This is a genomic window from Enterobacter sp. R-1.6.2 (genome assembly GCF_035064085.1).
Taxonomy (GTDB): domain Bacteria; phylum Pseudomonadota; class Gammaproteobacteria; order Enterobacterales; family Enterobacteriaceae; genus Enterobacter; species Enterobacter asburiae_B.
This window is the reverse complement of the sequence record NZ_JASEYI010000001.1, coordinates 172596-229072: the sequence shown is the minus strand read 5'-3', so window position 1 is coordinate 229072 and position 56477 is coordinate 172596. Positions and strand designations below refer to the sequence as shown.

Annotated in this window: 58 protein-coding genes, 1 pseudogene and 1 other annotated feature (2 of these 60 cut by a window edge); of the genes and pseudogenes, 29 read left to right on the top strand and 30 right to left on the bottom strand. The window is 54.5% G+C overall.

Annotation, left to right across the window (positions count from 1 at the left end):
* Positions 1-36: the beginning of a bifunctional acetaldehyde-CoA/alcohol dehydrogenase gene (gene adhE / locus QMN93_RS01085; protein ID WP_023312099.1), read on the bottom strand. 2643 nt of this gene lie to the left of the window's left edge; only the first 36 of its 2679 coding nucleotides appear in the window; it begins with the start codon at positions 34-36; the stop codon falls past the left edge of the window.
* Positions 37-514: 478 nt separating this feature from the next.
* Here adhE and QMN93_RS01080 point away from each other — a divergent pair, with 478 nt between their 5' ends.
* From QMN93_RS01080 to QMN93_RS01050, 7 genes are all read left to right on the top strand, one after another.
* The gene (locus QMN93_RS01080) at positions 515-1162 is read left to right on the top strand and encodes a YchE family NAAT transporter (protein ID WP_023312098.1); all 648 of its coding nucleotides are present in this window, start codon (positions 515-517) and stop codon (positions 1160-1162) included.
* 770 nt (positions 1163-1932) lie between these two features.
* On the top strand, positions 1933-3564 hold the full coding sequence (oppA, locus tag QMN93_RS01075) for an oligopeptide ABC transporter substrate-binding protein OppA (protein WP_033145757.1): 1632 nt from the start codon (positions 1933-1935) through the stop codon (positions 3562-3564).
* An 84-nt stretch (positions 3565-3648) separates the two neighbouring features.
* On the top strand, positions 3649-4569 hold the full coding sequence (gene oppB, locus QMN93_RS01070; protein WP_008502786.1) for an oligopeptide ABC transporter permease OppB: 921 nt from the start codon (positions 3649-3651) through the stop codon (positions 4567-4569).
* Between the two features lie 14 nt (positions 4570-4583).
* Positions 4584-5492 carry an oligopeptide ABC transporter permease OppC gene (gene oppC / locus QMN93_RS01065; RefSeq protein ID WP_023312096.1) on the top strand — a complete coding sequence of 303 codons (909 nt, stop codon included), beginning with the start codon at positions 4584-4586 and terminating at the stop codon, positions 5490-5492.
* A gap of 11 nt (positions 5493-5503) precedes the next feature.
* The gene (locus tag QMN93_RS01060) at positions 5504-6517 is read left to right on the top strand and encodes an ABC transporter ATP-binding protein (RefSeq protein WP_023312095.1); all 1014 of its coding nucleotides are present in this window, start codon (positions 5504-5506) and stop codon (positions 6515-6517) included.
* Positions 6514-7518 (top strand): murein tripeptide/oligopeptide ABC transporter ATP-binding protein OppF, encoded by a 1005-nt coding sequence (oppF, locus tag QMN93_RS01055; RefSeq protein WP_023312094.1) that lies wholly within the window; start codon positions 6514-6516, stop codon positions 7516-7518. The genes QMN93_RS01060 and oppF overlap by 4 nt, the downstream gene beginning before the upstream one ends.
* Before the next feature lie 47 nt (positions 7519-7565).
* Positions 7566-8402 (top strand): ion transporter, encoded by an 837-nt coding sequence (locus QMN93_RS01050; RefSeq protein ID WP_048980119.1) that lies wholly within the window; start codon positions 7566-7568, stop codon positions 8400-8402.
* 31 nt (positions 8403-8433) lie between these two features.
* Here QMN93_RS01050 and QMN93_RS01045 read toward each other — a convergent pair whose 3' ends face one another.
* Together QMN93_RS01045 and cls are read right to left on the bottom strand one after the other, a co-directional pair.
* Positions 8434-8763: an HI1450 family dsDNA-mimic protein gene (locus tag QMN93_RS01045; RefSeq protein ID WP_006810881.1), complete on the bottom strand. Its 330-nt coding sequence runs from the start codon at positions 8761-8763 to the stop codon at positions 8434-8436.
* A gap of 33 nt (positions 8764-8796) precedes the next feature.
* Complete coding sequence (gene cls / locus QMN93_RS01040) at positions 8797-10257, bottom strand: cardiolipin synthase (RefSeq protein ID WP_029741729.1); 1461 nt, start codon at positions 10255-10257, stop codon at positions 8797-8799.
* A gap of 144 nt (positions 10258-10401) precedes the next feature.
* Here cls and QMN93_RS01035 point away from each other — a divergent pair, with 144 nt between their 5' ends.
* From QMN93_RS01035 to QMN93_RS01025, 3 genes are all read left to right on the top strand, one after another.
* The gene (locus QMN93_RS01035) at positions 10402-10575 is read left to right on the top strand and encodes a YciY family protein (RefSeq protein ID WP_086379783.1); all 174 of its coding nucleotides are present in this window, start codon (positions 10402-10404) and stop codon (positions 10573-10575) included.
* A gap of 108 nt (positions 10576-10683) precedes the next feature.
* Positions 10684-11319 carry a leucine efflux protein LeuE gene (gene leuE / locus QMN93_RS01030; protein WP_033145755.1) on the top strand — a complete coding sequence of 212 codons (636 nt, stop codon included), beginning with the start codon at positions 10684-10686 and terminating at the stop codon, positions 11317-11319.
* 94 nt (positions 11320-11413) lie between these two features.
* Complete coding sequence (locus QMN93_RS01025) at positions 11414-12367, top strand: helix-turn-helix domain-containing GNAT family N-acetyltransferase (protein WP_182383678.1); 954 nt, start codon at positions 11414-11416, stop codon at positions 12365-12367.
* Positions 12368-12408: 41 nt separating this feature from the next.
* On the opposite strand, the gene QMN93_RS01020 is transcribed toward QMN93_RS01025, so the two are convergent.
* Entirely contained in the window at positions 12409-12705 is a 297-nt protein-coding gene (locus tag QMN93_RS01020; RefSeq protein ID WP_029741731.1) for a YciI family protein, read from the bottom strand.
* 220 nt (positions 12706-12925) lie between these two features.
* Here QMN93_RS01020 and tonB point away from each other — a divergent pair, with 220 nt between their 5' ends.
* On the top strand, positions 12926-13648 hold the full coding sequence (tonB, locus tag QMN93_RS01015; RefSeq protein WP_058841307.1) for a TonB system transport protein TonB: 723 nt from the start codon (positions 12926-12928) through the stop codon (positions 13646-13648).
* Between the two features lie 38 nt (positions 13649-13686).
* Here the strand turns inward: tonB and yciA are convergent, their stop codons facing one another.
* From yciA to QMN93_RS00995, 4 genes are all read right to left on the bottom strand, one after another.
* On the bottom strand, positions 13687-14082 hold the full coding sequence (gene yciA, locus QMN93_RS01010; RefSeq protein WP_008502796.1) for an acyl-CoA thioester hydrolase YciA: 396 nt from the start codon (positions 14080-14082) through the stop codon (positions 13687-13689).
* Between the two features lie 104 nt (positions 14083-14186).
* A complete protein-coding gene (locus QMN93_RS01005; RefSeq protein WP_193139400.1) occupies positions 14187-14726 on the bottom strand; it encodes a septation protein A in 540 nt (179 codons plus the stop codon).
* 56 nt (positions 14727-14782) lie between these two features.
* Positions 14783-15526 carry a YciC family protein gene (locus QMN93_RS01000; RefSeq protein WP_033145752.1) on the bottom strand — a complete coding sequence of 248 codons (744 nt, stop codon included), beginning with the start codon at positions 15524-15526 and terminating at the stop codon, positions 14783-14785.
* Between the two features lie 25 nt (positions 15527-15551).
* Positions 15552-15956 (bottom strand): YkgJ family cysteine cluster protein, encoded by a 405-nt coding sequence (locus QMN93_RS00995; protein ID WP_047651122.1) that lies wholly within the window; start codon positions 15954-15956, stop codon positions 15552-15554.
* Here QMN93_RS00995 and QMN93_RS00990 point away from each other — a divergent pair.
* A complete protein-coding gene (locus tag QMN93_RS00990) occupies positions 15849-16124 on the top strand; it encodes a hypothetical protein (protein ID WP_166670513.1) in 276 nt (91 codons plus the stop codon). The two genes, QMN93_RS00995 and QMN93_RS00990, sit on opposite strands and share 108 nt — an antisense overlap.
* 114 nt (positions 16125-16238) lie before the next feature.
* Positions 16239-16871, top strand: a complete 633-nt coding sequence (ompW, locus tag QMN93_RS00985) for an outer membrane protein OmpW (protein ID WP_023312086.1) — start codon at positions 16239-16241, stop codon at positions 16869-16871.
* A gap of 46 nt (positions 16872-16917) precedes the next feature.
* On the opposite strand, the gene QMN93_RS00980 is transcribed toward ompW, so the two are convergent.
* The 9 genes from QMN93_RS00980 to trpL all read right to left on the bottom strand — a co-directional run bounded on the left by QMN93_RS00980 (position 16918) and on the right by trpL (position 25675).
* Positions 16918-17256, bottom strand: a complete 339-nt coding sequence (locus QMN93_RS00980; RefSeq protein ID WP_182383676.1) for a hypothetical protein — start codon at positions 17254-17256, stop codon at positions 16918-16920.
* A gap of 126 nt (positions 17257-17382) precedes the next feature.
* Positions 17383-17616: a sulfurtransferase-like selenium metabolism protein YedF gene (gene yedF, locus QMN93_RS00975; RefSeq protein ID WP_003856774.1), complete on the bottom strand. Its 234-nt coding sequence runs from the start codon at positions 17614-17616 to the stop codon at positions 17383-17385.
* On the bottom strand, positions 17613-18824 hold the full coding sequence (yedE, locus tag QMN93_RS00970) for a selenium metabolism membrane protein YedE/FdhT (protein ID WP_048979139.1): 1212 nt from the start codon (positions 18822-18824) through the stop codon (positions 17613-17615). Before yedE ends, yedF begins: the two co-directional genes overlap by 4 nt.
* 180 nt (positions 18825-19004) lie before the next feature.
* Positions 19005-19814, bottom strand: coding sequence for a tryptophan synthase subunit alpha (gene trpA / locus QMN93_RS00965; RefSeq protein WP_029740534.1), 810 nt, complete (start codon positions 19812-19814; stop codon positions 19005-19007).
* The gene (gene trpB, locus QMN93_RS00960) at positions 19814-21007 is read right to left on the bottom strand and encodes a tryptophan synthase subunit beta (protein WP_039263563.1); all 1194 of its coding nucleotides are present in this window, start codon (positions 21005-21007) and stop codon (positions 19814-19816) included. The genes trpA and trpB overlap by 1 nt, the downstream gene beginning before the upstream one ends.
* A 10-nt stretch (positions 21008-21017) precedes the next feature.
* Positions 21018-22376 (bottom strand): bifunctional indole-3-glycerol-phosphate synthase TrpC/phosphoribosylanthranilate isomerase TrpF, encoded by a 1359-nt coding sequence (trpCF, locus tag QMN93_RS00955; RefSeq protein ID WP_087822731.1) that lies wholly within the window; start codon positions 22374-22376, stop codon positions 21018-21020.
* 3 nt (positions 22377-22379) lie between these two features.
* On the bottom strand, positions 22380-23975 hold the full coding sequence (gene trpD, locus QMN93_RS00950) for a bifunctional anthranilate synthase glutamate amidotransferase component TrpG/anthranilate phosphoribosyltransferase TrpD (protein ID WP_023312079.1): 1596 nt from the start codon (positions 23973-23975) through the stop codon (positions 22380-22382).
* The gene (locus QMN93_RS00945) at positions 23975-25537 is read right to left on the bottom strand and encodes an anthranilate synthase component 1 (RefSeq protein ID WP_182383675.1); all 1563 of its coding nucleotides are present in this window, start codon (positions 25535-25537) and stop codon (positions 23975-23977) included. Before QMN93_RS00945 ends, trpD begins: the two co-directional genes overlap by 1 nt.
* A gap of 23 nt (positions 25538-25560) precedes the next feature.
* Positions 25561-25654, bottom strand: a sequence feature (Trp leader region).
* Positions 25631-25675: a trp operon leader peptide gene (trpL, locus tag QMN93_RS26255; protein ID WP_106993556.1), complete on the bottom strand. Its 45-nt coding sequence runs from the start codon at positions 25673-25675 to the stop codon at positions 25631-25633. It overlaps the preceding feature by 24 nt.
* A 139-nt stretch (positions 25676-25814) precedes the next feature.
* Here trpL and rnm point away from each other — a divergent pair, with 139 nt between their 5' ends.
* From rnm to rluB, 3 genes are all read left to right on the top strand, one after another.
* Positions 25815-26696, top strand: coding sequence for an RNase AM (gene rnm, locus QMN93_RS00940; RefSeq protein ID WP_032656720.1), 882 nt, complete (start codon positions 25815-25817; stop codon positions 26694-26696).
* The gene (locus tag QMN93_RS00935; protein WP_003856793.1) at positions 26693-27313 is read left to right on the top strand and encodes an L-threonylcarbamoyladenylate synthase; all 621 of its coding nucleotides are present in this window, start codon (positions 26693-26695) and stop codon (positions 27311-27313) included. The genes rnm and QMN93_RS00935 overlap by 4 nt, the downstream gene beginning before the upstream one ends.
* Positions 27314-27409: 96 nt before the next feature.
* Positions 27410-28285, top strand: a complete 876-nt coding sequence (gene rluB / locus QMN93_RS00930) for a 23S rRNA pseudouridine(2605) synthase RluB (RefSeq protein ID WP_023312076.1) — start codon at positions 27410-27412, stop codon at positions 28283-28285.
* A 35-nt stretch (positions 28286-28320) separates the two neighbouring features.
* Here the strand turns inward: rluB and cobO are convergent, their stop codons facing one another.
* On the bottom strand, positions 28321-28911 hold the full coding sequence (gene cobO, locus QMN93_RS00925; RefSeq protein WP_023312075.1) for a cob(I)yrinic acid a,c-diamide adenosyltransferase: 591 nt from the start codon (positions 28909-28911) through the stop codon (positions 28321-28323).
* Positions 28908-29669 carry a YciK family oxidoreductase gene (locus tag QMN93_RS00920; RefSeq protein WP_064672651.1) on the bottom strand — a complete coding sequence of 254 codons (762 nt, stop codon included), beginning with the start codon at positions 29667-29669 and terminating at the stop codon, positions 28908-28910. Before QMN93_RS00920 ends, cobO begins: the two co-directional genes overlap by 4 nt.
* Before the next feature lie 251 nt (positions 29670-29920).
* On the opposite strand from QMN93_RS00920, the gene sohB reads away from it, so the two are divergent.
* Positions 29921-30967 (top strand): protease SohB, encoded by a 1047-nt coding sequence (gene sohB, locus QMN93_RS00915; RefSeq protein WP_047061016.1) that lies wholly within the window; start codon positions 29921-29923, stop codon positions 30965-30967.
* 34 nt (positions 30968-31001) lie between these two features.
* On the opposite strand, the gene QMN93_RS00910 is transcribed toward sohB, so the two are convergent.
* Positions 31002-31253 carry a YciN family protein gene (locus tag QMN93_RS00910; protein WP_023312072.1) on the bottom strand — a complete coding sequence of 84 codons (252 nt, stop codon included), beginning with the start codon at positions 31251-31253 and terminating at the stop codon, positions 31002-31004.
* Positions 31254-31652: 399 nt separating this feature from the next.
* Here QMN93_RS00910 and topA point away from each other — a divergent pair, with 399 nt between their 5' ends.
* From topA to acnA, 6 genes are all read left to right on the top strand, one after another.
* Positions 31653-34250, top strand: a complete 2598-nt coding sequence (gene topA, locus QMN93_RS00905) for a type I DNA topoisomerase (protein ID WP_182383674.1) — start codon at positions 31653-31655, stop codon at positions 34248-34250.
* 187 nt (positions 34251-34437) lie between these two features.
* Entirely contained in the window at positions 34438-35412 is a 975-nt protein-coding gene (cysB, locus tag QMN93_RS00900) for an HTH-type transcriptional regulator CysB (protein ID WP_008502814.1), read from the top strand.
* 338 nt (positions 35413-35750) lie between these two features.
* Positions 35751-35891: a YmiA family putative membrane protein gene (locus QMN93_RS00895; RefSeq protein ID WP_213327741.1), complete on the top strand. Its 141-nt coding sequence runs from the start codon at positions 35751-35753 to the stop codon at positions 35889-35891.
* Between the two features lie 2 nt (positions 35892-35893).
* On the top strand, positions 35894-36064 hold the full coding sequence (locus QMN93_RS00890; protein WP_032656727.1) for a hypothetical protein: 171 nt from the start codon (positions 35894-35896) through the stop codon (positions 36062-36064).
* A 138-nt stretch (positions 36065-36202) separates the two neighbouring features.
* Positions 36203-36301, top strand: a complete 99-nt coding sequence (gene ymiC / locus QMN93_RS00885; protein WP_032623144.1) for a small membrane protein YmiC — start codon at positions 36203-36205, stop codon at positions 36299-36301.
* Positions 36302-36462: 161 nt separating this feature from the next.
* The gene (gene acnA, locus QMN93_RS00880; RefSeq protein ID WP_064672650.1) at positions 36463-39138 is read left to right on the top strand and encodes an aconitate hydratase AcnA; all 2676 of its coding nucleotides are present in this window, start codon (positions 36463-36465) and stop codon (positions 39136-39138) included.
* 37 nt (positions 39139-39175) lie between these two features.
* Here acnA and ribA read toward each other — a convergent pair whose 3' ends face one another.
* Positions 39176-39766, bottom strand: a complete 591-nt coding sequence (gene ribA / locus QMN93_RS00875; protein ID WP_008501210.1) for a GTP cyclohydrolase II — start codon at positions 39764-39766, stop codon at positions 39176-39178.
* A 197-nt stretch (positions 39767-39963) separates the two neighbouring features.
* Between ribA and pgpB the strand changes: the two genes are divergently transcribed.
* From pgpB to yciH, 5 genes are all read left to right on the top strand, one after another.
* The gene (gene pgpB / locus QMN93_RS00870) at positions 39964-40731 is read left to right on the top strand and encodes a phosphatidylglycerophosphatase B (protein ID WP_047061013.1); all 768 of its coding nucleotides are present in this window, start codon (positions 39964-39966) and stop codon (positions 40729-40731) included.
* A 148-nt stretch (positions 40732-40879) separates the two neighbouring features.
* Positions 40880-41188, top strand: coding sequence for a LapA family protein (locus QMN93_RS00865; RefSeq protein ID WP_023312067.1), 309 nt, complete (start codon positions 40880-40882; stop codon positions 41186-41188).
* Between the two features lie 6 nt (positions 41189-41194).
* The gene (gene lapB / locus QMN93_RS00860; protein WP_023335944.1) at positions 41195-42364 is read left to right on the top strand and encodes a lipopolysaccharide assembly protein LapB; all 1170 of its coding nucleotides are present in this window, start codon (positions 41195-41197) and stop codon (positions 42362-42364) included.
* A 185-nt stretch (positions 42365-42549) separates the two neighbouring features.
* A complete protein-coding gene (gene pyrF / locus QMN93_RS00855) occupies positions 42550-43287 on the top strand; it encodes an orotidine-5'-phosphate decarboxylase (RefSeq protein ID WP_193139396.1) in 738 nt (245 codons plus the stop codon).
* Positions 43287-43613 (top strand): stress response translation initiation inhibitor YciH, encoded by a 327-nt coding sequence (yciH, locus tag QMN93_RS00850; protein WP_193139394.1) that lies wholly within the window; start codon positions 43287-43289, stop codon positions 43611-43613. The genes pyrF and yciH overlap by 1 nt, the downstream gene beginning before the upstream one ends.
* A gap of 105 nt (positions 43614-43718) precedes the next feature.
* Here yciH and osmB read toward each other — a convergent pair whose 3' ends face one another.
* The 3 genes from osmB to QMN93_RS00835 all read right to left on the bottom strand — a co-directional run bounded on the left by osmB (position 43719) and on the right by QMN93_RS00835 (position 45179).
* Entirely contained in the window at positions 43719-43937 is a 219-nt protein-coding gene (gene osmB, locus QMN93_RS00845) for an osmotically-inducible lipoprotein OsmB (RefSeq protein WP_028018806.1), read from the bottom strand.
* Between the two features lie 263 nt (positions 43938-44200).
* Entirely contained in the window at positions 44201-44953 is a 753-nt protein-coding gene (locus tag QMN93_RS00840) for a DNA-binding transcriptional regulator YciT (protein WP_023312063.1), read from the bottom strand.
* A 43-nt stretch (positions 44954-44996) separates the two neighbouring features.
* Entirely contained in the window at positions 44997-45179 is a 183-nt protein-coding gene (locus QMN93_RS00835; RefSeq protein ID WP_029740522.1) for a hypothetical protein, read from the bottom strand.
* A 193-nt stretch (positions 45180-45372) separates the two neighbouring features.
* On the opposite strand from QMN93_RS00835, the gene QMN93_RS00830 reads away from it, so the two are divergent.
* On the top strand, positions 45373-46242 hold the full coding sequence (locus QMN93_RS00830; RefSeq protein ID WP_069302923.1) for a crotonase/enoyl-CoA hydratase family protein: 870 nt from the start codon (positions 45373-45375) through the stop codon (positions 46240-46242).
* Here QMN93_RS00830 and pdeR read toward each other — a convergent pair.
* From pdeR to QMN93_RS00800, 6 genes and pseudogenes are all read right to left on the bottom strand, one after another.
* A complete protein-coding gene (pdeR, locus tag QMN93_RS00825; RefSeq protein WP_029740520.1) occupies positions 46239-48230 on the bottom strand; it encodes a cyclic di-GMP phosphodiesterase in 1992 nt (663 codons plus the stop codon). The genes QMN93_RS00830 and pdeR overlap by 4 nt on opposite strands.
* A 323-nt stretch (positions 48231-48553) precedes the next feature.
* Positions 48554-50488 carry an exoribonuclease II gene (locus QMN93_RS00820; RefSeq protein ID WP_193139391.1) on the bottom strand — a complete coding sequence of 645 codons (1935 nt, stop codon included), beginning with the start codon at positions 50486-50488 and terminating at the stop codon, positions 48554-48556.
* An 88-nt stretch (positions 50489-50576) separates the two neighbouring features.
* Positions 50577-51563 (bottom strand): CMD domain-containing protein, encoded by a 987-nt coding sequence (locus QMN93_RS00815; protein WP_064672647.1) that lies wholly within the window; start codon positions 51561-51563, stop codon positions 50577-50579.
* 153 nt (positions 51564-51716) lie between these two features.
* Positions 51717-52505, bottom strand: a complete 789-nt coding sequence (fabI, locus tag QMN93_RS00810) for an enoyl-ACP reductase FabI (protein WP_003856831.1) — start codon at positions 52503-52505, stop codon at positions 51717-51719.
* Between the two features lie 270 nt (positions 52506-52775).
* Positions 52776-55868 (bottom strand): annotated as a pseudogene (locus QMN93_RS00805) (multidrug efflux RND transporter permease subunit).
* A gap of 4 nt (positions 55869-55872) precedes the next feature.
* Positions 55873-56477: the 3' portion of an ABC transporter six-transmembrane domain-containing protein gene (locus QMN93_RS00800; RefSeq protein ID WP_063441951.1), read on the bottom strand. The gene runs 304 nt beyond the window's last position; only the last 605 of its 909 coding nucleotides appear in the window; its start codon lies beyond the right edge, outside the window — the gene reads right to left on this strand; its stop codon occupies positions 55873-55875.

The following is a 56477-nucleotide window of genomic DNA, read 5'->3' as shown; positions in this document are numbered from 1 at the left end:
GAGGGCGTTCAGTTCAGCGATATTAGTAACAGCCATAATGCTCTCCTGATAATGTTTAAACTCTTTTAGTAAACCAGCGCTCGATACGTCACACAGTATAGACAGAGCCGATACGACTTGCGTAACACAAAGTAAAACAAAGAGTTACTTTCTGCGTCAGCACACTAATTTACTAAAAGAGCCTTACCTTAGCATCATCCCTTTTTGTCAGGTGATCTCCCTGGGGGCGTAACCAAGATTACTCACTTCTGAGTACGGAAATCATGATCTGCGTCAATTTTCCCCCAAGCTGATACCTTTCAGCAGGGTTATTTCGTTGAGATTTTTCAAGTGTTAAATAATTACGTAAGTAATGGAAGCGACGCTATCATTGATTATACATATGTTTAACATCCTGAAATGATAACGTTTTGCCACAGATTTCGAGTGAAGTATGCTAATAAAAAGGGTATCTTCAGCGCGATTTCTCATGACAAAGTGTCAGTCCCGGGCATGTGTATAAGCGGAGCAAAACGTGATCCAAACGCTCTTTGATTTTCCAACGTATTTTAAATTTTTTATTGGTTTGTTTGCCCTGGTCAACCCGGTGGGGATCATTCCTGTCTTTATTAGTATGACGAGTTATCAGACGGCGGCGGCCAGGAATAAGACCAACCTCACCGCTAACCTGTCAGTGGCTATCATATTGCTCACCTCCCTTTTTCTTGGGGACGCCATTCTCCAACTCTTCGGTATTTCAATTGACTCTTTCCGCATAGCGGGTGGGATCCTGGTCGTGACCATCGCGATGTCCATGATCAGCGGTAAGCTGGGCGAGGATAAACAGAACAAGCAGGAGAAGTCAGAAACAGCTATCCGCGAAAGTATTGGCGTGGTGCCGCTGGCCTTACCGCTCATGGCTGGCCCTGGCGCCATCAGTTCAACCATTGTCTGGGGCACGCGTTACCATAGCCTGATGCACCTGATTGGCTTTTCCGTTGCCATTGCGCTTTTCGCACTCTGCTGTTGGGGAGTATTCCGCATGGCGCCCTGGCTGGTGCGCCTGCTGGGGCAGACGGGCATTAACGTCATAACGCGTATTATGGGTCTGCTGTTGATGGCGTTAGGGATAGAATTCATCGTTACAGGAATTAAAAGCATTTTCCCCGGTTTGCTGCACTGATATTTCGTATGAAAGAACGGAGCCACGGCTCCGTTTTTTTACGTCATTATCAGTAAATCCTATAACTAAAGTTGAAATGCTCACATATCATAATAAATTCTACTAATAATGTTCATTGCTTGTATTTCAATGAGTTATTAATTCCCGCCAAACCCGCCTGCGCAGAAAACCTTCGATCGATCTGTTATTTTACTCACATGATACTCTGGGGCTTGCTGAGAGATAACCGAAATGATATTAGTAAATTCAACATTCCCCTAGATGAATGTGCTAAATAATAACCAGTTGTTAAATTTTTGTACAAAATCACTCGATGATAGCGCAGCGACGCGCGTGTAGAGAAAATTTTCTCTATCTTATTGAATATCATAATTTTTAAGTGGTATTCGATGTCCGGCAGGGCTGCCCTCAACGATGCGGTACTCACCGTAAAAGAGAATTGCTTAACAAATTTGCAAAATGTATTGGCGCGCGTTTACGCCATTTGATACTTTCCGGCCTAATATTTTACAGCATAAAACAAGCAGATGAGAATTATTTTCATATGGTTCTCTTCTCAGATATCCAGCGCAGGTCTCAAACAGGGGAGGCCTGTAAAGAATCGACGCAAGACGGCCATACGAGCGGTCAGTAATAAAAAAGTCGGTGATAGCAAGCAGTAAAAGAAGAACCTGACAGCAGCAAAAAAAACTCCTGCGCTGTACAGGCCCCAAAAGGGGATTACACAGCTGGCGAAGGCCAGTCATTATAATGAGTGGAGTACCAACACAATGTCCATCATCACAAAAAAAAATCTGGTAGCGGCGGGGATTTTAACTGCGCTAATCGCGGGCAACGCTGCAATGGCTGCGGACGTTCCTGCAGGTGTTCAACTGGCGGAGAAACAGACGCTGGTGCGTAACAACGGTGCGGAAGTTCAGTCTCTTGACCCGCACAAAATTGAAGGTGTTCCTGAGTCTAACGTTAACCGCGACCTGTTCGAAGGCCTGCTGGTGACAGACGTAGACGGCCACCCGGCGCCGGGTGTTGCAGAAAAATGGGAAAACAAAGATTTCAAAGTCTGGACCTTCCATCTGCGTAAAGATGCGAAATGGTCCGACGGTACACCGGTCACGGCCGAAGATTTCGTTTATAGCTGGCAGCGTCTGGCGAATCCAACCACCGCCTCTCCGTATGCGAGCTACCTGCAATATGGCCACATCGCCAATATTGATGACATCATCGCGGGCAAAAAACCTGTTACCGACCTGGGCGTAAAAGCGATCGATGCCAATACCTTTGAAGTGACGTTGAGCGAACCTGTTCCGTACTTCTATAAGCTGCTGGTTCACCCGTCCGTCTCCCCGGTACCAAAATCCGCCGTGGAAAAATTTGGTGAGAAATGGACGCAGCCTGCCAATATCGTGACCAACGGTGCCTATAAGCTGAAAGACTGGGTGGTCAACGAACGTATGGTGCTTGACCGTAACCCGCAGTATTGGGATAACGCGAAAACCGTTATTGACCAGGTGACCTACCTGCCAATTTCGTCCGAAGTGACTGACGTTAACCGCTATCGCAGCGGTGAAATCGACATGACCTATAACAACATGCCGATTGAACTGTTCCAGAAACTGAAAAAAGAGATCCCTAAAGAAGTTCACGTCGATCCGTACCTGTGCACCTATTACTATGAAATCAACAACCAGAAAGCACCGTTTACCGACGTACGTGTTCGTACCGCGCTGAAGCTGGCACTGGATCGCGATATCATCGTGAACAAAGTGAAAAACCAGGGCGATCTGCCGGCGTACAGCTATACCCCTCCATACACCGATGGCGCAAAACTGACCGAGCCAGAGTGGTTTAAACAGACTCAGGAACAGCGTAACGCAGAAGCGAAGAAACTGCTGGCCGAAGCGGGCTACACCGCAGATAAGCCGCTGACCTTCAGCCTGCTCTACAACACTTCCGATCTGCACAAAAAACTGGCTATCGCCGTTGCCTCAATCTGGAAAAAGAACCTGGGCGCGAACGTGAAGCTGGAGAACCAGGAGTGGAAAACCTTCCTCGACAGCCGTCATCAGGGCACCTTTGATGTGGCACGTGCTGGCTGGTGTGCGGACTATAACGAACCGACCTCCTTCCTGAACACCATGCTGAGCGACAGCTCGAACAACACCGCGCACTATAAGAGTCCGGCATTCGACAAGCTGATTGGCGACACGCTGAAAACCACTGACGAAGCACAGCGTACAGAACTGTACTCTAAAGCCGAGCAGCAGCTGGATAAAGATTCCGCGATCGTTCCGGTTTACTACTACGTTAACGCCCGTCTGGTGAAACCGTGGGTAGGTGGATATACCGGTAAAGACCCGATGGATAATATCTACGTTAAAAACTTGTATATTATCAAGCATTAATGGCAATGAGTGGGGCGGGCATGCTCGCCCCACGGTGTCTAACCAACGTCACATAATATAGGCACACGCCAGAAGGTACGGGCAATGTTGAAATTTATCCTACGTCGCTGTCTTGAAGCGATTCCAACGCTATTTATTCTCATCACGATTTCCTTCTTCATGATGCGTCTTGCGCCGGGCAGTCCATTTACCGGTGAGCGTACGCTGCCGCCTGAAGTCATGGCGAATATCGAAGCGAAATACCACTTGAACGATCCTATCTCCACCCAGTACTTCAATTACCTGAAGCAGCTGGCCCACGGCGATTTTGGACCGTCATTTAAATATAAAGACTATTCCGTTAACGACCTGGTCGCGTCCAGCTTCCCGGTATCGGCTAAGTTGGGTGCTGCGGCATTCATTCTGGCCATCGTTTTCGGGGTCACCGCGGGCGTTATCGCTGCGCTCAGACAAAATACCAAATGGGATTATGCCGTAATGGGGGTGGCAATGACCGGGGTAGTGATACCCAGCTTCGTTGTCGCGCCATTACTGGTGATGATATTTGCCATCACGCTGAAGTGGCTGCCTGGCGGCGGCTGGAACGGCGGGGCATTGAAGTTCATGATTTTGCCGATGGTGGCATTATCGCTGGCGTACATCGCCAGCATCGCGCGTATCACCCGTGGTTCAATGATCGAAGTGCTGCACTCGAACTTCATTCGTACCGCGCGCGCTAAAGGGCTGCCGATGCGTCGGATTATCTTCCGCCACGCGCTCAAACCGGCGCTGTTGCCCGTGCTTTCCTACATGGGACCGGCATTCGTCGGGATCATCACCGGCTCTATGGTTATCGAAACAATCTACGGCCTGCCCGGCATTGGTCAGCTGTTCGTTAACGGCGCGCTCAACCGCGACTATTCGCTGGTGCTGAGCCTGACCATTCTCGTCGGTGCGCTGACCATTCTCTTTAACGCTATCGTCGATGTGCTGTATGCCGTCATCGATCCGAAAATTCGTTACTAACGCTGGAGCACGCCATGATGTTGAGTAAGAAAAACAGCGAGGCGCTGGAAAACTTCAGTGAAAAACTGGAAGTAGAAGGTCGTAGCCTCTGGCAGGACGCGCGCCGTCGCTTTATGCACAACCGTGCAGCGGTTGCCAGTCTGGTTGTTCTGGTGATCATCGCGCTGTTTGTGACCCTGGCGCCGATGCTGTCGCAATTTACCTATTTCGACACCGACTGGGGCATGATGTCCAGCGCGCCGGATATGGAATCAGGCCACTATTTTGGCACGGACTCCTCGGGACGCGATCTGCTGGTGCGTGTCGCTATCGGTGGCCGTATCTCGCTGATGGTAGGTATTGCTGCCGCGCTGGTGGCGGTGATCGTGGGTACGCTCTACGGCTCACTTTCCGGCTACCTCGGCGGCAAAATAGACTCGGTAATGATGCGTCTGCTGGAAATCCTGAACTCCTTCCCGTTCATGTTCTTCGTCATCCTGCTGGTGACCTTCTTCGGCCAAAATATCCTGCTGATCTTCGTGGCTATCGGGATGGTTTCCTGGCTGGATATGGCGCGTATTGTTCGCGGCCAGACGCTGAGCCTCAAACGCAAAGAGTTTATTGAAGCGGCGCAGGTAGGCGGTGTGTCCACCGGGAATATCGTGGTTCGCCATATCGTTCCTAACGTGCTGGGCGTGGTGGTGGTTTATGCCTCACTGCTGGTACCAAGCATGATCCTGTTTGAATCTTTCCTGAGCTTCCTGGGTCTGGGTACACAAGAGCCACTGAGCAGCTGGGGCGCGCTGCTGAGCGATGGCGCAAACTCGATGGAAGTTTCACCGTGGCTACTGCTTTATCCGGCGGGTTTCCTGGTCGTTACCCTGTTCTGTTTTAACTTTATCGGCGATGGCCTGCGTGATGCCCTCGACCCGAAAGACCGTTAAGGAGCGCCGTCATGACAATTATTGAAACGGCCACTGCGCCACAGGCGCAACAGCAGAATAATCTTCTGCTGGATGTGAAAGACCTCCGCGTGACCTTTAAAACGCCGGACGGGGATGTTACCGCCGTCAACGATCTCAACTTCAACCTGCGCGCGGGCGAAACGCTGGGGATCGTGGGGGAGTCCGGTTCCGGAAAATCGCAGACCGCTTTTGCGCTGATGGGCCTGCTGGCTGCTAACGGTGTGATTGGGGGCTCCGCTAAATTCAACGGTCGCGAAATCCTCAACCTGCCGGAACACGAGCTGAACAAGCTGCGCGCTGAGCAGATTTCGATGATTTTCCAGGATCCTATGACCTCGCTGAACCCGTATATGCGTGTAGGCGAGCAGCTGATGGAGGTCCTGATGCTGCACAAAGGCCTGGGCAAAGCGGAGGCCTTTGAAGAGTCGGTCAAAATGCTGGATGCGGTGAAAATGCCTGAAGCGCGCAAGCGTATGCGCATGTTCCCGCACGAGTTTTCTGGCGGTATGCGTCAGCGCGTGATGATTGCGATGGCGCTGCTGTGCCGGCCAAAGCTGCTGATTGCCGATGAACCTACCACCGCGCTGGACGTTACCGTTCAGGCGCAGATCATGACCCTGTTGAACGAGCTGAAGCGCGAGTTCAACACGGCGATTATCATGATCACTCACGACCTGGGCGTGGTGGCGGGCATCTGTGACAAAGTGCTGGTGATGTACGCCGGTCGTACCATGGAATACGGCAAAGCGCGCGATGTCTTCTATCAGCCAGCCCATCCGTACTCGATTGGTCTGCTGAACGCGGTACCGCGTCTTGATGCGGAAGGGGAATCCCTGCTCACCATTCCGGGCAACCCGCCAAACCTGCTGCGTCTGCCGAAAGGCTGTCCGTTCCAGCCGCGCTGCCCGCACGCGATGGAAATCTGCAACAGCGCTCCGCCGCTGGAAGAGTTTGCACCAGGCCGTCTGCGCGCCTGCTTTAAGCCGCAGGAGGAGCTGGTATGAACGCATTAGATGAAAAACGCAACGTGCTGCTCGAAATCGCCGATCTTAAAGTGCATTTCGACATCAAAGACGGCAAACAGTGGTTCTGGCAGCCGCCGAAGACCCTGAAAGCGGTGGACGGCGTCACGCTGCGCCTGTACGAAGGGGAAACCCTGGGCGTGGTGGGAGAGTCCGGCTGCGGTAAATCGACCTTTGCGCGAGCCATTATCGGTCTGGTCAAAGCCACCGACGGTAAAGTGGCCTGGCTGGGTAAAGATCTGCTGGGCATGAAGCCCGACGAGTGGCGCGAGGTGCGCAGCGATATCCAGATGATTTTCCAGGATCCGCTGGCATCATTAAACCCGCGCATGACCATCGGTGAGATTATTGCCGAGCCGCTGCGCACCTATCATCCGAAAATGTCTCGTCAGGAAGTGCGCGATCGCGTGAAGGCGATGATGATGAAAGTCGGCCTGTTGCCAAACCTCATCAACCGCTATCCGCATGAGTTCTCCGGCGGTCAGTGCCAGCGTATTGGTATTGCCCGTGCGCTGATCCTCGAACCGAAGCTGATTATCTGCGATGAGCCGGTTTCCGCGCTGGACGTGTCCATTCAGGCGCAGGTGGTTAACCTGCTGCAGAAACTGCAGCGCGAAATGGGGCTGTCGCTGATCTTCATCGCGCATGACCTGGCCGTGGTTAAACACATCTCTGACCGCGTGCTGGTAATGTATCTGGGGCATGCCGTGGAGCTGGGCACCTATGACGAGGTGTACCATAATCCATTGCATCCATACACCAGAGCGTTGATGTCCGCGGTGCCGATCCCCGATCCGGATCTGGAAAAGAATAAAACCATCCAGCTTCTGGAAGGGGAATTACCCTCACCGATTAACCCGCCGTCAGGCTGCGTCTTCCGCACGCGCTGCCCGATGGCCGGGCCGGAATGTGCTAAAACGCGACCGGTTCTGGAAGGCAGTTTCCGACATGCGGTTTCCTGCCTGAAAGTAGACCCGTTATAATCGCAAGGGCTGACATCATGTCAGCCCTTATTTTTTGCGAGGTAACTGTGTCGCGTTTATTCACGTCAGCCCGTCGGCGGCTTTATCATTTTTTATTCGATCCTGAAACGGTTTCCGGGCGACGCTTCGAAGGTCTGTGCGGTTTATTTGCGCTCCTCAGCGTGGTAGTTATCTTTATTGAATCGGGTGCCGGGACGCAATACCACCTGACGTTTGACGAATGGCATATTTTTGTCTGGCTTGAGCTGGCGATTACCCTGGTTTTTACCGCTGAATATCTCCTCCGGGTAATAGCCTGGCCCAACCCGGCCAGATATGTTTTCAGCTTCTGGGGATTTATCGATTTAGCCACCATCCTGCCGCTCTATGTCATGTGGCTGTGGCCGGAGATCAGCCTGAGTTATGTCTTTGCCTGGCGCGCGATGCGCGTGATTCGGGTATTACGTATTCTGAAATTGCTGCGTTTTATGCCGTCATTACGCGTGTTCTGGAGTGCGATCGTCAGCGCCCGGCATCAGCTTATTTTGTTCTACTCGTTTATTGCCATCGTCATGATTGTTTTTGGCGCGCTGATGTATTTAATAGAAGGGCCTAAATATGGCTTTACGACGCTCAATGCGTCCGTCTACTGGGCCATTGTGACCGTCACGACCGTGGGCTACGGAGATATTACGCCCCATACGCCACTGGGGCGCATCGTGGCGTCCGTGCTGATTTTGATTGGCTATTCGGTGATTGCGATCCCGACGGGACTTATTACCACACATATGAGCAGCGCCTTCCAGAACCGCAAGCAGCAGCGCAAGTGTCCTCATTGCCAGCAGGGCGAACATGAACACAGCGCGCGGTTTTGTTACCGCTGCGGCAGTGAATTGCCGGAGTAAATAAAAAAGGCTGCAATCGCAGCCTTTTTTATTATTCGCGCCAGAGGATATGGCACAGCTTGTGGTCTTTCTCGCGACAGAGCAGAACGCGCGCGAAAATATCGTTAATTTCGCCGCCGTCTTCATCGGCCAGCCCAATCACCACTTCGGCAAAGAAGTCAGGATTCAGGTCGAAATCCACATGCTCAGCCCAGTCTTCTGAAGGGTCGAACAATTCAGCGCCGCCGCGCTCTTCGAACTGCAGATTAAAGAGGATCACGTCTGCGGGATCGAGGTTATCAACCGCCAGTTCGAGAAAAATGTCATAGGCCTGCTCGAGCGTTTCGTCTTCGGTCAGGCGATTGTTCAGATCCATTTCCATGATGACTACCTGTTTAACATCGTTGGGCACGTTTTACAGCAACGGACTAAAGAAGTAAAACAGTCGTTCGGCAATTCTCTGCCACATCGGACGTTTTACCCACAGTCTGGCATCCAGCAGCCGCGAGCGGGAGATATAATCATCCTGCACCGCTGCGAGGTCGCCGCCAAAGCCGGCATCATCAATGACCAGCGTGATTTCAAAGTTAAGCCACAGGCTACGCATATCCAGGTTGACCGTTCCCACCAGGCTCAGCTCACCGTCGACGAGAACGCTCTTGGTGTGGAGCAATCCGCCTTCAAACTGGTAAATTTTCACCCCTGCTGCCAGCAGTTCGCTGAAGAATGCCCGGCTGGCCCAGCCCACCAGTAGGGAGTCATTTTTGCGTGGCAAAATGATGCTCACATCGACACCGCGCTGCGCGGCGGTACAGATCGCGTGCAGGAGGTCGTCGCTGGGGACAAAGTAGGGCGTCGTCATGATCAGATATTCACGCGCCGAGTAGGTTGCCGTCAGCAGCGCCTGATGGATTAAGTCCTCCGGGAAGCCCGGCCCGGAAGCAATAGTATGAATGGTGTGACCGCTCGCCTCTTCAAACGGCATGATATTGCCGTCCGGCGGTGGCGGCAGGATACGCTTGCCGGTCTCTATTTCCCAGTCGCAGGAATAAACGATGCCCATCGAGGTGGCAATCGGCCCCTCCATTCGCGCCATCAAATCAACCCATTGACCTACGCCCGAGTCCTGTTTGAAGAAGCGCGGGTCAACCATATTCATGCTGCCGGTGTAGGCAATATAGTTATCGATCATGATCATTTTGCGATGCTGACGGAGATCCATCCTGCGCAGAAACACGCGCAGGAGATTTACCTTCAGCGCTTCAACCACTTCGATCCCGGCATTACGCATCATGCCCGCCCAGGGGCTACGGAAAAATGCCACGCTACCCGCGGAGTCAAGCATCAGGCGGCAATGAATGCCGCGCCGCGCGGCGGCCATCAGCGACTCAGCGACCTGGTCAGCCATCCCGCCGGGCTGCCAGATATAAAAAACCATCTCGATATTATGACGAGCCAGCTGAATATCGCGGATTAACGCCTGCATGACGTCGTCGGACGAGGTCAGCAGCTGCAGTTGATTGCCCTTAACGCCGCCAATCCCCTGGCGGCGCTCGCAGAGCTTAAACAGTGAGGAGGCGACGCTGCTGTTCTCCTCGGCAAAAATATGTTTGCAGGCCTTAAGATCGTTCAGCCACTTCGCTGTGGAGGGCCACATGGCACGGGCGCGCTCGGCGCGGCGTTTACCCAGATGAAGTTCACCGAAAGAGAGATAGGCAATAATTCCCACCAGCGGGAGGATATAAATGATCAGAAGCCAGGCCATGGCAGAGGGTACGGCTCTGCGCTTCATCAGGATGCGTAATGTCACACCCGCGATTAACAGCCAGTATCCCAAAATGACCAGCCAACTCACCACGGTGTAGAAGGTTGTCATAGGTAAAAAAATCCTTTTGAAAGCGTATTGTTATGAGTGTACGCATCAGGATTCATCTGGCAAATAAAAACGCCAGGTAAAAGCGCTGGTTTGCTGCCGGGTTGGGTTTATAATGGCGACTCTGTAAGTTAAAGAGTTGTAGACATGAAGCGCAGTAGAACAGAAGTAGGGCGCTGGCGCATGTTGCGACAGGTGAGTCGTCGCAAGGCTCGTTGGCTGGAAGCACAATCCCGCCGCAATATGCGTATTCACGCCATCAGAAAATGTGGATTGACCAGACACCGCAATGCGTTGCTGTTCGCAGTCCAGGATATCTGAACCATGAGGGCACCGTAACGGGTGCCCGCTGATTTTATAGCGTCTTATTTTTTAGGAATAGCGTATTTGCAGCGATATTCCTGTTGTGTTTAGCAAAAGGAGGGAGAAGTGTTTGCGGAGTTTGGCGTACTGAATTTCTGGACGTATGTTGTCGGCGCGTTTTTTATCGTGCTGGTGCCAGGGCCGAATACCCTGTTTGTGCTCAAAACCGGGATCGGTCACGGCGTTAAAAAAGGGTATCTTGCCGCCACGGGCGTATTTATCGGCGATGCGGTGCTGATGTTTCTGGCCTGGGCGGGCGTCGCGGCATTAATCCAGACCACGCCGGTATTGTTTAATATCGTGCGCTATCTCGGGGCCTTCTATCTGCTCTGGCTGGGCGGCAAAATGCTCTGGTCAGTGGTGAACCGCCAGAAAAATGCGAATGAGAGCGGCCCCGAACCGGCCAGTATGATCATGAAACGTTCGCTGGTATTAAGCCTGACCAATCCCAAAGCGATTCTGTTCTACGTATCGTTCTTCGTTCAGTTCATTGACGTGAATGCACAGAGTACCGGAACTTCTTTCCTGATCCTCGCGACGACGCTGGAGTTGATAAGCTTTATGTACATGAGCTTCCTGATCTTCTCCGGCGCGTTTGTCACGCGTTATCTGAAAACGAAAAAGAAACTGGCAAAGCTGGGGAACGGGCTGATAGGGCTGCTGTTTGTCGGGTTTGCGGCGAGGCTAGCGTCGCTGCATTGATGGTTTGAAAGGCTCCTGAGGGAGCTTTTTTTATTATGTTTGACAACCCCTCATCGGTTAGTTGTATAGTACAACTAACCGATGAGGGCACAACATGCACAGCGAAACCCCGGTAGTCAGTGTTATTCGACGTTCCTCGCGCCTTATGGTGCGAGAGTTAGGTTTTATGGCCTCGACCCTGGCCTCAACGAATTACTCACCGTCGGCCGTCCATACCCTGGTCGAAATAGCCCTACGCAAAGAGATGACGGCGAGTCAGCTGGTGCAGCTGCTGGGTCTGGATAAATCCAGCGTCAGCCGGATGCTGGCTCGCCTGATTGCCGCGGGCGAACTCGAGGAAGTGACTTCACGTGAAGATGCGAGAGCGAAGAGCCTCAGGCTGACCGCGAAAGGTCATGAGACGGTCAGTAAAATTAATACCTTTAGCAACGAGCGCGTGGTCTCAGCAATAAAGAGTCTTGCTCCTGTCCAGCAGCAGACCATCTCTGAAGGACTCTCCCTTTATGCCAACGCGCTGCTGGCGTGCCGTGAGACGGGTAGCGACACGCGGCCCGACGAGCTCTCGATACTGGAGGGATATATTCCCGGTATGATTGGCCGTGTCGCGGAGATGCACGGGGTCTATTACGCGCGCGAGCACCATTTTGGCCGCTTTTTTGAGGCTAAAGTGGCTACGGGAGTTGCGGAATTTAGTGACCGCCTGGATAAGCCATGCAACCAGATCTGGCTGGCAGTGATGAACGGCAGGATAGTGGGGTCAGTGGCGATAGACGGCGAGGATTTAGCGCCAGGTGAAGCCCATCTGCGCTGGTTTATTCTCGACGATGGCTGCCGGGGACACGGGGTGGGGAAAAAGCTGCTGACCGAAGCTATGCGCTTTTGCGACAGCGTAGGTTTCTCTGCCGTGCATCTCTGGACATTCAATAAGCTGACCGCCGCACGACGTTTATACGAATCGTTTGGATTTACGCTCGTTAAAGAGTGGGAGGGCGATCAGTGGGGAACCCTTATAACGGAGCAGCAGTTTACCCGGCGCAGAGACGCGTAACTTCCACCATAAAAAAGGCTCCTTTCGGAGCCGCTTTGGTTTCAGAACACTTTCTTATACGGTCGAACCGTCACTTTCGCATACACACCTGCGGCAACATACGGATCTGCGTCAGCCCAAGCCTGAGCGCTTTCCTGAGATTCAAACTCAGCAATCACTGTGGAACCGGCAAAACCGGCGGCGCCAGGATCGTTGCTGTCTACTGCAGGCATTGGGCCGGCGGTCAGTAAACGGCCTTCATCCTGGAGCAGCTGCAAACGTGCCAGATGCGCAGGGCGCACAGCCTGGCGTTTTTCGAGCGAATCAGCAACATCTTCAGAGTAAATCACGTAAAACACGGCGAAGCTCCTTAACCGGTAAAAGTGTCAGTTACGTTATGTGAAAGGGCAAACGACTGCAATGTAAAATAAAAACAATGTTAATACCCTGATCTGAATGCGCCTTTTTTGGCCTCTCATGCGCTAAAGTTGCGCCAGAACAAAGTGTCTTATTGAATATGATTGCTATTTGCATTTAAAATCAGTGTTCGGTTTTTTAACGTTGATGATTATGACTTCGATGACCCTTGATTTACCTCGCCGCTTCCCCTGGCCGACGCTGCTTTCTGTCGTGATTCACGGTGCTGTTGTGGCGGGTTTGCTGTATACCTCGGTTCATCAGGTTATTGAAATGCCCGCGCCCGCGCAGCCGATTTCGGTGACGATGGTATCGCCAGCGGATCTCGAACCGCCGCAGGCTGCACCTCCGCCACCGCAGCCGGTGGCTGAACCTGAGCCAGAGCCCGAGCCTGTTCCGCCGCCACCGAAGGAAGCGCCGGTGGTGATCCACAAGCCTGAACCGAAGCCAAAACCTAAGCCGAAGCCAAAACCGGTGAAGAAGGTCGAGGAGCGTCCGAAACGCGAGGAACGTCCGGTTGAACCACGTGCGACCCAGACGGTCGAGAATGCGGCGCCTTCGCGTCCGGTGATGAATAACACCGCAACCGCGCCTAAGCCGACAGTCAGTGCCCCTGCGGGCCCGCGCGCGCTGAGTCGCAACCAGCCTCAGTATCCGGCGCGAGCGCAGGCCTTACGTATTGAAGGCCGCGTACGGGTTAAATTTGACGTCACTGCCGATGGCCGCGTGGATAACGTGGAAATCTTGTCCGCTCAGCCTTCCAATATGTTTGAGCGCGAAGTGAAATCGGCGATGCGCAGATGGCGCTATGAAGCCGGAAAACCGGGCAGCGGACTGATTGTGAATATTGTTTTCCGCCTGAACGGCGGGGCGCAGATGGAATAAAAAAAGCCTCCTGATGGAGGCTTTTTTTTGCCTGTCAATCAGGCCTGCGGAAGTTGACGAGGTTTTCCCTCGCTATCCACTGCAACATAAATAAACAGCGCTTCAGTGGCCTTATAACGCTGTCCAATGGGTTCAGAAGAGACTTTCTTAACCCATACTTCGATGTTGATTGAAATAGAGGTGTTGCCGCGTTTGACGCAGCGCGCGTAGCAGCAAACCACATCTCCCACCGCAACCGGGCGCAGGAAGGTCATGCCGTCCACTCGCACAGTCACCACGCGCCCGTGGGCAATCTCTTTTGCCAGAATTGCGCCGCCCATATCCATCTGCGACATCAGCCAGCCGCCAAAAATATCGCCATTGGCATTGGTGTCAGCGGGCATTGCCAGTGTGCGTAAAACCAGTTCGCCCTGCGGGGCGTTAGTTGTTGTCATTGTTTTAACTCGTAACGGAAGACTTCAGGCGGGATGCTACTATGATTTCACAGCGGAGAGAATAGACCAGAACGCCTGTCATAGACGTTCTGGTCAGTCATTAATCAGTGCTTGTCGTCCTGCGGCATGTGGCGATAGATGTATACGCCGCTTAACAGCGTGAAGATAAGCGTCAGCCCGGTCAGGCCGAAGACCTTAAAGTTGACCCAGATATTCTGCGGCAGCCAGAAGGCAATATAGATATTGGCAAGACCACAGAGAATAAAGAAGACCGCCCAGGCGATATTCAGACGGGACCAGACTTCCTGAGGCAGCGTCAGCTCTTTGCCCAGCATGCGCTGGATCAGCGGCTTTTTCATGACCCACTGGCTAATTAACAATGCGCCCGCAAACAACGCGTAAATAACGGTCACTTTCCACTTAATAAATTTATCATTGTGGAAGAACAGCGTAAGCCCGCCGAACACGGCGACCAGGACGAACGTTATCAGCGCCATCTTTTCGACTTTACGATAGCGCACCCAGCTGTAGATGAGTACAACAGCGGTCGCAACGATCAGCGCAGTGGTCGCGGCATAAATGTCATACAGCTTATAAAAAGCAAAAAAGACCACGAGCGGTAAAAAATCAAGAAACTGCTTCATTCTGTGATTCCATCTTCTGAGCGGGGCGGGAGGCAGCGATGCCGCCCGCCTCAGGATTACTGACGAATTAACATATACAGGCGGAACAGATAGACCAGCAGTACCGCTGAAATCAGGTTGCTCAGCGTATTCGCCACTACCGCACCAACATTTGGCGTTAATACCGCAAAATTCGGTGCAAACAACAGCAGGAGCGTTTTGGCGAGCAGCCAGCCGATCACGGCGGGAGCCACCAGACGCATATTCGCCCATGCCAGTCTGATGCTGCTGCGCATCGCGGTAAAAATCCCCATCTTATCTTGCACGACCATCACAGGCGCAAATGAAAGCACGATAGCCAGTAATACGCCCGGCACCACGACCAGCATAATCCCCATTTGCACCAGCAGGGTGGTTAAAAAGATCAGGATAAACAGCTTAGGTAAGACTGGCGCACTGGCACCAATCGCCCGTAAGGCGCTGACCCGGTGACCCGCCGAGACCAGCTGAATCATCAGCAAAACGCCGCCCGCCAGAACCGCATTACCAATCAGGCCTGAGAACGTGGATGCGGCAGACGCCCGCAGCAGAATCTGCTGCTGCTCCGGCGTCATGTTTTGCACCAGTTCAAACAGCCCCACGCTGCCGGCAAGATGGTCGCCCTGGCTCAGGCTGGCAATCTGTTCTTCACTCGGTGAGAAGGCATGGCCCAGCACCACCGTGATAAAGGCACATAGCAACGCGATCAGTAAAAAGGTTATGAACTGATTGCGGAAAAAGTTTCCCGTGTCACGGTAGACAGACTTCGCCGTGATAGACATGCACTCTCCTTGAGTATTGCAGGTGTTAATTAGCCGGCAATTGTACACCGGATGCACCTGCTGTGGCAGCATCAAGGCTTGTATGGAAAAGCATATCTTTGTAAAGCGGCGGTAATCCAACGCGCGCCCGGGCGCGATTGCAGGCTTCGTTGACCTGCCCATCTTCCCCCGACATGGCAAATTCCCGACACGGGCTGGGCCGGTCATCATAGATAGAACACCGGGTAGAGACCCCGGGCTCACCCTGTAGCGCCACGCAGCGGGCCTGCTTTTGGTTTGTGCCGCTCATGCAGCGCAGAAAGGGCGTTAACGGCTCAGTAAGATGAACCGGAACGGTACCGCCGCCATCGCTGGCTTCGGCCCAGTAGAAAGAGACTCGAAAATACGCACAACAGGCTCCGCACGTCATGCACGGGTTGATATCACTCATGGCACACCTGCTAAAGAAGAACGCATCAAATCAACTTGTGAGAGCGATAAATTATCCAGCCGTCAGAGGAAGAGCAAGAGGGGAAAAAGGGAAAATTTTGTAACCGTGAAATGCCAAAAATTGACATGGAAACAACTTATCGCTTTTGGACGCGTAACAAAAAATTAATCCAGATCAATGAATGTTAAGTTACTGGTTTTAATGTGATCTGTAGCAGATCACTTATTACTCATTTGTGAGTATATTCTCATCCGCGATTAAAACCACAACGATGGAGCGGATATGAAAAAATTAGCGGTGGCAGCCCTTGTATTAAGCAGTCTCTCTGGCGGCGCGTATGCGCATGAAGCAGGCGAATTCTTTATTCGTGCCGGTTCGGCTACGGTTCGCCCGACTGAAGGATCGGATAACGTGCTGGGTATGGGCGGTTTTAACGTCAGTAATAACACCCAGTTAGGGTTAACGTTCACTTATATGGCGACGGAAAACGTTGGTGTTGAGCTTCTGGCTGCAACGCCGTTCCGTCATCGCGTGGGTCTGGGCGCAACCGGTGATATCGCTACGGTTCACCATTTACCGCCAACGCTGATGGCGCAATGGTACTTTGGCGATGCCAGCAGCAAGGTGCGTCCTTATATTGGCGCCGGTGTGAACTACACCACCTTCTTTGACGAGAAGTTTAACGATACCGGTAAAGAGGCCGGTCTGACTGACCTTAGCCTGAAAGATTCATGGGGTATGGCGGGGCAGGTCGGTCTGGACTATCTGATTAACCGCGACTGGCTGATTAACGCCTCGGTCTGGTACATGGATATTGATACGGACGTACGCTTCAAGGCGGGCGGTCAGCAGCAAAGTATCAATACTCGCCTGGATCCGTGGGTGTTTATGTTCTCTGCGGGTTATCGTTTCTGATCCCCCGTCAAACTGGCCACAGGGTGGCCAGTTTGCTTTGCTCACTTCAAAACGACGGATAAACCGGCCGCTCATCAAGCTTTACGCAGTGCCTCAGGATCTTTTCCCCATCGTATAAATAGCTGAAAGCGTCGCTGGACAGGGAATGGAAAAGAATATCGCCGTTGGCAAACGGGATAATTTCGGTATCTCCCGCACGTTTATGTCCCGCACCGGTTTCAAAATGACCTTGCCATCGTTCCTGGGTATGTTCATAAACGTGCAGAATGATCTCGACAAGTCCTCTTTGCGGACAATTAAGGCGCAGGAAGGTAGAAGAGAAATTCAGGGACAGCGCATGGAAGGGAATCAATAAGCCGAAAACCAGTAAAGCTCGTAAATACATCAAACCGCGAAAACCTCCTTCAAAAGGGAAGTGAGATTTTACTTAAGTCAAAAATCGCGTTTTTGCCGTGGATCAAGATGTCTTATAATTCAATACGATAAAGGCCCCTCACGAGGCCCTTAGCGATCATTTTTGAATCAAATAGCGAATGGTCGGGCCATCCTGCTGGATATCCAGCACCGTGTAGCCGTGGTTTTTCGCATCCAGCGGAATGTTGTTGATGGACTGCGGACAGTCGCTGACCACTTCCAGAATTTCCCCTTTTTTGAGCTGCGGTAGGGCTTCAAGCGTGGCAACAGCCGGATAAGGGCAGGGTTCACCGACCATATCCAGACGGTAATCGGGCACGATCTCTTTCATGCAGCATTCTCCTGGGTTTCTGTTTTAACACTCGCGCGACGGAAGAAGCGTTTCTCCTGCGCGACAACCAGTAAAAAAGCGACCAGCAGCAGGGCATAGGTGACCAGCAGGCCGCCGAGAGGGCCGAAGGTGCTCAGCAGGTTGACCTTGTCCCAGCTCGTGGCAAGCGCCGGGGACAGATCGTCCCAGAAGTACGCCAGGATCGTCGAGCCGATAACATTTCCCAGCCCCACCCACCAGTAATGCACCTGACCTTCAACGGCGCGGTACATCCAGCCGGTTTCGCATCCGCCAGCCAGTACGATCCCGAAGCCGAACAGCAGGCCGCCAATCACCGCATTTGGGCCAGCCCACATGATTTTCGGTTCAACGCCCAGCTGAACATAGCTGAAGATACCGATGGCGCTGACCGCCATCCCGGCGATAATCGCCTTCGCCATCATCGTGCGGCCGGTGATCCACATATCGCGAAACGCGGAGGTAAAGCAGATCTGCGCGCGTTCAATGAGCAGACCAAAACCCACGCCGAAAAGCATCGCCAGGCCGAGTTTGGGCTGATTCATCGCAGTGCAAAGCGCCCAGGCGACCATAGCCAAAAAGACCAGCATACCGAGGCGGAAACGGCGACGCGCCTGGTCCGGCTTCTGGGTTAACGGAGACGCTGCGCTGACTTTTGTCATTTTCACCGGAATGCGGAACAGCGGCAGCAGGGTAAATTTGGCACCGAAGTAAGAGCCGATGGCCGTGGCGACAGCAAAGAACCAGGCGTGAAGCGAAAACTGAGGAATACCCGTAAAGAAAGCGGCCAGGTTACAGCCCATCGCCAGACGGGCGCCAAACCCGGCAATGATACCGCCGACCACCGCCTGCATTATGCGAATACGGCTTTTGGGCATCCGCAACTTAACGTTGTTTGCCCACAGCGCCGCGGCGAAACAGCCGCCGAACATGCCGACGATCATCATCCCGTCGATGCGGGTAAGCGGCGTGCCGTCCAGATGAATGAGTTTAAAGTAACCCCACTCTTCGGTATGCACGCCAGCGAGCTGTAGCAATTGACCACCCCAGCGGGTGAACTCGCCGGTCACGGCCCAGAAGGTGCCGGTAATACCGAAATAGTAGGTAGAGAGAATGCCTGCCGCGATAACGGCCGGAACAGGTGACCAGAACTTAACCAGGTAAGCCTGTTTAAAGGATTGCCATGACATGAATAAGCCTCTGAACTCAGAAGGATTAAAGATAAAAAAGAGTCCAGATCATACGCTTGCACGCCAGAATGGAAAGCCATTCACGCCGAAAATATCGACGGGATCAATTTTGAGGTAATCCGTTGTAGAAGGTGGGGAAGGAAGGGTAACCGTCTGGCAGGAAGCCAGACGGTGGAAGGGTTATGCTTTACGCGTCGCCGCTTTCATTGCGGTCACAAACGCTTTCAGCTCGGCCAGCATCTGCTCTGGCTTGTCCACGTTCTTCTCGATGATCTTCACAATCGCGGAGCCGGAGATGGCACCTGCCGCCTTCGCGTCAATCGCTGCGGTGACCTGATCCGGGGAGGAAATCCCGAACCCCTGCAGCGGAGGCGCGGCATGATACTCGGCCAGCTTCTCCACCAGATGATGCAGCGGCAACGCCGCTTTATTCTCGGCACCGGTCACGCCCGCGCGGGAGAGCAGGTAGGTATAGCCGCGTCCGTAAGAGGCAATCTGGCGCAGCAGGGCGTCATCGGCGTTCGGCGGGCAGATGAAAATCGGGGCGACGTTATGGCGCATGGCCGCCTGACGGAATGGCGCAGATTCCTCGACCGGCACGTCTGCCACCAGAACGGAGTCGACGCCCACGCGTGCGCACTCGGCGTAAAACTCATCGATACCGCGGTTGAACACCAGGTTGGCGTACATCAGCAGGCCGATCGGAATGGTCGGGTGCTTCTGGCGAATCGCCGCCAGCATCTCGAAGCACTGGGTCGGCGTCACCCCGGAGGCGAATGCGCGCAGCGTCGCATTCTGGATGGTCGGGCCATCCGCCAGCGGATCGGAGAACGGAATACCCAGCTCCAGCGCGTCGGCGCCGGCTTCAATCAGGGTGTCGATAATCTTCAGCGACTGTTCCGGGCCCGGATCGCCCAGGGTGACGAAGGGAACGAAAGCGCCTTCCTGGCGGGATTTCAGCTCTGCAAATACGTTATCGTAGCGTTCCATCAGATTTCCCCTCGTGCTTTCAGAATATCGTGAACGGTGAAGATATCTTTGTCACCGCGGCCGGAAAGGTTTACCACCAGCAGCTGTTCTTTTTCCGGGTTTTCTTTCATCATTTTCAGCGCGTGCGCCAGGGCGTGCGAAGACTCCAGCGCCGGGATGATCCCTTCGCTGCGGCACAGCGTTTTAAAGGCTTCCAGCGCTTCGTCATCGGTAATGGAGACATAGTCCGCGCGGCCGGTGCTGTTTAGATACGCATGCTGCGGCCCGACGGACGGGAAGTCGAGGCCGGCAGAAATAGAGTAAGACTCTTCAATCTGGCCTTCATCTGTTTGCATCATCGGGGATTTCATCCCGAAGTAGATCCCCACGCGGCCATGCTTCAGCGGCGCGCCGTGTTCACCCGATTCAATGCCGTGCCCGGCTGGCTCGACGCCAATCAGACCGACGCTGGCGTCGTCGATAAAGTCTGCGAACATGCCGATGGCGTTAGATCCGCCGCCAACGCAGGCGATCACCGCATCCGGCAGACGCCCCTCTTTTTCGAGGATCTGCGCTTTGGTCTCTTCACCGATCATGCGCTGGAATTCGCGCACGATAGTCGGGAACGGGTGCGGGCCCGCCGCGGTACCGAGCATATAGTGCGCGGTTTCATAGCTGCCAGACCAGTCGCGAAGCGCTTCGTTACAGGCATCCTTCAGCGTCGCGGAGCCGCTGTGCACCGGGATCACTTCCGCTCCCATCAGACGCATACGGAAGACGTTCGGAGACTGACGCTCAACGTCTTTCGCTCCCATATAGATGCGGCATTTCAGGCCGAGCAGGGCGCTGGCAAGCGCAGAGGCCACGCCGTGCTGACCTGCACCGGTTTCGGCGATGATTTCGGTTTTGCCCATACGTTTCGCGAGCAGCGCCTGGCCCAGCACCTGGTTAGTTTTATGCGCGCCGCCGTGCAGCAGGTCTTCACGCTTCAGATACAGCGTGGTTTTGGTGCCTTCCGTCAGGTTGCGGCATTTGGTCAGCGCGGTCGGACGACCGGCGTAATTTTTCAGCAGGTCGGTAAATTCCGCCTGAAACGCCGGATCTTTCTGCGCGCTGACAAACGCTTCTTCCAGCTGGCGCAGCGCGGGCATCAGGATTTGCGGGACGTACATCCCGCCGAACTCACCAAAATACGGGTTAAGTAATGTCGTCATCTTCTCTTCCTTAATATGCACGCAGAGTTTTAAATACCGAGGCCAGCTTGCTGGCATCTTTGATACCCGGTTGGGACTCTACGCCTGAATTGAAATCGAGGCCTGCGCAGCCGGTTTTAGCGGCTTCTACGCAGTTATCCGGGCTTAATCCGCCCGCCAGCAGGACGTTGTCCAGCTTTTCGCCGTTCAGCAGCGACCAGTCAAAACGCTGGCCGGTACCGCCCTGGCCGTTATCGAGGACGTATTTATCCACATGGTTCAGGTTACGCGAGGGCAACGTATCGCCAACGCTTTGCGCTTTCCAGATTTGCACCTGTGGTGCCAGCGCGGCGCGCAGGGCATCGATGTAGCTCTGGTCTTCATCGCCGTGGAGCTGCACCGCGCTGAGGGATAACGCGTCGGCTTTTGCCGTAACGTCTGCAATTTCTGCGTTGCGGAAAACGCCCACGTAGCTGAGCGGAGCCGCTGCGATGACCTTACGCGCCTGCTCTTCACTGACCGCGCGAGGAGAGGAGTCCACAAAGATCAGTCCGCCATAAATCGCTCCGGCTTCATTCGCGGCCTGGGCATCCTGTTCGCGGGTTAAGCCGCAGACTTTGTTTTCACCCAGCAGCACGCGACGTACCGCCGCATTGAGATCGTCATGTTCCATCATGGCGGAGCCAATCAGGAAACCGTTGGCGAAGTGGCTCAGCTCGCGCACCTGGGCGTAGCTGTTAATGCCGGATTCGCTGATCACCGTGACGCCAGACCCCAGACGCGGCGCCAGCTGACGCGTACGGTTAAGGTCAATGGACAGGTCGCGCAGATCGCGGTTGTTAATGCCGACCACTTTGGCTTCCAGCGCAATCGCGCGCTCCAGCTCCTCTTCATTGCTCACTTCGGTCAGCACGCCCATATTCAGGCTGTGCGCCACGGCGGAAAGCTGGCGATACTGCTCGTCGTCGAGCACTGAGAGCATCAGCAGGCAGGCGTCGGCCTGGTAAAAACGCGCCAGCCAGATCTGATACGGGTCGATAATAAAGTCTTTGCACAGGATCGGCTGCGGCGCGATGCCGCTGACGATCGGCAGAAAATCGAAGCTGCCCTGAAAATATTTCTCATCCGTCAGCACGGAGATGGCTGAAGCATGATGCTTATAAATGCCGGCAATACGCGCCGGGTCGAAATCGTCACGAATAACGCCTTTGGACGGGGACGCTTTTTTGCACTCAAGAATAAACGCGGTGCGCGTACCCCGCAGGGCGTCATAGAAACGACGGCTGCTCGGGACGACGTCATTCTGGAAACTGGCAAGCGGCTGCTGTTGCTTGCGGGCTTCCACCCAGATGGCCTTATCGGCAACGATTTTCGCTAAAACGGTCTGCATTCTTTACCCTCTTGCCGCAAGTGCGGTAACGCGATCGTAAGCTGCACCGGAGCGCAGTACATCCAGAACTTTTTGAACGTTGGCCTTCAGGTCTTCCTCACCGTGCAAACGCATCAGCATGGCGACGTTGGCAGCAACGGCGGCCTCATGGGCAACCTCTCCTTTACCTTGTAATAAGCGAGTCAGAATGTCACGGTTTTCTTCCGGCGTACCGCCTGCCAGCGCTTCCTGATGGTATGGCGCAAGGCCGAAGTCGGCAGCCTCCAGCTGATAGCTCAGGATTTCGCCGTCGCGCAGTTCGGCCACCAGCGTTGGCGCATGAAGAGAAACCTCATCCATACCGCCGCTGTGCACCACGGCGGCACGCTGATAGCCCAGCACGCGCAGCGTCTCGGCAATCGGCAGAACCAGCTCAGGGCTGTAAACGCCAATCAGCGCCAGCGGCGGGTGGGCCGGGTTGATCAGCGGGCCGAGCACGTTAAACAGCGTGCGGGTTTTGAGCTGCTGACGAACCGGCATCGCGTGGCGGAAACCGGTGTGGTACTTCGGCGCAAACAGGAAGCAGACGCCCAGGTCATCCAGCGCTTCGCGGGAACGCTCGGCGTTCATATCGAGGTTAATACCGAATGCGGCGAGCAGATCGGAAGAACCTGACCGGCTGGAAACGCTGCGGTTACCGTGCTTCGCGACCTTCAAACCGCACGCCGCCGCCACGAAGGCGCTGGCGGTGGAGATATTGATGCTGTTACTGCCGTCACCGCCGGTACCGACGATATCCGCAAACTGATAGTCCGGGCGCGGGAACGGGGCGGCATTTTCAAGCAGGGCCGTAGCGGCACCGGCGATCTCCTGCGGGCTTTCGCCGCGCACCTTCATGCTCACCAGCGCGGCTGCCAGCTGTTCAGGCTTCAGCTCGCCGCGAACCACGGCGGAGAAGAGCTGATGGCTCTCCTGCTGGCTCAGGGTCTGCGCCTGATACAGTTTTTCCAGAATCGGCTGCAGGGTATTGGTCTGCTCCAGCTTCTGTAACGCCCAGTCCAGCGTCTGCTCCAGCAGGCGGGCGCCGTGGGAGGTCAGGATCGATTCCGGGTGGAACTGCAGGCCGCAGACGCGGTCCGCATCGTGGCGCACCGCCATCACCATGCCTTCAAACGAGGCGTTGATCGTCAGCCCGGCGGGAATATTGCTGCCAACCAGCGAGTGATAGCGCGCGACCGGGAGCGGGTTCGGCAGCCCGGCAAACATCGCCTGGCCGTCATGTTCAATGCTGGACGCTTTACCGTGCAGGATCTCACCCGCCTGGCCAACGTAGCCGCCATAGGCTTCAACAATCGCCTGATGGCCGAGGCAGATGCCGACGATCGGCAGTTTGCCGCGCATACGGGTCAGCAGCTCCGGCATACAGCCGGCTTCGCTCGGTGCGCCTGGCCCCGGGGAGAGCATCAGCACCGGGTTTTGCATGGTGGCCAGACGGTCAATCAGGGTCTGCGCCGGAACGTGGTTGCGGTAGATAACGACGTTATGGCCATTCGCACGCAGCTGATCTGCCAGGTTATAGGTAAAGGAGTCGATATTATCGAGCAGCAGAATGTCAGCCATCAGAAAATCTCCTGTGCATGGTGTGCGGTAGCAATGGCGCGAAGGACCGCACGGGCTTTACTGCGCGTTTCGTCAGCTTCAGACTGCGGAACAGAATCAAGAACAATCCCGGCACCCGCCTGGACGGTGGCGATACCGTCTTCGACATAGGCGGAGCGGATTACGATGCAGGTATCGAGATCGCCGTGGGCGGTGAAGTAACCCACCGCGCCGCCGTAGCTGCCGCGACGGCGTCCTTCGGCGGCGGCAATCAGCTGCATGGCGCGCACTTTCGGCGCGCCGCTCAGGGTGCCCATGTTCATGCAGGCGCGGTAGGCGTGCAGCACGTCGAGATCGTGGCGCAGCTCGCCGACCACGCGGGAGACCAGGTGCATCACGAACGAATAGCGGTCGACTTTGGTCAGGTCCGCCACGTAGCGGCTGCCGGGAGTACAAATGCGTGCCAGATCGTTACGCGCCAGGTCAACCAGCATCAGGTGCTCGGAGAGTTCTTTGTGGTCGGTACGCATCTCCAGTTCGATGCGGCTGTCCAGATCGCGATCCAGGGAACCGTCGGCGCGACGTCCGCGCGGACGGGTACCGGCAATCGGGTAGATCTCAATCTGACGGCTGGTGGCGTCGTACTTCAGCGAGCTTTCCGGCGAGGCGCCGAACAGCGTGAATTCGTTGTCCTGCATGAAGAACATGTACGGGCTTGGGTTACTCTTTTTCAGCACGTCGTAGGCTGCGAGCGGCGACGGGCAGGGCAGCGAGAAGCGACGGGACGGCACGACCTGGAAAATTTCCCCGGCGCGAATCGCTTTTTGCATCTGGCGAACCACGGCGCCGTACTGATCGTCAGTCTGGTTAACGTCGCAGGTCATTTTCTCCACGCGCTGCACCGGCAGCGCGGGCGGTGCTTCCGTCATCTGCTGCTGCAGCTGAGCGATGCGGTGCTCAAGACGGTTTTTCTCAGCGGCAGACGGCGTGAACAGGCTTGCCTGGATGCGGGTGTATTGCTTCTGGTGGTCGATCACCAGCAGCGTTTCAGCCAGATAGAAGCAATAATCCGGGCAGCGATTACCCTGCTCGGTTTCCGGCAAATCTTCAAAACCGGCAACCAGGTCGTAAGCAAACAGCCCGCCGAAGAACATCGCTTCACGCTCGTCTTGCGGCACGGTGACCAGATTCTGCAGCAGGCGGAAGGCATCGAAAACGGACAGGGAGCAGAGGCGCGCGTCTTCGTCCAGCAGCTGGCTCACCGGCGGGAAATGCAGAATGCGCATTTCTGGATGACGTTCATTTTCAATGCCCGACGGCAGGGCGGCATCCAGCAGCGGCAGCAGCGATGCGCCATTGTCTGATAATGCCTTGATGGTGACGGTGGCACCTAAAGCAGTAATGCGCAGCGCGCTGTCGACCAGCAGCAGGCTCTTGAGATCGTCCTTGCTGTCGATATCCGCCGATTCCAGCAGCAGCGTTGCCGGACGAGCCCCGCACACCTGATGAAACAGCGCGGTCGGGTTGTGGCGATAGGCCGCCTCGCAGGTCAGCAGTTCGAGATGAGGTTTGGCTGTTTGCATGTTGTTGTTCTCATATTTTGTTCAAAAAAAAGCCCGCTGGGTAGCGGGCGGGTATCTGTTTGCATTTCGCAGACGCGTGACACTGCCCGAAGATCAGGAAGTGCGCCACCAGCCGTGCAGAGTGAAATGTGCGGTCATTTTCAGATACCTTTCTCGTGTGAACTTGCGTACTAGTTAACTAGTTCGATGGCAAGTTGTCAACCCTTGATTTCAGAATTTCGCGTTAAGTCGGTATCATGGTGTTTTCGGATGTCTCCAACCTGTTATGGGAAGTGCTTTGAGCGATACCACCTACGCCATTATTTATGATTTACACAGCCATACTCAGGCCTCTGACGGCCTGCTGACACCCGAAGCCCTGGTTCATCGCGCCGTTGAAATGCGCGTCGGCACGCTGGCGATAACCGATCACGATACGACAGATGCCATTCCGGCGGCGCGCGCCGAGATTGCCCGCAGCGGGCTGGCGCTGAATCTGGTGTCCGGCGTCGAGATCTCGACCGTCTGGGAAAACCATGAGATTCATATTGTTGGCCTGAATATCGATATAGACCATCCGGCACTTACGGCATTTTTGCAAGAACAAAAAACGCGCCGCAACCAGCGCGCAGAGATGATCGGCGAGCGTCTGGAAAAGGCGCATATTCCGGGCGCGCTGGAAGGCGCGCAAAAGATGGCGAACGGCGGGGCGGTCACCCGTGGTCATTTCGCCCGTTTTCTGGTCGACGCGGGCAAAGCGACGACTATGGCAGACGTCTTTAAAAAGTATCTGGCGCGCGGTAAAACCGGATACGTTCCGCCACAGTGGTGTACAATAAAACAAGCTATTGATGTGATTCATCATTCTGGCGGTAAGGCCGTGCTGGCCCATCCTGGGCGGTATAATCTTTCTGCTAAATGGCTGAAAAGGCTGCTGGCACACTTTGCCGAATGCGGTGGCGAGGCGATGGAAGTCGCCCAGTGTCAGCAGGCGCCCAACGAGCGCGCGCAGCTCGCGACCTATGCCCGCCAGTTCGGCCTGCTTGGGTCACAGGGCTCTGATTTCCATCAGCCCTGCGCGTGGATCGAACTGGGGCGCAAGCTCTGGTTGCCTGCTGGCGTTGAGCCGGTCTGGCAGCTCTGGGAACAGCCGCAGCAAATTGAAGAGAGGGAAGTATGAGTCAGTTTTTCTATATCCATCCGGATAACCCGCAGCCACGTCTGATCAACCAGGCCGTGGAGATCGTCCGCAAAGGCGGCGTGATTGTCTACCCGACCGATTCAGGCTACGCGCTGGGCTGCAAAATCGAAGATAAAGGGGCAATGGAGCGCATTTGCCGTATTCGCCAGCTGCCGGACGGCCATAACTTTACCCTGATGTGCCGCGATCTCTCTGAGCTATCGACCTATGCGTATGTTGATAACGTGGCGTTTCGCCTGATTAAGAACAACACGCCCGGTAACTACACCTTCATCCTGAAGGGCACGAAGGAAGTACCGCGTCGTCTGCTGCAGGAGAAACGCAAAACCATCGGCATGCGCGTGCCGTCGAACCCGATTGCCCAGGCGCTGCTGGAAACTCTCGGCGAACCGATGCTTTCTACCTCGCTGATGCTGCCGGGAAGCGAGTTTACCGAGTCCGATCCGGAAGAGATCAAAGATCGTCTGGAGAAGGTGGTTGAGCTGATTATTCACGGCGGCTATCTCGGCCAGCAGCCGACCACCGTGGTCGACCTAACCGAAGATGCACCGGAAGTGATTCGTGAAGGCGTGGGTGACGTAAAGCCTTTCTTGTAAAGGTATAAGCAGATATACTACGCGGCCATCAAAGCAGGGCTCAGCCCTCTTTTGACCTGATTCGACGCCTGTGAAGGCGACACCTGAGGAAGCTCAATGAGCGAGAAGTTACAGAAAGTGCTGGCGCGTGCCGGCCACGGTTCACGCCGTGAAATCGAAGCCATTATTGAAGCGGGCCGCGTGAGTGTGGACGGTAAAATCGCCACGCTGGGTGACCGCGTAGAAATCGTACCGGGGCTGAAGATCCGCATCGACGGTCATCTTATCTCCGTTAAAGAGTCCGCTGAACAGATCTGCCGCGTGCTGGCTTACTACAAGCCGGAAGGCGAGCTGTGCACCCGCAACGACCCGGAAGGTCGTCCGACGGTGTTTGACCGTTTGCCTAAACTGCGTGGCGCTCGCTGGATTGCCGTCGGCCGTCTGGACGTGAACACCTGCGGTCTGCTGCTGTTTACCACCGATGGTGAACTGGCAAACCGTCTGATGCACCCAAGCCGTGAAGTGGAACGTGAATACGCGGTGCGCGTATTTGGCCAGGTTGACGAAAATAAACTGCGCGATCTGTCGCGTGGCGTTCAGCTGGAAGACGGTCCTGCGGCGTTCAAAACCATCAAGTTTACCGGTGGGGAAGGCATTAACCAGTGGTACAACGTGACCCTGACCGAAGGCCGTAACCGCGAAGTTCGTCGTCTCTGGGAAGCGGTAGGCGTGCAGGTTAGCCGCCTGATCCGCGTCCGTTACGGCGACATTCTGCTGCCGAAAGGTCTGCCGCGCGGTGGGTATACCGAACTGGATCTGACCCAAACCAACTACCTGCGCGAGCTGGTCGGCCTGACGCCGGAAACCACCTCAAAAGTGGCGGTGGAAAAAGATCGTCGTCGCATGAAGGCGAATCAGATCCGTCGCGCAGTGAAGCGACACAGCCAGGTGAGCAGCAGTCGCCGCTCCGGCAGCCGTAACAACAACGGTTAATATAAAAGCCCGGTCAACGAACCGGGCTTTTTTCTTTAGTAATCAATTCCAATTTGCGCTTTGATGCCTGCATCAAACGCATGTTTGACCGGACGCAGCTCGCTGACGGTATCGGCCATCTCCAGAATATCCCGATGACATCCGCGCCCCGTGACGATAACCGTCTGGTGTACAGGACGATTCTTCAGAGCATCCAGCACGGCTTCCAGCGGCAGGTAGTCGTAGGCGACCATATAGGTGATCTCATCCAGCAGAACCATATTCAGCGAGGGATCGGCCAGCATTCTCTTTGCATGCTCCCAGACGGCGAGACAGGCGGCGGTGTCGGTTTCCCGGTTCTGAGTATCCCACGTAAACCCGGTCGCCATCACCTGAAACTCAACGCCGTGAGGCTCAAGTAAATTCCGCTCGCCGTTGGGCCATTCGCCTTTGATAAACTGGATCACGCCCACTTTTTGCCCGTGTCCAACGGCGCGTGTCGCCGTGCCGAATGCGGCGGTGGTTTTCCCTTTTCCGTTGCCGGTAAAAACGATGACGATCCCACGTTCGTCCTGGGCTGCCGCGACGCGCGCATCGACCTGTTCTTTCAGACGCTGCTGGCGCTGCTGATGGCGTTCTTCACTCATTGCGAAATTCCTGGTTTACGTCCCGGCTGGGCGTCAAAGGTCATCCCGGTTTTGCGGCGGCTGTCGTCGCCCATCAGCCAGAGATAGAGCGGCATAATGTCTGCCGGGGTTTTCAGCTTCTGCGGATCTTCGCTCGGGAACGCGCTGGCGCGCATTTTGGTGCGCGTACCGCCCGGGTTAATGCAGTTTACGCGCAGATGGCGGCTCTGGTACTCCTCCGCCAGCACCTGCATCATGCCTTCGGTCGCGAATTTTGATACGGCATAGGCTCCCCAGTTTGCGCGTCCTTCACGGCCAACGCTGGACGAGGTAAAGACCAGGGACCCGGACTCGGATTTGAGTAATAAAGGAAGCAATGCCTGTGTGAGGAAAAACGTGCCGTTGACGTTGACCTGCATCACCTGCTGCCAGATATCTGGATCCTGTTCATCCATCGGACGCACTTCACCTAACAAACCGGCGTTATGCAGCACGCCGTCGAGTCTCGGATAGTGAGCGCTGATGCGCTGGGCTAATTCCTGGCACACCGCAGGCGTGCAGGTCAGTAAATCGAGCGTATACCACGGGGCCGGCGTGCCGCATACGGCCTCAATCTCCTGGGCGACGCTTTTCAGTTTTTCTTCGTTGCGCCCGATCAGAATGACGTTGGCGCCATATTCGGCGTATGTCAGGGCTGCCTCGCGGCCAATCCCGTCGCTGGCACCGGTGACAAGAATAATCCGGTTTTGCAGCAGATTTTTTTGCGGTTGATAATGCACGGTGACTCCTCAGGCGACCGGTGACGCAATGGCGCCTTTATGATGACTTTTCGGCTTTATGCCCGAATTAGCCTAATAATTCAATCAGTCTACAGGACGCATTACTGTAAAATTAACAATTTGCAAATATTTAAACTCCAGTCCGGGGATTCCTGAAGGCGGCTCGCAGAGGTAATGTCACGAGCGAGACGCATGGGCAGGGCTGTTGTACACTGCCGTGAAAGATTCGTGGTTAAATCAAGGTGGAACGCGTGGAATTACTTTCTCAATATGGGTTGTTTTTGGCCAAAATCGCGACGGTGGTGGTTGCCATTGCGGTGGTAGCCGTTCTGATTGCCAACCTGACGCAGCGCAAGCGTCAGCGTGGGGAGTTACGCATCACCCGCCTTAGCGAGCAGTATAAAGAGATGCAGGAAGAGATGTCTCTGGCGCTGCTTGATAGTCATCAACAGAAACTCTGGTTGAAAGCGCAGAAGAAAAAGCATAAACAGGAAGCCAAAGCGGCAAAGGCAAAAGCAAAGCTTAATGCGCCGCAGGATAAGGCCACGCCGCGCGTCTATGTGCTCGATTTTAAAGGCAGTATGGATGCGCATGAAGTGTCTTCTCTGCGGGAAGAAGTGACTGCCGTTCTGGCCGTGGCGACACCGCAGGATCAGGTTGTCGTGCGTCTTGAAAGCCCGGGCGGGGTCGTTCACGGTTACGGACTGGCCGCCTCACAGCTGCAGCGCCTGCGTGAAAAACAGATCCCGCTGACCGTTGCCGTGGATAAAGTGGCCGCGAGCGGTGGCTACATGATGGCCTGCGTGGCGGACAAAATTGTTGCCGCGCCGTTCTCCATTATTGGCTCGATCGGCGTGGTCGCACAAATTCCGAACTTTAACCGCTTCCTGAAAAATAAAGAGATTGATATCGAACTTCACACGGCGGGTCAGTACAAACGTACCCTGACGCTGCTGGGGGAAAACACGGAAGAAGGGCGCCAAAAATTCCGCGAAGATCTCAACGAAACGCATCATCTCTTTAAAGATTTTGTACACCGTATGCGCCCAACGCTCGATATTGAACAGGTCGCGACGGGCGAGCACTGGTACGGCGTCCAGGCGCAGGAGAAAGGGCTGGTGGATGAAGTCGGAACCAGCGACGATCTGCTGCTCAATCTGATGGAAGGCCGGGAACTGGTGGGCGTGCGCTTTACCCAGCGTAAGCGACTCCTTGACCGCTTTACCAACAGTGCCGCAGAAAGCGCGGACCGTCTGCTGCTGCGCTGGCTTCAGCGCGGACAAAAACCGCTGCTGTAAACAAAAACGCGAGGCATATGCCTCGCGTTTTGCGTTAATCGACCAGGTGATATTTCTCTGAAAGCGTATGCGCCAGGTATTTGAACATGTTAAACACGGCGGTGCTTTTCGGGGTCGGTAAACCCTGTTCGTCAAGGAAGTATTCGCCGCTGAAAATCAGCACGCCATTACGCTGCTCTACGCCGGTGGCTTCAATGCCCGCCAGCGTATCTTCATGGTCACGGATAAGCTTGTTTGCTTCGATAAGCAGAGAGGCTCGGTCAATAGGTTGGGTCGTATTCTGCATAATCCACTCCTTAAACAGTGACAATAGTCTACGCCGAGGGCGCTTTGGGGGCAAATTTTCCCTGTAATGTGAGGGGATAAGGTGCAGGGTCCTGGCTGGCGGGATCTGCTTTTGCATGCTAATAAAGTTGCGTAACGAATTTTATCAGGTAGAGTGTGCGCTTTCGTCATTCTGGCAACAGAATTGCTTGACATTCAACCGGGAATTCGTCACGAATTACACGAGATGTGAGAAAAATACCCGAAAACTCAATCACCTGGGCGTCTTCTCATTAACGTCCGGTAAGACAAAGGGGTTGATATCTCCTGACGCAGTCGCAATATCATTGGCTCGTCGTCAGCGGAAGGGAAATCAACGTGCGGCGTATTCCTGGAAGAATTAAATTAGGTAAAGGTGAATATGGGTAAAGCTCTCGTCATCGTTGAGTCCCCGGCAAAAGCCAAAACGATCAATAAGTATCTGGGTAATGACTACGTGGTTAAGTCCAGCGTGGGTCATATCCGCGATTTGCCGACCAGTGGCTCAGCCAGCAAAAAGAGCGCAGACTCTACCTCCACCAAAGGGGCTAAAAAGCCTAAAAAGGATGAACGTAGCGCGCTTGTCAACCGCATGGGTGTTAACCCATGGCATAACTGGGATGCACAATATGAAGTGCTGCCCGGGAAAGAAAAAGTCGTTAACGAGCTGAAGCAGCTTGCTGAAAAAGCAGACCACATCTATCTCGCAACCGACCTTGACCGCGAAGGGGAAGCCATTGCCTGGCACCTGCGGGAAGTGATCGGTGGTGATGACAAACGCTACAGCCGTGTAGTGTTTAACGAAATTACGAAGAATGCGATTCGTCAGGCGTTTGAGAAGCCGGGCGAACTGAATATTGACCGCGTAAACGCACAGCAGGCACGTCGCTTTATGGACCGCGTTGTGGGCTACATGGTCTCTCCACTGCTGTGGAAGAAGATTGCCCGTGGCCTGTCCGCAGGGCGTGTGCAATCCGTCGCCGTGCGTCTGGTCGTTGAGCGTGAGCGCGAAATTAAAGCCTTCGTGCCGGAAGAGTTCTGGGAAGTCGATGCCAATGTGACCACGCCTGGCGGTGACGCTCTGCCGCTGCAGGTGAGCCATCACAACGACAAGCCTTTCCGTCCAGAAAACCGCGATCAGACCATGGCCGCCGTAGCGCTGCTGGAAAAAGCACGCTATCAGGTGCTGGAACGTGAAGACAAACCGACCAGCAGCAAGCCAGGGGCACCGTTTATTACCTCCACGCTGCAACAGGCTGCAAGCACGCGTCTGGGTTATGGCGTGAAGAAGACCATGATGATGGCGCAGCGCCTGTATGAAGCGGGCTACATCACCTACATGCGTACCGACTCAACCAACCTGAGCCAGGACGCGGTCAGCATGGTGCGCGGCTACATCAGTGACAATTTCGGTAAGAAATACCTGCCTGAAAGCGCTAACCAGTTCGCCAGCAAAGAGAACTCTCAGGAAGCACACGAAGCGATTCGTCCTTCTGACGTCTCGGTGTTAGCGGAATCGCTGAAAGACATGGAAGCCGACGCGCAGAAGCTGTATCAGCTGATCTGGCGCCAGTTCGTGGCGTGCCAGATGACGCCAGCGCAGTACGACTCCACCACGCTGACCGTTGGCGCGGGTGAGTTCCGTCTCAAAGCGCGCGGTCGTATCCTGCGTTTCGACGGCTGGACGAAGGTGATGCCAGCGCTGCGTAAAGGTGATGAAGACCGAACGCTGCCGGCGGTAAATAAAGGGGACGAGCTCTCGCTGGTTGACCTCGTGCCAGCCCAGCACTTCACCAAGCCGCCTGCGCGCTTCAGTGAAGCGTCCCTGGTGAAAGAGCTGGAAAAACGCGGTATTGGTCGTCCGTCGACCTACGCGTCAATCATCTCGACGATCCAGGACCGTGGCTACGTGCGCGTTGAAAACCGCCGTTTCTATGCGGAAAAAATGGGTGAGATCGTCACTGACCGTCTGGAAGCAAACTTCCGTGAGTTGATGAACTACGATTTCACCGCGCAAATGGAAGACAGCCTCGACCAGGTTGCCAGCCATCAGGCGGAATGGAAAAAGGTACTCGACAGCTTCTTCAGCGACTTTACCGACCAGCTTGAAAAAGCGGAGAAAGACCCTGAAGAGGGCGGCATGCTGCCTAACCAGATGGTTCTGACCAGCATCGACTGTCCAACCTGCGGCCGCAAGATGGGGATCCGCACCGCAACCACGGGCGTGTTCCTTGGCTGCTCCGGCTATGCGCTGTCACCAAAAGAGCGCTGCAAAACCACCATCAACCTGGTGCCTGAGAACGAAGTTCTCAACGTGCTGGAAGGTGATGATGCGGAAACTAACGCTCTGCGTGCCAAACGCCGCTGCAAGAAATGCGGTACGGCAATGGACAGCTACCTGATCGATCCAAAACGTAAGCTGCACGTCTGCGGTAATAACCCAACGTGTGACGGGTATGAGATCGAAGAGGGCGAGTTCCGCATTAAAGGCTATGACGGCCCGATTGTGGAATGCGAGAAGTGTGGTTCTGAAATGCACCTGAAAATGGGGCGTTTCGGTAAGTACATGGCCTGTACCAACGACGAGTGTAAAAACACGCGCAAAATTCTGCGTAACGGCGAAGTGGCTCCTCCGAAGGAAGATCCGGTTCCGCTGCCAGAACTGCCGTGCGAGAAATCCGACGCGTACTTTGTGCTGCGTGATGGTGCCGCAGGTGTCTTCCTGGCCGCCAACACCTTCCCGAAATCGCGTGAAACGCGCGCGCCGCTGGTGGAAGAGTTGCATCGCTTCCGCGATCGTCTGCCTGAGAAACTGTGTTATCTGGCCGATGCGCCACAGCAGGATCCGGAAGGCAACAAAACCGTGGTACGGTTTAGCCGTAAAACTAAGCAGCAGTATGTTGCGGCCGAGAAAGAGGGTAAAGCGACCGGATGGTCAGCCTTCTTTGTCGATGGCAAATGGGTTGAAGGCAAGAAATAATCTTCCCTTACCGTAACTTACCTGTAAAAGGGCCGGATTTCCGGCCCTTTTTTATTGCCTTGTTATTATTTTTTGTTCCGTACTATACAGTCAGGCTATAAATGATATAGTGGTTATAGTTAACCTGTTTCTTATTATTAAATCGTCTTAAGCGATTGACCGCATGCGCTAAATCGGATGGTCTGGCATGAAATTACAGCAGCTTCGTTATATCGTTGAGGTGGTGAATCATAACCTTAACGTCTCTTCTACCGCCGAGGGGTTGTATACCTCGCAACCGGGCATCAGCAAACAAGTTCGTATGCTGGAGGACGAGTTAGGTATCCAGATATTTGCCCGCAGCGGTAAGCATCTCACCCAGGTGACGCCTGCGGGGCAGGAAATCATCCGCATTGCGCGGGAAGTCCTCTCTAAAGTCGACGCAATTAAGTCGGTGGCAGGGGAACACACCTGGCCGGATAAAGGTTCGCTGTATATTGCCACGACGCATACCCAGGCGCGCTATGCGCTACCCGGCGTTATCAAAGGCTTTATCGAGCGTTATCCTCGCGTCTCTTTGCATATGCATCAGGGCTCGCCAACGCAAATTGCTGAAGCCGTTTCCAAGGGGAATGCAGACTTTGCCATCGCCACCGAAGCGCTTCACCTGTATGACGATCTGGTGATGCTTCCATGCTATCACTGGAACCGTTCTATCGTGGTGACCCCCGATCACCCCCTGGCGGGCAAAGGGTCGGTCACTATCGAAGAGCTGGCGCAATATCCGCTGGTAACGTATACGTTTGGCTTTACCGGACGGTCCGAGCTTGATACGGCCTTTAACCGGGCAGGGTTAACGCCGCGCATTGTCTTTACCGCGACGGATGCCGACGTGATTAAAACCTATGTGCGACTTGGTCTGGGGGTGGGCGTTATTGCCAGCATGGCGGTGGATCCGGTGTCAGACCCTGACCTGGTGCGTCTTGATGCGCATGATGTTTTCAGTCATAGCACCACAAAGATTGGCTTCCGTCGCAGCACCTTCCTGCGCAGCTATATGTATGATTTTATTCAGCGCTTTGCCCCTCATTTAACGCGTGACGTGGTTGATACCGCCGTTGCATTACGCTCAAATGAAGATATTGAAGAGATGTTTAAAGACATCAAACTCCCCGAAAAATAATCACACCCGGTATCTTTCCCTTAGGGAAAGATACCGAAATAACGCCTCAAAGCTAAATTAGAATTATCATCATCTGCGTATCCCCTGTCATATAATGTCATTATCCATTTAATTCGTAAGGTTATAATGTCGTGAATTGGCGACAAAAGTAGAAACTAATTTACGCCTTCGCAAATTTTTCTTTTCAATTATTTATTTCTGGTCAAAAGATTGAATATTTCATACCTTCCGGTGCGTAAATTCACTGGCTTTTCGGCTAAAGTTTCTTTAGGATTTATCTCAACAGATGATTAATTGTACCAATTGTTTGGTCCTAAATGATAAGCGATGTCGATTGTATGAGGTTAGCAATGCCTTCAGGAAGTGAAGAACCGCAAAGGGATCCTGCGCTCAAGCGTAAAGCCTGGCTGGCGGTCTTTCTCGTCTCTACCCTGTTTTGGGTGGTGGTTGCTCTCCTGGCCTGGAAATATTGGGGTTAAATATGGCAGTGACGGTACGTACAGAAACGGTAAAACAGATGTGTCAGCATCGTGACAACGGCCACAGAGGGCGTAAAGCACCTGCGACTGTTGTACCCGCGTCCTGGAAACTGACGCCGCAGCAGCAAGCGTTTATTGATGTGTTCGCAGAAGACGAACCCAAAAAACAATAATTTAGTTAATTGCGTAATGATGCAAATAGTCTGAATATCGACTCTGCACTTTCGTACTCTTTAATAAATACACATCAGCAATATAGCACTGAGGACTTACCTCGGAACTTTTAATAAATAATGCCTGGTGTCCCTATGATGAATAACATGACGTCTCACAAATACTGGTCATGGATCGGCGTTTTTACCGTGTCGATTCTGTTCTGGAGTCAGCTCATCTGGTTGGCCCTCCACTAAATTGTAAAACCTCGCTACGGCGGGGTTTTTTGTTTTCCCTTTCTGGACCAATCCTAAATTTATCAATTTGGGTTGTTATCAAAACGTTACGACATCTTTGTGTTATCTTTAATTACGGCCCTGATGATAGTCGGGGCATCTCTGTGATTAAGGAGGAGCTTATGTCGTTAACCCTACGCGAAGCCAGTAAGGATACGTTACAGGCAGAAAATAAAACCTGGCATTACTACAGCCTGCCGCTGGCTGCCAGAACGCTTGGGGACATTTCGCGTTTACCCAAGTCATTGAAAGTTTTACTGGAAAATCTATTGCGCTGGCAGGACGGTGACTCTGTCACCCTCGATGATATCCAGGCGCTGGCAGGGTGGCTGGAAAATGCCCATGCCGACAGAGAAATCGCCTACCGCCCCGCCAGGGTGCTGATGCAGGACTTTACCGGTGTTCCTGCCGTCGTTGATTTAGCCGCGATGCGCGAGGCCGTTAAGCGTCTCGGCGGAGATACGGCAAAAGTGAATCCGCTTTCCCCCGTTGACCTCGTCATTGACCACTCCGTAACCGTTGACCGCTTTGGGGATGACGACGCCTTTGGCGAGAACGTGCGTCTGGAGATGGAGCGCAACCACGAGCGCTACGTGTTCCTGAAGTGGGGGCAGCAGGCGTTCAGCCGGTTTAGCGTGGTCCCGCCGGGTACCGGTATTTGTCACCAGGTTAACCTTGAATATCTGGGTAAAGCCGTCTGGAGTGAATTGCAGGATAAAGAGTGGGTCGCCTATCCGGACACGCTGGTGGGCACGGACTCCCATACCACCATGATCAACGGTCTGGGCGTGCTGGGCTGGGGCGTCGGGGGTATCGAAGCGGAAGCGGCCATGCTCGGCCAGCCGGTGTCCATGCTTATCCCTGACGTGGTGGGCTTCAAGCTCACCGGCAAGCTGTCTGAAGGCATTACCGCCACCGATCTGGTGCTCACCGTCACCCAGATGCTGCGTAAGCATGGTGTGGTGGGCAAGTTTGTAGAATTCTACGGGGATGGTCTGGATTCGCTGCCGCTGGCCGACCGCGCCACCATTGCCAATATGGCGCCGGAATACGGTGCAACCTGCGGCTTTTTCCCCATCGATGACGTCACGCTGGAATACATGCGCCTTAGCGGACGCAGCGAAGAGCAGGTCGCGCTGGTGGAGGCCTATACCAAAGCGCAGGGCATGTGGCGAAACCCGGGCGATGAACCGGTCTTCACAAGCACGCTTGAACTCGATATGGGAAGCGTTGAGGCGAGCCTCGCCGGCCCTAAACGTCCGCAGGATCGGGTTGCGCTGAGTGACGTGCCAAAAGCCTTTGCCGCCAGCAATGCCCTTGAAGTGAACGTGGCGCAGAAAGATCACCGTCCGGTCGACTATGTTCTGAACGGACATCAGTATCAGCTCCCGGATGGCGCGGTTGTGATTGCGGCCATTACCTCCTGCACCAACACCTCGAACCCCAGCGTATTAATGGCGGCCGGTCTGCTGGCGAAAAAGGCGGTAGAGCTTGGGCTAAAACCTCAGCCATGGGTCAAGGCCTCGCTGGCACCGGGTTCCAAAGTGGTATCGGATTACCTCGCGCAGGCCAAACTGACGCCGTACCTTGACGAACTGGGTTTCAACCTCGTGGGCTACGGCTGTACGACCTGTATTGGTAACTCCGGCCCGCTGCCTGAACCCATTGAAACGGCGATCAGGCAGGGTGACCTGACGGTAGGCGCGGTCCTGTCCGGTAACCGAAACTTTGAAGGGCGTATTCACCCGCTGGTGAAAACCAACTGGCTCGCCTCACCGCCGCTGGTTGTGGCGTATGCCCTGGCAGGGAACATGAATATCAACCTGGCGACCGATCCGATTGGTCACGATCGCAAGAACGATCCTGTCTACCTGAAAGATATCTGGCCATCTTCGCGTGAAATCGCGCTGGCCGTCGAAAAGGTCTCAACCGAGATGTTCCGCAAAGAGTATGCGGAGGTCTTTGAAGGTACGCCGGAATGGAAAACCATCAACGTCGTGGGCTCAGATACCTACGACTGGCAGGATGACTCGACCTATATTCGTCTGTCGCCGTTCTTTGATGAGATGCTGGCCGAGCCGGCACCGCTTAAGGATATCCACGGCGCGCGCATACTGGCGATGCTGGGAGATTCCGTCACGACCGACCATATCTCTCCGGCCGGAAGTATCAAAGCCGATAGCCCGGCAGGCCGTTATCTGCAGAGCCGGGGCGTCGAACGCCGCGATTTTAACTCCTACGGATCGCGTCGCGGCAATCATGAGGTCATGATGCGCGGGACCTTTGCCAACATCCGCATTCGTAACGAAATGGTACCGGGCGTGGAAGGGGGCATGACGCGCCATCTGCCGGGGATGGAAGTCGTTTCGATCTATGATGCGGCGGTCAAATATCAACAGGAAGGTACGCCGCTGGCGGTGATCGCCGGGAAAGAGTACGGTTCCGGCTCCAGCCGCGACTGGGCGGCGAAAGGTCCGCGTCTGCTTGGCGTTCGCGTGGTTATCGCCGAATCGTTTGAACGTATTCACCGCTCGAATCTGATCGGTATGGGGATCCTGCCGCTCGAGTTCCCGCAGGGGGTGACGCGTAAAACGCTGGGACTGACCGGGGAAGAGCAGATTGAGATTAGCGGTTTGCAAAACCTGCAGCCGGGTAAAACGGTGCCGGTGAAGTTAACGCGGGCAGACGGGAAAATCGAGGTGCTGGATTGCCGGTGCCGTATTGATACGGCAACCGAGCTGACCTATTACCAGAATGACGGCATATTACATTATGTGATTCGTAAGATGCTGGACTGATGAAACGAGCCCGGCACTCGTGCCGGGCTTTTTAGCATCACTCTTTCAGCAGATGGCCCATTTTGGCGGCTTTGGTATCCAGGTAGTGGGCGTTTTTCGGGTTTCGGCCGACAATCAGCGGTACGCGCTCGACGATGTTGATCCCCGCTTCGGTCAGGATCTCCACTTTTTTCGGGTTATTGGTCAGCAGGCGAACTTCGTCGACGCCCAGCAGCTTGAACATATCGGCGCATAAGGTGAAGTCGCGTTCGTCAGCGGCAAAGCCAAGCTGATGGTTTGCTTCAACCGTATCGTAGCCCTGGTCCTGAAGCGCGTAGGCGCGGATTTTATTCAGCAGACCAATATTACGACCTTCCTGACGGTGATAAAGCAGCACACCGCGACCTTCTTCTGCAATATGAGACAGGGCGGCTTCCAGCTGGAAACCACAATCACAGCGCAGGCTGAACAGCGCGTCGCCGGTAAGACACTCTGAATGGACGCGGGACAGAACCGGCGTCTGCCCTGAAATGTCACCATAAACCAGCGCGACATGATCCTGTCCGGTTGCCAGTTCTTCAAAACCCACCATCAGGAAATCGCCCCATGGGGTTGGCAGTTTGGCTTCTGCCACACGTTTAAGCTGCATGTGATTCTCCAGAGTAGGCTGACACGTTTCGTGCCTTTGCCCTGTTTTGCTTTCTGTATCAGTTCATTTTGCCACAAGCTCAGCAGGTTCGCCTAATGGGCACCATGCTATATGAACGTTAAACGCACGATCCGACATATCCACCCGGATGATTAATTTCAGTTATGATTGTGACGCTTAGCGAAAAAGGAGAAGACATGCTTTCAATCGCCAGACGTACGGCAGCAGGTGCGGCCATTTTACTGATTATGCCTCTGGCCGTATGGCTTTCAGGCTGGATGTGGCAGCCCGGGCAGAACGCCACGTGGCTGAAAACGTTATACTGGATAACGGAAACGGTCACCCAGCCGTGGGGGATTATTACCCACGTACTCCTCTGCGCCTGGTTTCTGTGGTGCCTGCGCTTTCGTCTGCGCGCGGCGCTGATGCTCTTTGCGATCCTCGGGGGCGCTATCCTTGTCGGTCAGGGCGTGAAGTCCTGGGTTAAAGATCGCGTTCAGGAGCCGCGTCCTTTTGTCGTCTGGCTGGAAAAAACGCATCATGTTCCGGTAGATGAGTTCTACAATTTAAAGCGTAAAGATCGCGGCGCGCTGGTGAAAGAACAGCTTGCGGAACAGCAGGATATCCCGAAATTCTTGCGTAAACACTGGCAGAAAGAGACCGGGTTCGCGTTTCCTTCCGGTCACACCATGTTTGCGGCCAGCTGGGCGTTGCTGGGAGTTGGGCTGCTTTGGCCAAGGCGTCGAACGATCACTATCGTGATTTTACTGATCTGGGCGACCGGGGTTATGGGAAGCCGCCTGCTGCTGGGGATGCACTGGCCGCGCGACCTGGTCGTCGCCACGCTCATCTCATGGCTGCTGATTATGATGGCGACCTGGCTCACTGAACGATTCTGCGGCCCGCTAACGCCACCGCCTGAAGAGAAAGAAGAAATAGCCGAAAGGGACCAGACAGACGCCTGACGGTTGATATTCCGTATTTTGCCCATAGATCCATGACCTGCGCGTCACTTTTTCCGTTTCGCGCTCGTCGCTAAAATGGTAGTTTATAAGGCTGATTGCGGTGAATTGAACACACTTTATTTGCTTGAACCACATAACGGGAAGTAATGTGAAATATTTACTCATTTTCTTACTGGTATTGGCGATTTTTGTCATTTCAGTCACGTTGGGTGCACAAAACGATCAGCAGGTGACGTTTAACTATCTGCTGGCTCAGGGTGAGTATCGCGTCTCGAGCCTGCTGGCGGTCTTGTTTGCTGCCGGCTTTGCCATTGGCTGGCTGGTTTGCGGTCTGTTCTGGCTGAAAGTCCGTGTTTCTCTTGCGCGCGCTGAACGTAAAATTAAGCGACTCGAAAATAACATTGCCCCTGCGTCTGACATCCCGGAAAGCTCTGGTGTGCCGGTCGTGAAGGAATAATCGACTATGCTGGAGTTGTTGTTTCTGCTTTTGCCTGTAGCCGCAGCCTATGGCTGGTATATGGGCCGCAGAAGTGCGCAGCAAACAAAACAGGATGAGGCCAACCGGCTCTCACGCGACTACGTTGCGGGGGTGAACTTCCTCCTGAGCAATCAGCAGGACAAAGCGGTAGACCTGTTCCTCGATATGCTGAAAGAGGATACGGGGACGGTTGAAGCGCATCTCACCCTGGGCAACCTGTTCCGCTCGCGCGGCGAGGTCGATCGCGCCATTCGTATTCACCAGACCCTGATGGAAAGCGCCTCGCTGACCTACGATCAACGTCTCCTTGCGGTGCAACAGCTGGGGCGGGATTACATGGCCGCGGGGTTGTACGATCGCGCTGAAGATATGTTCGCGCAGCTGGTGGATGAAACAGATTTTCGCATCGGGGCATTGCAGCAACTCCTGCAGATTTATCAGGCCACCAGCGACTGGCAGAAAGCCATTGATACCGCTGAACGCCTGGTGAAGCTGGGTAAAGATAAGCAGCGCGTTGAGATCGCCCATTTCTACTGTGAGCTTGCGCTTCAGCAGATGGGCAACGACGACATGGATAAAGCCATGGCGCTGCTGAAGAAAGGCGCCGCCGCGGATCGCAACAGCGCGCGCATCTCCATCATGATGGGGCGCGTCTTTATGGCGAATGGCGACTACGCCAAAGCCGTTGAAAGCCTGCTGCGGGTTATCGACCAGGACAAAGAACTGGTCAGTGAAACGCTGGAAATGCTGCAAACCTGCTATCAACAGCTCGACAAGCAGGAAGAGTGGGTAGCTTTCCTGCGTCGCTGCGTGGAAGAAAATACCGGCGCCACCGCTGAACTGATGCTCTCTGACGTTGTTGAGCAGTATGAGGGCAGCGACACCGCGCAGGTTTATATTACGCGTCAGCTGCAGCGTCATCCGACCATGCGGGTGTTCCACAAGCTGATGGATTACCACCTGAACGACGCAGAAGAAGGGCGCGCCAAAGAGAGCCTGATGGTGCTGCGCGACATGGTTGGCGAACAGGTGCGCAGCAAGCCGCGCTATCGTTGCCAGAAGTGTGGTTTTACCGCGTATACGCTCTACTGGCACTGTCCTTCCTGCCGCGCCTGGTCCACCATCAAGCCAATCCGCGGCCTGGACGGGCAATAATTTTTTAAAACGCCGCATTTTAGTTACAACATACTGATGGTTTTTCCACTGTCCTGTGCTCCGTGCGGTTAGCCGGCCTGGCAGGCGCGTAAATGGATCCTGTCAATTTGCGGCGTCGGCAGGTAGAATGCTGGCCGTTTATCTGTTCCGCGCCGCTGCGCGCCCATAGACGAAAAGGGCTGGTCATGACGTCTGTTACATCCTCCACTTCCCGCGTAATTACGGATTCTCCTGTTGTTGTTGCGCTTGATTACAATAAGCGTGACGCTGCACTGGCGTTTGTCGACGGCATCGACCCTCGCGACTGCCGTTTGAAAGTTGGCAAAGAGATGTTCACGCTGTTTGGACCGCAAATCGTTCGCGATCTGCAGCAGCGCGGCTTTGACGTTTTCCTCGACCTGAAATTCCACGATATCCCGAATACCACGGCGCACGCGGTTGCCGCAGCCGCAGAGCTGGGCGTATGGATGGTCAACGTCCACGCATCGGGTGGGGCAAGAATGATGACGGCCGCCCGTGAGGCGCTCCTGCCGTTCGGTAAAGATGCACCGTTGCTGATTGCGGTCACGGTGCTGACCAGTATGGACGAAAACGATCTTCGCGACCTGGGCGTGACGTTGTCACCCGCCGAGCATGCCGAACGTCTCGCGCGTCTGACGCAGCATTGCGGCCTGGATGGCGTCGTCTGCTCCGCGCAGGAAGCGGTACGTTTCAAATCAGCGCTGGGCCAGGATTTTAAACTGGTTACGCCGGGTATCCGTCCTGCAGGCAGCGAAGTGGGCGATCAGCGCCGTATTATGACGCCTGAACAGGCGCTGGCTGCTGGCGTTGACTACATGGTCATCGGGCGTCCGGTAACGCAGTCTCCCAACCCGGCTGAGACGCTTAAGGCTATCAACGCATCGCTGAAAAAGGGGGCGTAATGACCGATTCCAACAGCCGTCTGGTCTATTCAACCGATAGCGGGCGTATAGACGAGCCGAAAGCGAAAGTTGAACGTCCAAAGGGAGACGGCATCGTTCGGATCCAGCGCCAGACCAGTGGACGAAAAGGGAAAGGGGTTTGCCTTATCTCCGGCATTGACCTGGATGGTGCTGAACTGGCAAAGCTGGCGGCCGAGTTGAAAAAAAAATGTGGCTGCGGCGGCGCCGTTAAAGACGGCATTATTGAAATCCAGGGAGATAAGCGCGATTTAATAAAAACTCTGCTGGAAGCCAAAGGGATGAACGTCAAACTGGCAGGCGGTTAAAATAAATGAGCCACGGCAAATGCCGTGGCTCGTGTTATATACGTGCGTATGTCAGACCTGAAATGCGTTCAAATATCGCAATACCGGGGAAGGCTTAGATAATAATTATTTGCCAACCTGGTGACCGATAATACCACCGACAGCAGCGCCACCTAATGTACCCAGCGTACTACCATCCGTTAATACTGCACCACCGAGAGCACCGGCACCGGCACCAATAGCGGTGTTACGGTCACGTTTAGACCAGTTAGAGCAAGCGCTCAGGGACATTGCTACAGTGATTGCCAGAACAGCGGCGGCTACTTTTTTGCTGGTTAAGGTCATAATACTTTCTCCTGAATTATCGATTCACGGAAAGATGTACACGTTAAGTATAGACGAATCGAATACTTAATTCTGTTCTCCGTGAAAGCTGGTCGCGCAGGCGTTACGTAATGACGCAGGTGATAGTCACTTCCTGTTATATCGCTAACATTAATTTTACGACTTTAATGCAGGTTAAACAGGTAAAAACTCTTAAAGAAGTACCAGGAATCATCTCAGAGAAAGAAGGGCGTATGCGCCCGAAATTCGGGCGCGGAGGGAACTCAGGCGGTCGTTTTAATAATATTGACGATCAGCCCGTCATCTTCCAGTTTATTACGGTGCGCATCGCTCAACCGTTCATCGGTAATCACGCGGCTAAAGCGTGACACGGGGCCCATCGTATAAGGGTGAACGGCGCCAAATTTAGAGCTGTCGGTCAGCACAATGGCTTCACACTCTTTTTCCAGCACGGCATTCACCACGTCGGAGCGCATCATATCCCGGCCGGTAAAACCTGTCTCCGGCTGCCAGCCGTCAATCCCGATAAAGGCCTTGCTGAAATGAACCTGCTGAACATACTGACGGGTCAGCGGGCCAACCATGCTTTCACTTTTTTTCTGGTAAATACCGCCCAGCAGAATCACCTCGCAGCGCGTCTCTTTGAGCAAATGCGCGATATAGCTGCTGACGGTGATGATGGTAACGTCTTTTTGATCGGCAAGCGTGCGCGCCAGAAGGGCATTGCTGCTGCCGTTTTCAATAAAGACGGTCTCGCCGTTGTTCACCAGGGACGCGGCAAACTCCGCCAGTTCTCGTTTGAGCGCGTAGTTATTCATCATGCGCGTCTCAACGTCATCGCTGTCCAGCGGGACAGCATATCCGTGCGCGCGACGCAGGTAGCTCTGTTTTTCCAGCAGATTAAGATCCTGACGGATGGTGACTTCAGAAACGCCGGTGGTTTTAGCGAGATCGACTACGCTTACGCGTCCCTGATCGATGACCATCTGCAAAATGAGTTGTTGTCGGGAATTCATAGCATCCATTTAATAAAGCGAAACGAGGTCGGAGACGGTGGGGTTAAACTTCCCACGGCGCTTTTGGCTGTCCGTTTTCTGGCGCATTGTCAGCACCATTCTGAGCAAGAAGTTCAGACTTCAGGATCTCGAGATTACGGATAGCAGAGTGATAATCGCCCGCCACCAGGATATCCAGCACGGTATCAATTCGTTGTGCTACAGCTTGTGCGTCAATAGTCGACATAATCTCACCCCAGGCGCGAAAAGTTAATATTTTCAATGATGCAGAAAATAGGATCAAAAGAGAAGGGAAAAAATGCAATAACTAAATTACATAAACGTAAGTGATAAATTTATTCCCCCTCATGCAGCAGGCTTAATGAGTGGATTAGTCTAAAACTGCGCGCAAGGCGCTTTTTTATAAGAGGAATTAGACTATGACAGTTATCAATCAGCCTACCTGCACACTGTTTACCGATACTGAACGGTTCACGCAGCTGTCAGGGTATTACGAGGCGGAGCGTCACACGGTCTGGATGATGCTGCGGGCTCAGCCACGTCCTTGCTTTAACCATGCGTTAATAGAGGAGATCATGAACTTTTCATGGCTGGTTCGCCAGTCTGGTTTTGCGGTTGATTTTTGGGTAACCGGTTCGCTGGTTCCCGAGATGTACAATGCCGGCGGGGATTTACAGTTCTTCGTCGAGTGCATTCAGAACGGACGTCGGGAAGCGTTACGGGCGTACGCTCGCGCCTGCGTTGATTGCGTCCATGCGGCTTCACGGGGGTTTGATTCGGGAGCCATCTCTCTGGCGATGGTCGAAGGCAGTGCGTTAGGAGGCGGGTTTGAGGCCGCTCTGGCGCACCATTTCGTCCTGGCTCAGCGCGATGCCCGTCTGGGTTTCCCGGAGATTGCCTTCAACCTGTTTCCGGGTATGGGAGGATATTCCCTGGTTGCACGCCGTGCAGGCATGAAGCTGGCGGAAGAACTTATCTACAAAGGAGAATCCCATACGGCTGAATGGTACGAACAGCACGGGCTGGTTGATGGCCTGTTTGAACCCGGACAAAGCTATGTCTCCATGCGAACCTTCATCGATACGCTGCGGCCAAAACTGAATGGCGTAAGGGCGATGCTGCGCGCCCGTACGCGCGTTCTGCAATTGCCCCGCAGTGAACTGATGGACATCACGGAAGACTGGGTTGATGCCGCTTTCTGCCTGGAGCCGAAAGATATCGCCTACATGGAGCGACTGGTCACGCTGCAAAACCGCCATCACGCGGCGGGCCTGCGTAAAGCCAGTTAACGTTGATTTCGCGCTTGATATCGTTTTAGCCATCGCTCGAATGCGGCAGCGGGCATCGGCTTAGCAAACAGAAAGCCCTGCCGTTCGTTGACGCCGTTCTTGGTCAGAAAGGCGTCTTCTTTTGCATTTTCCACACCCTCGGCAATCACCTGCAGATTTAACGCCTGCGCCACCGCGACGATAGCGCGCACCAGCGACTGGGAAATAGACTGCTTATGAATATCCCTGACGAAAGATTGATCGAGCTTAATGGCGTCGATAGGGAAGCGGGCCAGCTGAGAAAGGGAAGAGTAGCCGGTGCCAAAATCATCCAGATGAATTTGCGCCCCGAGTCGGCTGAACTGCTGGATCACGGACAGCGCTAGCTCTTCATTCTCGATAAGACAGCTTTCGGTCAACTCGACGTCGACCGGGCAGTATTCAAAATTCAGATCCTTCAGCGCCTGCTTTAAGTCGCTGAAGATGGTCTGGTCGGCCAGCTGGCGTGCAGAGACGTTCACCGCCACGCGCAGGTTTATTCCCTTATCGCGCCATTTCGCCACCTGGCGAACCACGTCGAGCATCACCCAGCGGCCCAGCGGCACAATCAACCCCGACTCCTCGGCATAAGAGATAAACTCCAGCGGCGGGATCAGGCCGCGTTCTGGTGATTGCCAGCGGACCAGCGCTTCAAGGCTTCTGACTTCTCCACGCCAGGTTATTTTCGGCTGATAGTGGATCAGAAGCTGATCGTTATCCAGTGCCTTGCGCAGGTTGGTATCCAACCAAAGATATTCAAACACGCGCTGGTTCATCTCGGGTGAGAAGACGCAGAACTTGCCCCGGCCGTTCTCTTTGGCGGTGTACATGGCGGTATCGGCGTTGCGAATAACGCTTTCCCGGTCGTTCCCGTGCTGCGGGGCGAGGGCGATACCCAGAGAGCAGCCGGTATAAATCTCAATCAGACCGATTCGGAACGGCTGGCGCAGACGGGTTAAAATGCGCGACGCCATCGCCTCCAGAGAGCCCTGAGAGGTATTGGTGGCCATGACGATAAACTCATCGCCGCCAAGACGCGCCAGCACCTGTTCCTCGTCCAGACAGCTCAAGATGGCGAGGGCGACAGCCTGCAACAGCTGATCGCCAAACATATGCCCGTAAGCGTCGTTGACCTTTTTAAAGTTATCCAGATCGAGATACACCACGCCCACCTGCGTGTCGCCGCGGTTGTCGATGGCGTCAGAAATCAGATCGTGGATCGCATTGCGGTTTGGCAGGCCGGTGATGGTATCGGTATTGGCCAGCACGCGCAGCCGCTCCTGAGCGCGGCGCTCCTCGGTAATATCTGTCCCGGAACAGATAAGGAAAATTTCATTTTTACCGCTGCCGCTGTGCACGAATTTGTTTCTGAACAGAAAAAGGCGCTGCCCTTTACGCGTTTTGATCCAGCGTTCGACTTCGTAGGAGCTGCCGTTGCGAAAAAAACCGGTAATATTGCGCTTTGAGGCTGCCGCTTCGCTGCGGCTCATAAACAGCTTAAACACGTTCTGCCCAATCACTTCTTGCTCTTTCAGGCCGGTGTACTCTTCGCTAAGCCGGTTAAAACGCTGAATATTGCCGTGCTGATCGAGAATAACAATGACGGAGTTGGCCTCAGAGACAACCTGTTCCGCGAAAGAGAGCCCCTGAGCCAGATCGCGCGCCACGGAGGGCGTATCGTTCCAGGCGGAAGCGGTGCCTGCCCACTCGTTGCGGGTAATTTTACGGCCCACAAGATGAACCGGGACATCTTCCCCGTACAGGGAGAGCGACATGGAAATGCTGGAGGTAATAACGGTTAAATGACGGATGAGATCGGCCTGTTCATCGTCCAGCGCCACGACCTGAGTGACATCGGCATTTTCGCTGGTGGAAAGGTGCAGAGCGTTGCTGTCGGCTGACAGGCGCCACCACGGGCTGTGAGTCCCCATGTAGCGAAACAGCAAATTCTGCTCCAGATCGTCCATCATGTTTTCTCCCGCAGCTGTTCATTAGCGCACAAATTATTCATTTGCTGTCGACTTTTCCGTTGAGAAACAGCGGCAAAACCGAAGTGAACCTGTTGTTTTTCCCTGCTTTCTTATAATAAAACGAGTCAGGTTAAAAAGGATACTGAGCGTATAGAAATTCACGTAACCGAATATAACAACACTCTTTTACTGTAGATAATTATGGCGGTTTTGGGCGAAGGGATGCTGAAAATAGTAAGGAAAAATAATGATTTTGTGGCGGGGATAAAAAGAAAAATTGTCGGCCCTTCCGGAAAGGAAACGGCCGACAATTGAACCGGTTATCAGGCGACAGGGCGCGCGATAATACTGCGGGTTTCCATGCGAACTTCGGAGATAGTAACGTCAATCACGTCGGTGACTTTGTAAACTGTTTCACCTTTAATTTGCACGGTACCGTTTTCCTGGCTACAGACCATTTCGTCACGAACCGCATGCAGGAACGGCGCAGGAATAAACGCGACAGCACCGTTATCGACCAGACGGACGCGCATGCCCCCGCGGCTGATATCGATGATCTCTGCGGCGAAACGGGTATCCGTACCGGCTTTATCCTGCAGGAAGCGTGCATACAGCCAGTCACCAACGTCACGCTCGGCCATGCGGTTCAGACGGCGACGATCGGCCATCTGCAGCGTGGTGTCCTCCTGAGGACGGGCAATGGTTTCACCTTTGATAATCGCTTTCAGCAGGCGGTGGTTAACCATATCGCCATACTTACGGATCGGCGATGTCCAGGTGGCGTAAGCTTCGAGGCCAAGGCCAAAGTGCGGGCCAGGCTCGGTGCTGATTTCAGCGAAGGACTGGAAGCGACGAATGCGGCTGTCCAGGAAGCCCGACGGCTGCGCGTCCAGCTCGCGGCGAAGCTTGCAGAAGCCCGGCAGCGTCAGCACTTCTTCCGGATCAACGTGCACATCGTGATTTTTCAGCAGCGCCGCCAGCGCTTCGGTATTCGCCGGATCAAAACCGGTGTGGACGTTGTAAATGCCAAAGCCCAGCCTGTCGCGCAGCACGCGTGCGGCACAGATGTTGGCGGAAATCATCGCCTCTTCAACGATGCGGTTCGCAATGCGTCGCGGTTCGGCCACGATGTCCAGCACTTCGCCTTTCTCGCCCAGAACAAAGCGATAATCCGGGCGGTCTTTGAACACCAGCGCGTGGGTTTTACGCCACTCGCCGCGGTTCAGGCAGATGCGATGCAGCAGACGGATTTGCGCGGCAATGGCGTCTGATTCAGGTTTCCAGCTACCGGTATTTTCAAGCCAGTCGGAGACGTTATCGTAGGCCAGCTTGGCTTTCGATTCGATGGTAGCGGCAAAGAACTCGATATCGTCTTCAATCGCGCCATCTGCGGCGATAGTCATGCGGCAGGCAAGGACCGGGCGCACTTCATTTGGACGCAGCGAGCAGAGATCGTCTGACAATTCGCGCGGCAGCATCGGAATGTTAAAGCCCGGCAGGTAGTTGGTGAACGCACGGATTTTCGCCGCGTCATCCAGCTTGCTGCCTTCGGCAATCCAGGCGGTTGGATCGGCAATGGCGACGGTCAGATGGAGTTTGCCATCGGCGCCTTCTTCAGCGTACAGCGCGTCATCCATATCTTCCGTGCTGGCGCTGTCGATGGTGACAAACTCCAGTGCGGTGAGATCGCGGCGCGTCAGACCTTCGTCCTGCATCTCGGTCGCTACGCCGTTAGGTGCTTCTTTTTCAAGATTATGGCGTGCCAGCGTGACCCACCATGGTACGAAATGGTCGGCGCCAAAGGTAATGAACTGGGTCAGCTCAGCATAAAAACCGCGATCGCCTTTCAGAGGATGACGGCGCATTTCTGCTACGGCCCAGTCACCTTCTTTAAAATCATGCTCAACGCCACGGGCGGCGCGGCAGGGAATGGCATCTTTCAGCAGGGGATGATCCGGCACGATAGCAAGACGATCGTCTTTTCTCTGCACCTTACCCACAAAACGGGTCAGGAACGGTTCGATCAGTTCTTCCGGCTCGGCAGACTCGCGGTCCTTCTCGGTATGAATGACGGCCATGACGCGATCGCCATGCATCACTTTCTTCATCTGCGGTGGCGGAATGAAGTAGCTTTTCTGCGCGTCAACCTCAAGGAAGCCAAAGCCCTTTTCCGTGGCTTTTACGACCCCTTCTGCACGCGGCGTCTGGGAATGCAGTTGCTGTTTAAGCTGCGCTAGCAGCGGGTTGTCCTGAAACATAATGTTCTATTTTCGTAGCCATTGAGCGGCTGACAGTTTTACGCGATTCTCACTGTCTCAGCAAGCGCTCTTTGGGTAATTAGTATGGTTATTCCTCTTTACCAAACGCGACTTTCAGACGATTGAGCCAGCCATCAAACGCGCTTCGGGTAAGCAGCATGATGGCATGTTCGCCGGGGAGTCCCTGATCCGTTAGCGGGGTAAACTGCGCGGCGCTGAAGCGGTCCGGAGAGCGTGTCAGCAGTTCGACCGCCGCCGAAAGTGCGGGGGACGTCAGCGGGATCGCTTCGCGGGTGTTTAACAGGATTTCTCCGGTCAGGTCGAGCAGCGAAGGCTCATGGCAAAGGACCGGCGTCAGCGCCTCCAGCGCGGGTTCTGCCTGCCAGCGGGACAGCGACTCAAGCTGATGCGCACTCGCATAGCGCAGCTCGACGACGGGCAACAGCGGCACCCAGGCGGCGTGGCTCGCGGGCAGCGTGTGCGGCTGAATATGATGGCCTGGCAACCAGCGAACGGGGTGTCCTAACAGCGCCTGAAAAACCGCGACTACGCGCGCCTGAAAACCAATAAACCCGATAATCTGGTTAATCACCACAATGTCATATATTGACAGGCCAACCTCATCAAGCTGGTTCTGCGCTTTATCATCAATCACATCAGGAGAGCTGGCGAGCTGGCGGGCATACTGCGTAATTTGCGCCAGACGTCGGTTACTTTCGCGCGAGGAGTCCGGGCCGGGAAGCGGGGCGAGGAGGGCGGCGTAATGGTTACAAAGCCGCTGAACGCCACAGGCCTGTGCGACCGTTAGCGCGGTGCTGAGCCGATCGTATGCGCTGAGCGTATGCAGGCGGTTCACGGGAATCGAGAGCGGAAACAGCTGGTGGCACAAGGCCCTGGCAGGGGTAAGCCAGCCAGAACAGGCGGCGACAATCTCATCAGGCAGGGCTAAATCGAGCAAAAAACGATCGTCGACGTTAGCGGCTTCGGGCACCAGAGGCAGAACATCTTTCTGCGCGTGGTTCGACTGGGTCTCGTGATACCAGTGGCCTTTGCCGGAAAAACGGCGTTGTTCCATGTGCGTTCCTTGATCTCAAAATGGCGATCAATATCCTGGCGTAAGGCAGATAAAGGGAAAAATATTGTTAGGTGATAACAAATAGCAGAACGGAATAACGAAGGGGTGGTGCAGGGGGAAAACTCTCTTCCCGGGCGGGAAGAGAGTCACAGCTTATTTAATTTCCAGCTCGTTCATTGCAGCGATGTTGAAGCCGCCGTCAACGTGAACCACTTCACCGGAGATACCAGCGGAAAGGTCAGAGCACAGGAATGCTGCAGAGTTACCCACATCTTCAATGGTAACGGTACGACGAATCGGGGTAACCGCTTCGCAGTGTGCCAGCATTTTACGGAAATCTTTAATACCGGAAGCTGCCAGGGTGCGGATAGGACCTGCAGAGATGGCGTTAACGCGCACGCCTTCAGGACCCATTGCGTTCGCCATGTAGCGTACGTTGGCTTCCAGAGAGGCTTTCGCCAGGCCCATAACGTTGTAGTTAGGAATAGCACGCTCAGCGCCCAGATAGGACAGGGTCAGCAGGGCTGCGCCCGGGTTCAGCATCGCGCGGCAGGATTTCGCCATCGCAACGAAGCTGTAGGAGCTGATGTCGTGAGCGATTTTGAAGCCATCACGGGTAACCGCGTTCACGTAGTCGCCGTCCAGCTGGTCGCCAGGAGCGAAGCCAATGGAGTGAACGAAACCGTCGAATTTCGGCCATGCTTTTGCCAGTTCAGCAAACATGCCGTCGATGCTTTCGTCTTGTGCAACGTCACATTCCAGAACAATGCTGGAACCCAGCTGCGCGGCAAACTCTTCAACACGGCCTTTCAGCTTGTCGTTCTGGTAGGTGAACGCCAGCTCAGCGCCTTCGCGATGCATTGCCTGTGCGATGCCGTATGCGATGGACAGTTTGCTGGCAACGCCAGTCACCAGAATGCGCTTACCGGAAAGAAAACCCATAGCTTTAATCCTTATATTCATTGCTAATTTTGCCTTGTAATTCATAGCGTTACAGGCAGTATTTCAAAATCATTCGAAATTAGCTCGAAATTATAGCCCACTCACAGCCCCTTGTGTCACGATATTTCTCGCTCTTCTCCGAAGACGCCTGCCCCGAAGAATGCGCCGCGGACTCGCGGGGGCTCAAAATTTCAGCATTCGTCCAGTATATCACCCGGCAACAGGTTCACCTCATCCAACCAGCGAGGAAGCGCGATCCCGCGAGGGTATTCACGCTTTCCTGAGGTTGTCGATGAAGCGCGCGATGACGATAAAGAAAACCGGTACGAAGAAAATGGCGAGAAGCGTACCGCTAATCATGCCGCCAAATACGCCGGTACCGATGGCATGCTGCGTACTGTCGCTCGCACCACGGGCCAGCATCAACGGAACAACCCCTAAGGTGAAGGCTAACGACGTCATCAGAATAGGGCGCAGGCGCTGGCCGGCGGCATGAATGGTTGCCGCCAGCAGGGGCTGCCCCTGGCGATGGAGTTGCCTGGCAAATTCAACAATCAGAATGGCGTTCTTGGCCGACAGGCCGATAAGCGTAATCAGGCCGACCTTGAAGAAAACGTCATTCGTCATGCCGGCAACGGACACCGCGATCACCGCGCCGATAAGACCCAGCGGAACGACCAGCATGACCGCAAAAGGAATAGACCAGCTCTCATACAGGGCGGCCAGCACCATAAACACGACCAGTATCGACAGGACGATAAGGCCCGGAAGCTGAGATTCCGATTTTCTCTCCTGCAATGAACTGCCGGCCCACTCGCCAGCCATGCCCTGAGGCAGACTCCTGGACACGTCCTCCATAACCTTCATTGCGGTGCCGCTGGACTCTCCCGGCGCCGCATTTCCGGTAATGCGAATAGCCGAATATCCCTGATAACGCGTCAACTGCTGGGGCGCAACGTGCCAGGAAAGCGTGGCAAACGTCGATACCGGCACCATCTGTCCCATCCGGTTTTTCACTGATAATGCCAGTATCTGCTCAGGCTGCATTCGGTAAGGCGCATCGGCCTGAATGATCACCTGCTGAACGCGGCCGTTATTCGTATAGTCATTGACGTAATTTGAGCCCAGGGTGACGGAGAGCGTCTGGTTGATTTCATCAAATGCGACGCCCATCGCTTCCGCCTTTTCTCTGTCCACCTGGAGCGCGAGGCTTGTTCCTTCCGGCAGACCGTCTATATACACGTCACTCAGTTCAGGGCGCTGGTTGGCCTGCAGGACCAGCGCGTCGGCAGCGCGCTTTAACGCCTCGTAGCCCAGTCCCGCTCTGTCCTGCACGTACCAGGTGAAGCCCGACGAGGTGCCCATATCCGAAATGGCCGGCGGGAGCAGGCTCATCGTGACGGCATCAGAGACGTTTGCCATGCTGGCCTGAATCCGGTCGGCTTCCCCCTGGGCCGTCGAGCCCTGCCGATCTTTCCAGTCCTTCAGCGTGGTGAAGGCCATAGCCGAGTTTGGCCCTGAACCTGAAAATCCAAACCCCAGGATCATAATGTTGCTTTCAATATCCGGCCGGGTCGCAATTTCCTCTTCAAATTTTTTAACCACGTTGAGGGTACGCTGCATCGTGGCATCAGAAGGCAGCTGGATTGAGGACATAAAGTAGCCCTGATCTTCATCCGGCAGAAAAGACGACGGTAGCGAAGACAACCCCAGAAACAGCGCAGCACAAAGCGCAGCGTACAGGAGCAGCATACGCCCGGTTCGCTTCAGAACGGCACCCAGCCCGGCTTCGTAACAGGCGGTGAGCGAACGCAAGCGCGCGTTAAACCCGATCGCGAACCTTCCGCCTCTCTTTCCTGGCTTATGCGGCTTGAGTAACGTTGCGCACAGGGCAGGCGTCAGCGTCAGGGCAAGAAACGCGGACAGCAGTATGGAGACCGCCATGGAAATACAAAATTGTCGGTAGATAATCCCGACGGACCCTTCAGCAAACCCCATGGGGATAAAGACGGCGGTCAGCACCAGCGTGATGCCAATAATCGCCGGGGTGATTTCCTGCATGGCTTGCCGCGTGGCGTCACGCGGGGACAGGCTTTTTTCCTCCATCAGTCGTTCAACGTTCTCCACGACCACGATGGCATCATCAACGATAATCCCTATTGCCAGCACCATGCCGAACATCGTCAGAATATTGATGGAGTAGCCGCTCAATAGCATCACCGTGAAGGTGCCAAGAAGCGCGACGGGAGCAACAATCGCCGGGATAAGCGTACAGCGTATCTTGTGCAGAAACAGCAGCATAACCAGGAAGACGAGGACCATCGCTTCCACAAATGTCTGAACAACCTTCATAATAGAAAGTTTCACAAACGGCGCGGTATCGAAGGGGATCGTAAACGCCATTCCGTCGGGTTACACCCGGGAAAGCTCGTCGATGCGCGCCCGTACGCCGGAAGCCGTGCTCATCGCATTCGCGCCAGGCGAGAGCTGGATTGCTGCCGCCGTTGCGGGCACGCCATTTTCACGGATACCAAAGGCGTAGCTTTGCAGGCCAGATTCAATCCGCGCAATGTCGGACAGTTTCAGGCGGGCACCGGATGCGTCAGATTTCAGGGTGATATTCCTGAACGCCTCTACCGAGGAGAGCTGTCCCTTCACGGTGATGGGATACGTCACCCCTTGTCCTGCAGAGGCTGGCTCATCTCCCGTTTTGCCGGGCGAAACCAGGGCATTTTGCTGGCCAACGGCGGTAAGAACATCGCTTACCGAAAGCCCGTAGCCGTGGAGCTTCATGGGATCCAACCAGATGCGCAGCGCTTTTTCGCCGCCAAACAGCTGAACTTTCCCTACGCCGGGCACGCGACGAAGCTCGTCACTGACGTTTCTGGCAAAATAGTCGCTTAATTCGGCTTCCTCAAATTGACCCGTCGCCGACTTCAGCCCCACCATCATTAAAAAGCCAGAGTTAGCGGCCTCGACGTTGATGCCGTTTTGCCTTACCGCCTGAGGCAGACGAGGCTCCACGATCTTAATCTGATTCTGCAGATCCATCTGCGCCAGCTTGATGTCCGTGCCCGGTTTAAAGGTGACGGTAATCGATGCCGAACCGGTTGTGTCACTGGATGATTCAAAGTAGAGCAAATTATCTACGCCGGAGATTTCGCGCTCGATTAACGATACCACCGACGTGTTCATGATATCGGGGCTGGCCCCCGGGTAACTGACGGAAATAATGATTCCAGGCGGCGCCACCGCCGGATACTGCGCAACCGGCAAACGGGGAATAGACAGGAGCCCTGCCAGGACGATAAAAAGCGCTACAACCCAGGCGAAAACGGGGCGTTCAATAAAAAAATGCGGCATTAAATTAACGTCCGGTTACGTGAATTTCATCATCAGTGGATACGCGCTTGCCGATATCCCTGAGCTGCGAAAATTTCTCAAGAAGCTGCGGCGCGTCATCGAGGCTCGTCGCGAACATCCACATGTAGGTCATCACCGAGTAAATATGTCCGGCGGTGATGCCGGTTGAGCGCGTCATCCAGACGATGGTCAGCGTAAAAAGCGCGGCAACAAGCACGCCGACCCACAAATAACCCCACGCCTCGCGGTCAGATAATGCGATACGCAAACGCGCCAGCGTGGAGTAATGGCGGTGAAGGGTAGCCGTGCCCGCCTTATGGACATAATCCACTTCTTTTTCCAGTCGATTATTCAGGCGCATGAACAGCCATTCATTTTTACGGGCATATCCTGAGACAAATCCGAGCAGGATAAATACAATCGCAAAGCACATGACGCCGGCCCAAAATTCAATAAACAGCAACATGATTGCGGCACCAAAAAGTGAGCTCAGCGAGGTAATAAGCAGGGGAAGGTGCATTTCAAAGAAATCCACATATTCGCGCGAGAGCGTTACCCTGGCGGCGATCGCCGAATGGTTAAGCTGATATTTGCGCTGTGCCAGGACGA

Coding starts and splice junctions, on each gene's coding strand:
- oppA (WP_033145757.1), top strand. CDS start 1,933: ATGTCCATCATCACAAAAAAAAATCTGGTAGCGGCGGGGATTTTAACT.
- oppB (WP_008502786.1), top strand. CDS start 3,649: ATGTTGAAATTTATCCTACGTCGCTGTCTTGAAGCGATTCCAACGCTA.
- oppC (WP_023312096.1), top strand. CDS start 4,584: ATGATGTTGAGTAAGAAAAACAGCGAGGCGCTGGAAAACTTCAGTGAA.
- QMN93_RS01060 (WP_023312095.1), top strand. CDS start 5,504: ATGACAATTATTGAAACGGCCACTGCGCCACAGGCGCAACAGCAGAAT.
- oppF (WP_023312094.1), top strand. CDS start 6,514: ATGAACGCATTAGATGAAAAACGCAACGTGCTGCTCGAAATCGCCGAT.
- QMN93_RS01045 (WP_006810881.1), bottom strand. CDS start 8,763: ATGGAAATGGATCTGAACAATCGCCTGACCGAAGACGAAACGCTCGAG.
- cls (WP_029741729.1), bottom strand. CDS start 10,257: ATGACAACCTTCTACACCGTGGTGAGTTGGCTGGTCATTTTGGGATAC.
- QMN93_RS01035 (WP_086379783.1), top strand. CDS start 10,402: ATGAAGCGCAGTAGAACAGAAGTAGGGCGCTGGCGCATGTTGCGACAG.
- QMN93_RS01025 (WP_182383678.1), top strand. CDS start 11,414: ATGCACAGCGAAACCCCGGTAGTCAGTGTTATTCGACGTTCCTCGCGC.
- tonB (WP_058841307.1), top strand. CDS start 12,926: ATGACCCTTGATTTACCTCGCCGCTTCCCCTGGCCGACGCTGCTTTCT.
- yciA (WP_008502796.1), bottom strand. CDS start 14,082: ATGACAACAACTAACGCCCCGCAGGGCGAACTGGTTTTACGCACACTG.
- QMN93_RS01005 (WP_193139400.1), bottom strand. CDS start 14,726: ATGAAGCAGTTTCTTGATTTTTTACCGCTCGTGGTCTTTTTTGCTTTT.
- QMN93_RS01000 (WP_033145752.1), bottom strand. CDS start 15,526: ATGTCTATCACGGCGAAGTCTGTCTACCGTGACACGGGAAACTTTTTC.
- QMN93_RS00990 (WP_166670513.1), top strand. CDS start 15,849: ATGAACCGGAACGGTACCGCCGCCATCGCTGGCTTCGGCCCAGTAGAA.
- QMN93_RS00995 (WP_047651122.1), bottom strand. CDS start 15,956: ATGAGTGATATCAACCCGTGCATGACGTGCGGAGCCTGTTGTGCGTAT.
- ompW (WP_023312086.1), top strand. CDS start 16,239: ATGAAAAAATTAGCGGTGGCAGCCCTTGTATTAAGCAGTCTCTCTGGC.
- QMN93_RS00980 (WP_182383676.1), bottom strand. CDS start 17,256: ATGTATTTACGAGCTTTACTGGTTTTCGGCTTATTGATTCCCTTCCAT.
- yedF (WP_003856774.1), bottom strand. CDS start 17,616: ATGAAAGAGATCGTGCCCGATTACCGTCTGGATATGGTCGGTGAACCC.
- yedE (WP_048979139.1), bottom strand. CDS start 18,824: ATGTCATGGCAATCCTTTAAACAGGCTTACCTGGTTAAGTTCTGGTCA.
- trpA (WP_029740534.1), bottom strand. CDS start 19,814: ATGGAACGCTACGATAACGTATTTGCAGAGCTGAAATCCCGCCAGGAA.
- trpB (WP_039263563.1), bottom strand. CDS start 21,007: ATGACGACATTACTTAACCCGTATTTTGGTGAGTTCGGCGGGATGTAC.
- trpCF (WP_087822731.1), bottom strand. CDS start 22,376: ATGCAGACCGTTTTAGCGAAAATCGTTGCCGATAAGGCCATCTGGGTG.
- trpD (WP_023312079.1), bottom strand. CDS start 23,975: ATGGCTGACATTCTGCTGCTCGATAATATCGACTCCTTTACCTATAAC.
- QMN93_RS00945 (WP_182383675.1), bottom strand. CDS start 25,537: ATGCAAACAGCCAAACCTCATCTCGAACTGCTGACCTGCGAGGCGGCC.
- QMN93_RS00935 (WP_003856793.1), top strand. CDS start 26,693: ATGAGTCAGTTTTTCTATATCCATCCGGATAACCCGCAGCCACGTCTG.
- rluB (WP_023312076.1), top strand. CDS start 27,410: ATGAGCGAGAAGTTACAGAAAGTGCTGGCGCGTGCCGGCCACGGTTCA.
- cobO (WP_023312075.1), bottom strand. CDS start 28,911: ATGAGTGAAGAACGCCATCAGCAGCGCCAGCAGCGTCTGAAAGAACAG.
- QMN93_RS00910 (WP_023312072.1), bottom strand. CDS start 31,253: ATGCAGAATACGACCCAACCTATTGACCGAGCCTCTCTGCTTATCGAA.
- topA (WP_182383674.1), top strand. CDS start 31,653: ATGGGTAAAGCTCTCGTCATCGTTGAGTCCCCGGCAAAAGCCAAAACG.
- cysB (WP_008502814.1), top strand. CDS start 34,438: ATGAAATTACAGCAGCTTCGTTATATCGTTGAGGTGGTGAATCATAAC.
- QMN93_RS00895 (WP_213327741.1), top strand. CDS start 35,751: ATGAGGTTAGCAATGCCTTCAGGAAGTGAAGAACCGCAAAGGGATCCT.
- QMN93_RS00890 (WP_032656727.1), top strand. CDS start 35,894: ATGGCAGTGACGGTACGTACAGAAACGGTAAAACAGATGTGTCAGCAT.
- ymiC (WP_032623144.1), top strand. CDS start 36,203: ATGAATAACATGACGTCTCACAAATACTGGTCATGGATCGGCGTTTTT.
- acnA (WP_064672650.1), top strand. CDS start 36,463: ATGTCGTTAACCCTACGCGAAGCCAGTAAGGATACGTTACAGGCAGAA.
- ribA (WP_008501210.1), bottom strand. CDS start 39,766: ATGCAGCTTAAACGTGTGGCAGAAGCCAAACTGCCAACCCCATGGGGC.
- pgpB (WP_047061013.1), top strand. CDS start 39,964: ATGCTTTCAATCGCCAGACGTACGGCAGCAGGTGCGGCCATTTTACTG.
- lapB (WP_023335944.1), top strand. CDS start 41,195: ATGCTGGAGTTGTTGTTTCTGCTTTTGCCTGTAGCCGCAGCCTATGGC.
- pyrF (WP_193139396.1), top strand. CDS start 42,550: ATGACGTCTGTTACATCCTCCACTTCCCGCGTAATTACGGATTCTCCT.
- yciH (WP_193139394.1), top strand. CDS start 43,287: ATGACCGATTCCAACAGCCGTCTGGTCTATTCAACCGATAGCGGGCGT.
- osmB (WP_028018806.1), bottom strand. CDS start 43,937: ATGACCTTAACCAGCAAAAAAGTAGCCGCCGCTGTTCTGGCAATCACT.
- QMN93_RS00840 (WP_023312063.1), bottom strand. CDS start 44,953: ATGAATTCCCGACAACAACTCATTTTGCAGATGGTCATCGATCAGGGA.
- QMN93_RS00835 (WP_029740522.1), bottom strand. CDS start 45,179: ATGTCGACTATTGACGCACAAGCTGTAGCACAACGAATTGATACCGTG.
- QMN93_RS00830 (WP_069302923.1), top strand. CDS start 45,373: ATGACAGTTATCAATCAGCCTACCTGCACACTGTTTACCGATACTGAA.
- pdeR (WP_029740520.1), bottom strand. CDS start 48,230: ATGATGGACGATCTGGAGCAGAATTTGCTGTTTCGCTACATGGGGACT.
- QMN93_RS00820 (WP_193139391.1), bottom strand. CDS start 50,488: ATGTTTCAGGACAACCCGCTGCTAGCGCAGCTTAAACAGCAACTGCAT.
- QMN93_RS00815 (WP_064672647.1), bottom strand. CDS start 51,563: ATGGAACAACGCCGTTTTTCCGGCAAAGGCCACTGGTATCACGAGACC.
- fabI (WP_003856831.1), bottom strand. CDS start 52,505: ATGGGTTTTCTTTCCGGTAAGCGCATTCTGGTGACTGGCGTTGCCAGC.